The organism is Yeguia hominis (genome assembly GCF_014384705.1).
Lineage (GTDB): Bacteria > Bacillota > Clostridia > Oscillospirales > Acutalibacteraceae > Yeguia > Yeguia hominis.
Genome location: NZ_JACRSN010000006.1, coordinates 1 through 57,429, shown reverse-complemented (window position 1 = coordinate 57,429; position 57,429 = coordinate 1). Strand labels below are relative to the sequence as shown.

At 52.2% G+C, this 57,429-nt stretch carries 63 protein-coding genes and 1 pseudogene (1 of these 64 only partly in view); 61 read left to right on the top strand and 3 right to left on the bottom strand.

The window, feature by feature from the left end; all coding sequences use genetic code 11:
• The 31 genes from IAG03_RS05365 to IAG03_RS05215 all read left to right on the top strand — a co-directional run.
• Positions 1-1,325: the final stretch of an immunoglobulin-like domain-containing protein gene (locus tag IAG03_RS05365; protein ID WP_249318822.1), read on the top strand. The gene continues 1,411 nt to the left of window position 1, outside the view; the window shows 1,325 of its 2,736 coding nt (coding positions 1,412-2,736); the start codon falls outside the window, past its left edge; its stop codon occupies positions 1,323-1,325.
• A gap of 33 nt (positions 1,326-1,358) precedes the next feature.
• A complete protein-coding gene (locus IAG03_RS05360; protein WP_249318821.1) occupies positions 1,359-2,174 on the top strand; it encodes a DUF4430 domain-containing protein in 816 nt (271 codons plus the stop codon).
• 2 nt (positions 2,175-2,176) lie between these two features.
• The gene (locus IAG03_RS05355; protein WP_249318820.1) at positions 2,177-3,247 is read left to right on the top strand and encodes an energy-coupling factor transporter transmembrane component T; all 1,071 of its coding nucleotides are present in this window, start codon (positions 2,177-2,179) and stop codon (positions 3,245-3,247) included.
• A complete protein-coding gene (locus tag IAG03_RS05350; protein ID WP_249318819.1) occupies positions 3,226-4,866 on the top strand; it encodes an ABC transporter ATP-binding protein in 1,641 nt (546 codons plus the stop codon). The genes IAG03_RS05355 and IAG03_RS05350 overlap by 22 nt, the downstream gene beginning before the upstream one ends.
• A complete protein-coding gene (locus tag IAG03_RS05345; RefSeq protein WP_249318818.1) occupies positions 4,863-5,555 on the top strand; it encodes an ECF transporter S component in 693 nt (230 codons plus the stop codon). Before IAG03_RS05350 ends, IAG03_RS05345 begins: the two co-directional genes overlap by 4 nt.
• 401 nt (positions 5,556-5,956) lie before the next feature.
• Positions 5,957-6,178: a DUF5348 domain-containing protein gene (locus IAG03_RS05340; protein ID WP_249318817.1), complete on the top strand. Its 222-nt coding sequence runs from the start codon at positions 5,957-5,959 to the stop codon at positions 6,176-6,178.
• Between the two features lie 340 nt (positions 6,179-6,518).
• Positions 6,519-6,938: a hypothetical protein gene (locus IAG03_RS05335; RefSeq protein WP_249318816.1), complete on the top strand. Its 420-nt coding sequence runs from the start codon at positions 6,519-6,521 to the stop codon at positions 6,936-6,938.
• A gap of 351 nt (positions 6,939-7,289) precedes the next feature.
• Positions 7,290-7,709, top strand: a complete 420-nt coding sequence (locus tag IAG03_RS05330; protein WP_249318815.1) for a zinc-finger-containing protein — start codon at positions 7,290-7,292, stop codon at positions 7,707-7,709.
• 444 nt (positions 7,710-8,153) lie between these two features.
• Positions 8,154-8,366 (top strand): helix-turn-helix domain-containing protein, encoded by a 213-nt coding sequence (locus IAG03_RS05325; protein WP_249318814.1) that lies wholly within the window; start codon positions 8,154-8,156, stop codon positions 8,364-8,366.
• Between the two features lie 119 nt (positions 8,367-8,485).
• Positions 8,486-10,111 (top strand): histidine kinase N-terminal 7TM domain-containing protein, encoded by a 1,626-nt coding sequence (locus IAG03_RS05320; RefSeq protein ID WP_249318813.1) that lies wholly within the window; start codon positions 8,486-8,488, stop codon positions 10,109-10,111.
• A gap of 1 nt (position 10,112) precedes the next feature.
• Positions 10,113-11,075, top strand: a complete 963-nt coding sequence (locus IAG03_RS05315; protein ID WP_249318812.1) for a sensor histidine kinase — start codon at positions 10,113-10,115, stop codon at positions 11,073-11,075.
• Entirely contained in the window at positions 11,066-11,719 is a 654-nt protein-coding gene (locus IAG03_RS05310; protein WP_249318811.1) for a response regulator transcription factor, read from the top strand. Before IAG03_RS05315 ends, IAG03_RS05310 begins: the two co-directional genes overlap by 10 nt.
• Positions 11,720-11,967: 248 nt before the next feature.
• On the top strand, positions 11,968-12,351 hold the full coding sequence (locus tag IAG03_RS05305) for a hypothetical protein (RefSeq protein WP_249318810.1): 384 nt from the start codon (positions 11,968-11,970) through the stop codon (positions 12,349-12,351).
• A 20-nt stretch (positions 12,352-12,371) separates the two neighbouring features.
• A complete protein-coding gene (locus IAG03_RS05300) occupies positions 12,372-13,319 on the top strand; it encodes a hypothetical protein (RefSeq protein WP_249318809.1) in 948 nt (315 codons plus the stop codon).
• 306 nt (positions 13,320-13,625) lie between these two features.
• Positions 13,626-13,982, top strand: a complete 357-nt coding sequence (locus tag IAG03_RS05295; protein WP_249318808.1) for a hypothetical protein — start codon at positions 13,626-13,628, stop codon at positions 13,980-13,982.
• Positions 13,983-14,013: 31 nt separating this feature from the next.
• Complete coding sequence (locus IAG03_RS05290) at positions 14,014-14,334, top strand: hypothetical protein (protein ID WP_249318807.1); 321 nt, start codon at positions 14,014-14,016, stop codon at positions 14,332-14,334.
• A gap of 204 nt (positions 14,335-14,538) precedes the next feature.
• On the top strand, positions 14,539-15,426 hold the full coding sequence (locus IAG03_RS05285) for a hypothetical protein (protein ID WP_249318806.1): 888 nt from the start codon (positions 14,539-14,541) through the stop codon (positions 15,424-15,426).
• Between the two features lie 16 nt (positions 15,427-15,442).
• Positions 15,443-15,721 (top strand): hypothetical protein, encoded by a 279-nt coding sequence (locus IAG03_RS05280; protein ID WP_249318805.1) that lies wholly within the window; start codon positions 15,443-15,445, stop codon positions 15,719-15,721.
• 62 nt (positions 15,722-15,783) lie between these two features.
• A complete protein-coding gene (locus IAG03_RS05275; protein WP_249318804.1) occupies positions 15,784-17,199 on the top strand; it encodes an SPFH domain-containing protein in 1,416 nt (471 codons plus the stop codon).
• 199 nt (positions 17,200-17,398) lie between these two features.
• Positions 17,399-17,923, top strand: coding sequence for a DUF3592 domain-containing protein (locus IAG03_RS05270; protein WP_249318803.1), 525 nt, complete (start codon positions 17,399-17,401; stop codon positions 17,921-17,923).
• A gap of 579 nt (positions 17,924-18,502) precedes the next feature.
• Positions 18,503-19,240 carry a zinc ribbon domain-containing protein gene (locus IAG03_RS05265; protein WP_249318802.1) on the top strand — a complete coding sequence of 246 codons (738 nt, stop codon included), beginning with the start codon at positions 18,503-18,505 and terminating at the stop codon, positions 19,238-19,240.
• Positions 19,241-19,258: 18 nt separating this feature from the next.
• Positions 19,259-20,125, top strand: coding sequence for a DUF4428 domain-containing protein (locus IAG03_RS05260; RefSeq protein WP_249318801.1), 867 nt, complete (start codon positions 19,259-19,261; stop codon positions 20,123-20,125).
• Positions 20,073-20,654 (top strand): hypothetical protein, encoded by a 582-nt coding sequence (locus IAG03_RS05255; RefSeq protein WP_249318800.1) that lies wholly within the window; start codon positions 20,073-20,075, stop codon positions 20,652-20,654. The genes IAG03_RS05260 and IAG03_RS05255 overlap by 53 nt, the downstream gene beginning before the upstream one ends.
• A gap of 66 nt (positions 20,655-20,720) precedes the next feature.
• The gene (locus IAG03_RS05250; protein WP_249318798.1) at positions 20,721-21,473 is read left to right on the top strand and encodes a hypothetical protein; all 753 of its coding nucleotides are present in this window, start codon (positions 20,721-20,723) and stop codon (positions 21,471-21,473) included.
• 26 nt (positions 21,474-21,499) lie between these two features.
• Positions 21,500-22,594: a TFIIB-type zinc ribbon-containing protein gene (locus IAG03_RS05245; protein WP_249318797.1), complete on the top strand. Its 1,095-nt coding sequence runs from the start codon at positions 21,500-21,502 to the stop codon at positions 22,592-22,594.
• 12 nt (positions 22,595-22,606) lie between these two features.
• Complete coding sequence (locus IAG03_RS05240; RefSeq protein ID WP_249318795.1) at positions 22,607-23,419, top strand: TPM domain-containing protein; 813 nt, start codon at positions 22,607-22,609, stop codon at positions 23,417-23,419.
• 62 nt (positions 23,420-23,481) lie between these two features.
• Complete coding sequence (locus IAG03_RS05235) at positions 23,482-24,051, top strand: DUF6935 domain-containing protein (RefSeq protein ID WP_249318793.1); 570 nt, start codon at positions 23,482-23,484, stop codon at positions 24,049-24,051.
• A gap of 107 nt (positions 24,052-24,158) precedes the next feature.
• Positions 24,159-24,581 (top strand): hypothetical protein, encoded by a 423-nt coding sequence (locus tag IAG03_RS05230; protein WP_249318791.1) that lies wholly within the window; start codon positions 24,159-24,161, stop codon positions 24,579-24,581.
• Between the two features lie 168 nt (positions 24,582-24,749).
• Positions 24,750-25,070 (top strand): hypothetical protein, encoded by a 321-nt coding sequence (locus IAG03_RS05225; RefSeq protein ID WP_249318790.1) that lies wholly within the window; start codon positions 24,750-24,752, stop codon positions 25,068-25,070.
• Positions 25,071-25,101: 31 nt separating this feature from the next.
• Positions 25,102-25,443 (top strand): hypothetical protein, encoded by a 342-nt coding sequence (locus tag IAG03_RS05220; RefSeq protein ID WP_249318789.1) that lies wholly within the window; start codon positions 25,102-25,104, stop codon positions 25,441-25,443.
• Positions 25,444-25,638: 195 nt separating this feature from the next.
• Positions 25,639-26,910 (top strand): hypothetical protein, encoded by a 1,272-nt coding sequence (locus IAG03_RS05215; RefSeq protein WP_249318788.1) that lies wholly within the window; start codon positions 25,639-25,641, stop codon positions 26,908-26,910.
• Between the two features lie 161 nt (positions 26,911-27,071).
• Here IAG03_RS05215 and IAG03_RS05210 read toward each other — a convergent pair.
• Positions 27,072-28,263 (bottom strand): annotated as a pseudogene (locus tag IAG03_RS05210) (IS256 family transposase).
• A gap of 329 nt (positions 28,264-28,592) precedes the next feature.
• Here IAG03_RS05210 and IAG03_RS05205 point away from each other — a divergent pair.
• The 17 genes from IAG03_RS05205 (at position 28,593) to IAG03_RS05125 (ending at position 42,300) form a co-directional block, all read left to right on the top strand.
• Positions 28,593-28,880, top strand: coding sequence for a type II toxin-antitoxin system RelB/DinJ family antitoxin (locus IAG03_RS05205; RefSeq protein ID WP_249318787.1), 288 nt, complete (start codon positions 28,593-28,595; stop codon positions 28,878-28,880).
• A 114-nt stretch (positions 28,881-28,994) separates the two neighbouring features.
• Positions 28,995-29,759 carry a metallophosphoesterase gene (locus IAG03_RS05200; RefSeq protein WP_346726104.1) on the top strand — a complete coding sequence of 255 codons (765 nt, stop codon included), beginning with the start codon at positions 28,995-28,997 and terminating at the stop codon, positions 29,757-29,759.
• Between the two features lie 20 nt (positions 29,760-29,779).
• A complete protein-coding gene (locus IAG03_RS14240; RefSeq protein ID WP_283243013.1) occupies positions 29,780-30,769 on the top strand; it encodes a YecA family protein in 990 nt (329 codons plus the stop codon).
• The gene (locus IAG03_RS05190) at positions 30,766-30,990 is read left to right on the top strand and encodes a hypothetical protein (protein WP_249318786.1); all 225 of its coding nucleotides are present in this window, start codon (positions 30,766-30,768) and stop codon (positions 30,988-30,990) included. The genes IAG03_RS14240 and IAG03_RS05190 overlap by 4 nt, the downstream gene beginning before the upstream one ends.
• Complete coding sequence (locus IAG03_RS05185) at positions 30,908-31,549, top strand: ParM/StbA family protein (RefSeq protein ID WP_249318784.1); 642 nt, start codon at positions 30,908-30,910, stop codon at positions 31,547-31,549. Before IAG03_RS05190 ends, IAG03_RS05185 begins: the two co-directional genes overlap by 83 nt.
• Before the next feature lie 18 nt (positions 31,550-31,567).
• Positions 31,568-31,936, top strand: a complete 369-nt coding sequence (locus IAG03_RS05180; protein ID WP_249318783.1) for a hypothetical protein — start codon at positions 31,568-31,570, stop codon at positions 31,934-31,936.
• 157 nt (positions 31,937-32,093) lie between these two features.
• Positions 32,094-32,564 (top strand): helix-turn-helix domain-containing protein, encoded by a 471-nt coding sequence (locus IAG03_RS05175; RefSeq protein WP_249318782.1) that lies wholly within the window; start codon positions 32,094-32,096, stop codon positions 32,562-32,564.
• A complete protein-coding gene (locus IAG03_RS05170; protein WP_249318780.1) occupies positions 32,561-33,016 on the top strand; it encodes a helix-turn-helix domain-containing protein in 456 nt (151 codons plus the stop codon). Before IAG03_RS05175 ends, IAG03_RS05170 begins: the two co-directional genes overlap by 4 nt.
• Positions 33,017-33,171: 155 nt before the next feature.
• A complete protein-coding gene (locus IAG03_RS05165) occupies positions 33,172-33,387 on the top strand; it encodes a DUF6870 family protein (RefSeq protein ID WP_249318779.1) in 216 nt (71 codons plus the stop codon).
• 138 nt (positions 33,388-33,525) lie between these two features.
• On the top strand, positions 33,526-35,208 hold the full coding sequence (locus IAG03_RS05160; RefSeq protein WP_249318777.1) for a recombinase family protein: 1,683 nt from the start codon (positions 33,526-33,528) through the stop codon (positions 35,206-35,208).
• A complete protein-coding gene (locus IAG03_RS05155) occupies positions 35,208-36,923 on the top strand; it encodes a recombinase family protein (RefSeq protein WP_249318775.1) in 1,716 nt (571 codons plus the stop codon). Before IAG03_RS05160 ends, IAG03_RS05155 begins: the two co-directional genes overlap by 1 nt.
• Positions 36,924-38,477 (top strand): recombinase family protein, encoded by a 1,554-nt coding sequence (locus IAG03_RS05150; protein ID WP_249318774.1) that lies wholly within the window; start codon positions 36,924-36,926, stop codon positions 38,475-38,477. It begins immediately after the preceding gene.
• A 235-nt stretch (positions 38,478-38,712) separates the two neighbouring features.
• Complete coding sequence (locus IAG03_RS05145; RefSeq protein ID WP_249318773.1) at positions 38,713-39,039, top strand: type II toxin-antitoxin system Phd/YefM family antitoxin; 327 nt, start codon at positions 38,713-38,715, stop codon at positions 39,037-39,039.
• A 53-nt stretch (positions 39,040-39,092) separates the two neighbouring features.
• Positions 39,093-39,374 carry a type II toxin-antitoxin system RelE family toxin gene (locus IAG03_RS05140; protein WP_249318772.1) on the top strand — a complete coding sequence of 94 codons (282 nt, stop codon included), beginning with the start codon at positions 39,093-39,095 and terminating at the stop codon, positions 39,372-39,374.
• 430 nt (positions 39,375-39,804) lie between these two features.
• Positions 39,805-40,185 carry a hypothetical protein gene (locus IAG03_RS05135; RefSeq protein WP_249318770.1) on the top strand — a complete coding sequence of 127 codons (381 nt, stop codon included), beginning with the start codon at positions 39,805-39,807 and terminating at the stop codon, positions 40,183-40,185.
• Between the two features lie 117 nt (positions 40,186-40,302).
• On the top strand, positions 40,303-40,719 hold the full coding sequence (locus IAG03_RS05130; protein WP_249318769.1) for a hypothetical protein: 417 nt from the start codon (positions 40,303-40,305) through the stop codon (positions 40,717-40,719).
• Between the two features lie 1,062 nt (positions 40,720-41,781).
• Positions 41,782-42,300 carry a CarD family transcriptional regulator gene (locus IAG03_RS05125; RefSeq protein ID WP_249318768.1) on the top strand — a complete coding sequence of 173 codons (519 nt, stop codon included), beginning with the start codon at positions 41,782-41,784 and terminating at the stop codon, positions 42,298-42,300.
• A gap of 167 nt (positions 42,301-42,467) precedes the next feature.
• Here IAG03_RS05125 and IAG03_RS05120 read toward each other — a convergent pair whose 3' ends face one another.
• Both IAG03_RS05120 and IAG03_RS05115 read right to left on the bottom strand, forming a co-directional pair.
• Positions 42,468-43,838 carry an MATE family efflux transporter gene (locus IAG03_RS05120; protein WP_249318767.1) on the bottom strand — a complete coding sequence of 457 codons (1,371 nt, stop codon included), beginning with the start codon at positions 43,836-43,838 and terminating at the stop codon, positions 42,468-42,470.
• Positions 43,839-43,858: 20 nt separating this feature from the next.
• Positions 43,859-44,617 (bottom strand): YlmH/Sll1252 family protein, encoded by a 759-nt coding sequence (locus IAG03_RS05115; protein ID WP_249318766.1) that lies wholly within the window; start codon positions 44,615-44,617, stop codon positions 43,859-43,861.
• 242 nt (positions 44,618-44,859) lie between these two features.
• Here IAG03_RS05115 and IAG03_RS05110 point away from each other — a divergent pair, with 242 nt between their 5' ends.
• The 13 genes from IAG03_RS05110 to IAG03_RS05050 all read left to right on the top strand — a co-directional run bounded on the left by IAG03_RS05110 (position 44,860) and on the right by IAG03_RS05050 (position 57,053).
• A complete protein-coding gene (locus IAG03_RS05110) occupies positions 44,860-45,738 on the top strand; it encodes a hypothetical protein (RefSeq protein WP_249318765.1) in 879 nt (292 codons plus the stop codon).
• A 28-nt stretch (positions 45,739-45,766) separates the two neighbouring features.
• Entirely contained in the window at positions 45,767-47,038 is a 1,272-nt protein-coding gene (locus tag IAG03_RS05105) for a N4-gp56 family major capsid protein (RefSeq protein WP_249318764.1), read from the top strand.
• Between the two features lie 17 nt (positions 47,039-47,055).
• Positions 47,056-47,295: a hypothetical protein gene (locus tag IAG03_RS05100; protein WP_249318758.1), complete on the top strand. Its 240-nt coding sequence runs from the start codon at positions 47,056-47,058 to the stop codon at positions 47,293-47,295.
• Between the two features lie 308 nt (positions 47,296-47,603).
• On the top strand, positions 47,604-47,984 hold the full coding sequence (locus tag IAG03_RS05095; protein ID WP_249318757.1) for a hypothetical protein: 381 nt from the start codon (positions 47,604-47,606) through the stop codon (positions 47,982-47,984).
• On the top strand, positions 47,981-49,750 hold the full coding sequence (locus IAG03_RS05090) for a hypothetical protein (RefSeq protein ID WP_249318756.1): 1,770 nt from the start codon (positions 47,981-47,983) through the stop codon (positions 49,748-49,750). Before IAG03_RS05095 ends, IAG03_RS05090 begins: the two co-directional genes overlap by 4 nt.
• The gene (locus IAG03_RS05085; RefSeq protein ID WP_249318754.1) at positions 49,747-50,466 is read left to right on the top strand and encodes a hypothetical protein; all 720 of its coding nucleotides are present in this window, start codon (positions 49,747-49,749) and stop codon (positions 50,464-50,466) included. Before IAG03_RS05090 ends, IAG03_RS05085 begins: the two co-directional genes overlap by 4 nt.
• A 3-nt stretch (positions 50,467-50,469) precedes the next feature.
• The gene (locus tag IAG03_RS05080) at positions 50,470-52,392 is read left to right on the top strand and encodes a DUF859 family phage minor structural protein (RefSeq protein ID WP_249318752.1); all 1,923 of its coding nucleotides are present in this window, start codon (positions 50,470-50,472) and stop codon (positions 52,390-52,392) included.
• A 13-nt stretch (positions 52,393-52,405) separates the two neighbouring features.
• Positions 52,406-52,798 carry a hypothetical protein gene (locus IAG03_RS05075; RefSeq protein ID WP_249318750.1) on the top strand — a complete coding sequence of 131 codons (393 nt, stop codon included), beginning with the start codon at positions 52,406-52,408 and terminating at the stop codon, positions 52,796-52,798.
• The gene (locus tag IAG03_RS05070) at positions 52,779-53,618 is read left to right on the top strand and encodes a hypothetical protein (protein ID WP_249318749.1); all 840 of its coding nucleotides are present in this window, start codon (positions 52,779-52,781) and stop codon (positions 53,616-53,618) included. Before IAG03_RS05075 ends, IAG03_RS05070 begins: the two co-directional genes overlap by 20 nt.
• Positions 53,619-53,762: 144 nt before the next feature.
• A complete protein-coding gene (locus IAG03_RS05065) occupies positions 53,763-54,116 on the top strand; it encodes a phage holin (RefSeq protein ID WP_249318747.1) in 354 nt (117 codons plus the stop codon).
• A 502-nt stretch (positions 54,117-54,618) separates the two neighbouring features.
• Complete coding sequence (locus tag IAG03_RS05060; protein WP_249318746.1) at positions 54,619-54,804, top strand: hypothetical protein; 186 nt, start codon at positions 54,619-54,621, stop codon at positions 54,802-54,804.
• 25 nt (positions 54,805-54,829) lie between these two features.
• Positions 54,830-56,170, top strand: coding sequence for an AI-2E family transporter (locus IAG03_RS05055; protein ID WP_249318744.1), 1,341 nt, complete (start codon positions 54,830-54,832; stop codon positions 56,168-56,170).
• 490 nt (positions 56,171-56,660) lie between these two features.
• Positions 56,661-57,053, top strand: coding sequence for a hypothetical protein (locus IAG03_RS05050; RefSeq protein WP_249318743.1), 393 nt, complete (start codon positions 56,661-56,663; stop codon positions 57,051-57,053).
• Positions 57,054-57,429 lie beyond the last annotated feature (376 nt).

Genomic DNA, 57,429 nt, shown 5'->3' with positions numbered 1-57,429 from the left:
CTGCTCTCAAGGACGCTTCCGCCTGGGAGACCGGTGTTTCGGATCCCCTGCTGATTGACGGAAAGACGTATCTTGCGGTCGGCAAAAACCTGTTTGTGCTCGATGAGAACGGAAAAACAGTGCAGAGCGCTGTGCTGGCGGCTCCGATCGGATATACATCGCGTCCGGTTTATGCGGACGGCCTGATTTTTGTCCCGATTGCAGGCGGCGCGGTGGAAGCGCTCTCCGCGGATACGCTCACGCCGGTTTGGGTTTCGGCGGATTATCAGACAAAAGAAGACGGAGAAGCGCATCAGTCGCTTTCTTCGCTGCTCTATCAGGATGGAAAACTCTACGGCGCGACCGCTGCGGCAGACTGGACGTCTTCCTATGACGGCGTGGTGTTCTGCCTCGACGCGCAGACCGGTGAGACGGTCTGGACATATACGCCGGGCGGCACCGGGTACTACTGGGCCGGTGCGGCGATGGTAAACGGCGCGATTGTAATCGGAGACGACAAGGGAGACCTTGTTTCGCTCGATCCGAATACCGGCGCACTGCTGGACAAATGGAATGCCGGCGCGCGGATCCGCTCGACGGTTGTCGCAGATGGCGGCCGGGCGTTCGCGGTTTCGGCTGACGGAAAACTCCACCGCATTGCGGTCGGCAAAGACGGCAAATTCGGCAGCGTCAGCAGCGTTTCCTTTGCGGCAAGCAGCACCTCTTCGCCTTCCATTTTGGACGGCGTGCTCTATGTCGGCGGCGCACAGAGCGCGGAGCAGAACTATGCCGGCGCGGTCTGTGCAATTGATGCGGAGACGATGCAGGTAACTGCGCGCGCAGAGCTGCCCGCAGACGTCAAATCGGCACCGGTCGTTTCCAAAGTCAAGGGCAAGCCGTATGCGTATGTGACCTCCAACACGACGCCGGGCGCACTGTATGTGTTTGATCCGGCGGCCGGTACCGCAAAGGCGGTTTATACGCCTTCCGGCATGCAGGAGAACTACTGCATGGCAAGCCCGATTGCCGGCGCGGACGGCACGCTTTACTATACGAACGACAGCGGTACGCTGTTTGCGATCCGCTCCAGTGTGAAAGACGAGGAGACGCCGTCTTCCAGCGGATCTTCGTCGGAGGAATCGAATTCCTCGAATCCTTCTTCGGGAAGCGAAAATCCGTCGAGCGACCTTTCGTCCGGCGGAGAGAGCAGTGCGGCCTCTGCAAGCGAATCGCAGCCGAAGACCGGCGACGCTGCGCCGATTCTGCTGTACGGAATGCTGCTTCTTGCGGCGGCGCTTTGCGGCCTTGTGCTGCTGCGGATCCGATCCCTGCGGAAAGAGAGTTGACAAACCATGCGCGCTTGTAAAAATTCTTTCAAAATGATGCGGCTACCGCGGCGGGAACGCGTTGCGGCGCTGCTGCTGGCTTTGATTTTTCTGCTGTTTTCGGCATGCGCGGCGCCGGAGAGCGCCTCGCCGCATGCTGAGAGCGGCGAAAGTACCGTTTCGGAATCGGTTTCCGGCGAGGCTTCCGGCCTGCCGGAGACCGCTGCGGACGGGGACGCGTCCGGTGTTTCGGCAGGAAAGCCGGATGAAAAGCCGGATGCATCTTCTGACGGAAACGATGCGGAAGAGGGAAAAAGCAGCAGCGCGGCGTCAAATCCGGAAGAAAATCCTTCCAGTAGCGCTGCGTCTCCGGAGGATTCGTCTCCGGAGCATGGCGGCGCGGAACGCGTCTCTGCGCCGGAATCTTCGTCCAGTGCGGCGCCGAAGCCGGTTTCGACCCCGAAACCGACCCCAAAACCCACGCCCAAGCCGACCCCGAAGCCTACACCGACACCGGATCCGGTCATCTACGTCAGCATTTCCGTTGACTGCGAGACTGCCGATGCAAAAGGGCCGGAAACCGGATACGGCGGATGGCTGCTCGGCGCAACGACCGTGGAGCTCTCTCCGGGCGCCAGCGTGTATGACGCGCTGATGCAGACCGGGCTGACGGTTGGCGCGAGTTCCTCGTCGATGGGGATGTATGTCTATTCGATCGGCGGAATTTCCGAAAAGGACTACGGCGGAAAGAGCGGCTGGATGTACAGCGTCAACGGCAGCTATCCGGGAAAAAGCTGCAGTGCATATACGCTTTCGGACGGGGACGTGATTCAGTGGCGGTATACCTGTAACGGCGGAAAGGATTTGTAAGCTTGAAGCGTCATGTTTTTGAAACATACCATCCTGCGGTGCTGCTGCTGTATCTTGTGGCAGCGGCGGCGCTCTCGATGGTTTCGATGCACCCGGTGTTTCTCGGCATTTCGCTGATTTGCGGGTGCGCATATGCTGCGGTTCTCAAAGGCGCGCGGAAATTTCTGCGCGCCTCCTGGTTTTTTGCGCTTTTTGCACTGGCGGTCGCGCTTTGTAATCCGCTTTTCGGCGGATCCGGCGCGACGCTTTTATTTTATATTGGCAGCCGCCCGGTGACGGTCGAAGCGCTCTGGTATGGGGGCTGCGCCGGTATGATGCTGCTTTCGGTGCTTGTTTGGTTCCAGTGTTGGCAGGAACTGATGACGAGTGACCGGTTTTACTGCCTGTTCGGGCGGATTTTGCCGATTGCGGCGATGACGGTCTCGATGACGCTGCGGTTTATCCCGCTGGTTGCGCGCAGAGGGGCGGAAATTTCGTTTGCACAAAAGGCGCTCGTCGGTCAGCGCGGAGAGGCGGAGCCGATTGCATGGGCCGAACCGGATCCGCCAAACGCGGCGTGTACAGCGATGTGTGCCGGCATGCCGAGGAAGCGGCAAGGGGTGCGCGCTGCCGCAGAAAGCGGCGACCGCGGGACTGCTGCACCGCAGGATCTATGTAAAGCGGACGCAGACGTGCGCCGCGGCATCGAGGAGAAGGCTTCTAAAAAAACGCAAAACAAATTGCGGCTCAAAAACTTAACGGTGCTCGTAGGAATGACCATGGAGGATGCCATTGAGACGGCGGACGCGATGCGGGCGCGGGGATATTCCGGGATGCGCAGAAAAAAAGGCCCGGCGCGTACGGCCTGGCAATCTCGTCCGCTGCGGGCAGGAGATTGGGCGCTGCTGGTGCTTTTCGGCGCGCTGGCGGCGTTTAGTGCAGGGATGATGGCGCTCTTTCGGGCGCGGTTCTACCCGAAAATGGCCATTCCGGCACTTCCGGTTTGGGCGGCTGCGCCCTATGCGTTGCTGCTGCTGTTTCCACTTTTGATAGAGGGGAGGGATCGTCTCTTATGGCGGCGTTTTCGTTTGTAAATTTTTCCTTTCGATATGCCGGCGCTTCCGAGGAGGCGCTCCGGAACCTCACGCTGACGATTCGGGAAGGCGAATTTGTGCTGCTTTGCGGAAAAAGCGGCAGCGGCAAAACGACCCTTTTGCGCCTGATGAAGCCGGAAATTGCGCCGGTCGGAACGGTGTCGGGCTTTTGCGGCCGAAGGGCGCCGGGCAGACGGCAATATCGGCGGGGAGAGCGTCTCTTTTTTGGAAAACGGCATTTCTGTTTGGGGGCGGCGCCCAGCGCGGTCGGGTTTGTGATGCAGGATCCGGACAATCAGATTGTCACTGATACGGTCGGGCATGAGTTGGCGTTCGGGCTTGAAAATCTCTGTATGCCGCCCGCGGTGATCCGGCGGCGGGTTGCGGAGACAGCGCATTTTTTCGGAATCGGCGGGGATCTTTCGCGCCGGACGGATGCGCTCTCCGGCGGCCAAAAGCAGCTTTTGAGCCTTGCTGCCGTGACGGCGATGCGCCCGCAGATGCTGCTGCTCGACGAGCCGACGGCGCAGCTCGATCCGGCTGCCGCTGAGAATTTTCTGGCGCTGCTGCAGCGGCTCAACCGGGAAACGGGCATGACGGTAGTGCTCTCGGTACATGATCTTGAGGAAGTTTTGCCGATTGCGGACCGCGTTTTGTTTTTGGAGGGCGGTGCGCTTCGGGCGGATTTGCCCCCGCGCGCATTTGCCGCGTCTTTGCGCGGAGATGCGTTTGCGGCGGCGCTTCCGGCGGCTTCCCAGCTGCCGACGCTGCCGGATGAGATGCCGCCGATTACCGTGCGGGAGGGAAGAGCGTATCTGCAGGCTTCCTGCGGGGAATGGCTGCGGCGCCCGGATCCTGCAGAAAATTCGCCGGCAGAGAAATCGCCGGGCGTGCAGGAGGCCCTTTTGGTGCGGGATGTCTGGTATCGCTATACGCCGGAGTCGGACTTTGCGCTGCGCGGGCTGGATCTTTCGGTGCGAAAAGGAGAAATTCACGCGGTGCTCGGCGGAAACGGCAGCGGAAAAAGCACGCTGCTGCGGCTGCTTTCCGGCACAGAACGGCCTTCGCGGGGAAAAATTCGGATACAAAAGGGACTGCGAACGGCGCTTTTGCCGCAGTCTCCGAAAATGCTTTTCGGGCAGGAGACGCTGCTGCGCGACCTGATGGAGCTTTCCGGGCAGTTTTCCTATTCGGAGAAGAAAATGCGGGAAATGGCAGAAACACTCGGAATTTTGCCGCTGCTTTCGCGCCATCCGTATGATCTTTCCGGCGGTGAGCTGCAGCGTGCGGCGCTTGCCAAGCTTTTGCTGACGCGTCCGGAAATTTTGCTGCTCGACGAGCCGTCGAAAGGAATCGACGCCTGTTCGAAGGCGGCGCTTGGCGGGTTATTGCGCGCCCAGAGTGACGCTGGGCGCACGGTGCTGCTTGTGACGCATGATCTGCCGTTTGCGGCGGCGCTTGCGGACCGCTGCACGATGCTGTTTGCCGGAAGTGCGGTTTCGACAGCAGAGGGCCGGGCGTTTTTCTGCGGGAACGCCGTCTATACGACGGGGACAAATCGAATCACGCGCGGACTGCTGCCCGGCTGCGTGTTGCCGGAGGATGTGGTGCGCAAATGAGACGGGAGACGGTTTTGAAAATTTTGGAGCCGTGCATGCTGGTGCTGGTGCCGGCAGTGCTCATGATCTGTGCATGGACCGGCGCGGAGTCAACGGCGCTTTTGACACTGCTTGCGGTTTGCGCGGCGCTCGTTCCGTTCTTTCTGCGGTTTGAAACGGAACGCCCGAAACCGCGCGAAATGATGCCGGTTGTGGTGCTTTCGGCGGTTGCGGCGGCTGGGCGGATCTTGTTTGCGGCGGTGCCGAACGTCAAGCCGGTTACGGCGATTGTCATTCTCTGCGGGGTCTGCTTTGGCAGACAGAGCGGATTTTTGTGCGGCGCGCTGGCTGCGTTTTGTTCAAACCTTTTTTTCGGACAGGGACCCTGGACACCGTGGCAGATGTATGCCTGGGGGCTGACCGGTTTTTTAGCCGGCGTTTTGGAAGCGGCGGGTGTGTTCCGCCGGTTTCGCTGGGCGGTGTACGGGTACGGCGTTTTGGCGGCGCTTTTGTTCGGCGTGATTATGGATTCCTGGTACGTGGTCGGATTTGTGACGCCGCTGACGTGGCAAGGGGCGTTGGCCGGGTATGCGGCGGGGGTGCCTTCGACATTGACGCACGCAGGCGCAACGCTCGTATTTTTACTGCTGCTTTATGCGCCGTGGCGGCGGATGCTGCTGCGGATCCGGCTGAAATTCGGCATCCGGTGAGGGCGCTTAATCACATTCTTGCGTGCGACTTTTTATGAAATTGCGATAATTTTGGCAGCTGCAGAGCGGAAACATGCCGCTTTGCAGCTGCTTTTTGGTTAGGCATGTGATTGCAGTTTGGATGCGGCGTTTCGGCGCGGCAGACGGCATTTAATTGTATTGCGGACGAATGATTGCGGTATAATAACACAAAGAGGATTATGCCGCATAAACACTGGGGTTTTGCTGATTTTGTCCAAGAATTAGATTCGAGACCCGGGCATAATTCGACTTTAATATGCCCGAAAGGAGGAGCCAATTTATAGGCAGCCGAGCAAAACATATTTAATACCTGTCACACAGAAAAGCCGAATGAGCATGGAAACTCATTCGGCTTTTCCTATTTCACGAGGAGGATGAGGATGAAAAAACAAGGTGTACTGATTTATGATGATGTGATCGGACGGATGGACATTCGCTTCGGGCCGCTGGATTACTACGGCGGCCTTCACTGCGGAGAACGGCTGGAGGTGCTGCTTGACGGAAAATGGATCCCGACGAGAATCGAACTCGGCGAGTTCTGGTATCTCAAAGGCGTGAAGCGGATCAAGCTGAACGGACGGATTGTAAGAATTGAAGACTGATACTATGTGACGACGGAAAGGTCGTTTTTTTATTATTCCAAGGAAGGAGGCGCTGATGTTGAAATGCTTGATGAAGTATGAATGGGTAAAACTGCGAAGAGATCCCCTGCCGGCCGGCAAAGGCATTAAGTCTGATGCTCGCAAGCCTTGGCGTCCTGATTGGTGCGATCCTTTATTCCCGCAAGAAAAAGCTTCTTGCAGACTGAAAAGGGAGGCAAGGAAATGAAAGCAAAACTGACAAAAGGCATTCTCCTGATCCTGTCGCTGCTTTGCATTCTCTGCGTTCCGGTCACACCGGTCTATGCGGCGCAGCAAGGTACAGACGGCAGCGAGCTGCAGGGTGGTAAAAGCAGAACAACTGGAGATCCAGCTTGGCGCATCATGGTCGGGCGTAGAGTTCCAGCTCAAGACGGACGCCGGGGTTTACCCCGGCGCCGTCAAGGTTGAGCCGGATGGCGTGCTCCGCCTTGAGATCGGCGGCAGCTCCCAGTACATTCTGACCTGTATGAATTCCTCAACTTCGATTCCGGAACCGGAGGATACGGCGGACTCAACAGACCGGACGCAAGCTCCTGCCGCAACAGAGCAAAACTCTGCGCCAAATGAGAAAGCCGCATCCGGCATCCCGACGCTGCATATCATCCTCTTTGCAGGAGGTATGGTCATTGCAATCGGCACGCTGATCGTCATGCAGATTCTCAGGAAAAAGCGTGAAAATGAGGCGCCGGATGACGAGGAAGACGAGGAAGACGAGGAATAATCCCCCAGACTGAGTCTGACAGAGAAAAGCGGGAAATTTGCGGTATTTTTCGCAAAATTCGGCGCGAAAACGCTGATAAACCTTGACTTTTCGGCACTTCTCTGCTGTACTATAAAATATAACAGGAGCTTGCGTTCAGGCTCTCGATACGTCTATGGTATGGCGTCAGACTTCGCCTCGGGAAGAGGCAAGGAATCGTTACGGATTTGCGCACTGAGCAAGTCCACAACAACGCAGGCAATTGAATATGATAGCCGGAAGGCTGCTTGAATCCATACAGTGATCATTTGTGCTGTATGTTTTAATGCAGTTCTTCCGGCTTTTTGTTTTTCTCGGAGGTAATATTGAACGATGAATAAAAAGAAGAAAAGAAAGGAGTTTGATCGGGGCATGCGGTGCCCCTACTGCGGCAGTCCTGTTGTGTACAGAAGTGCAGACGGGATCTACCGCGACAATTCCAGTGGGACCATGCTTTATGTGTGTTCCCGCTATCCCGAATGCGACTCGTATGTCCGCGTCCATACCGGCACGAATATTCCGGTCGGCAGTATGGCCAATCACGAGCTGCGTACATTGCGCCGCACAGCGCACCATTGTTTTGACCAGCTTTATGAATCCGGTTATATGAGTAAGCAGGACGCATATCAGTGGCTGGTCGACCTGATTATGCACTCGGTGATAATGCTGAAAATTCCTATGATGCGAGGTATTGGGCGAAACCATTTGCGGCATTGCTTGAAGGATATCGTAGCGAAAGTATGTACTAAATGAAAAGAGTGTAAAATCACAAAGCAACTTTACTCACCGGCAGATGATATTTCTATGCTGTGGCAACATTTTTTCGGGATTTTTAGTGAGCAAAAATTAGGCACTGTTCAACCCATTCCGGCTGTTGTTATATAACAATATTACATACCGATTCACAAAAGAGATATTAAGAGGTCGAAACCAATAAGACCGAAACTAAAAAATCCAAAAGCTGCCGATACACTTCTACTTGAACAGGAGATCAAATGAGGGGCTAATAAGAGTTACTGATTGTCATGCCCGTGCCTTATTTCCCCACTCCACGAAAAGAAAAAATGCAAGGAAATTAAATTCATCGCTTTATAAAACATTGCGTTTTTGCAAGAAATATGATATTATTTTCTTAAACAGCCAAGACCGACTGTTCCTATTTTCGGAGTAAATCCTGTTTGAATCGAGGCTGACGGTATGGATATAAGCTATAAAAAACTCTGGAAAATGCTGATCGACAGGGATATGAAAAAGAAAGACCTTGAAAAGGCTGCGGGCATCAGCAACTATGTCGTTTCCAAAATGACCAGGAATGAAAATATCACGGTTGAAACCGTGGGCAAAATCTGCAAAGCACTGAACTGTACGCCGAATGACATGATGGAATTTGTGTTCAACAGTGAGATTTGATGATGTCTTTGTATACTGCCTTTGGTAAATGCACATTTGGAATCGCCCTGCCGAAAAACACATAAAATCGCCAAGGGACCGATCCTTGTCTGCGAGAGAGAAAGCGAGAGATTCACCCAATGAAACGGAAAACGAAACAGTTGCTCCCGATGATCCTTGTTTTTACGATCATTGCGGCGGCTTATTCTTGCAGGTTGCTTGCCATGTTCGACATCGGCGGTGTTTGTGTGAGCTATATCCGTGCGGCGCTTTATCTGTTGCTGTTTTCCCTGTGGGGCTTTTCCATCGACCTCCGTATTATACAGAAGCAGGCACTGCACTGCTTGCGCCTGACAGCGGCACTTATGCTTGTGTGGCTTGTTTTGCGTACGCTGAAATATGAAGTTGTTACTAGTTTGACAGTAGCACGGTACATTTGGTATCTTTACTATCTGCCAATGCTTTTCATCCCGTTGCTTGGGGTGTACATTGCTCTATCTCTCGGAAAGTCGGAGGAATTTCGCCTGACCGGAAGGATCGGCGCTTTGGCCGTCATTCCGGCTGTGCTGTTTTTGCTGGTGATCACCAACGACCTGCATCAACAGGCATTTGCTTTCAGCAGCGGCGTGCCGGGAGGACCGGACAATTATTCCTATTCCCACGGCCCCGTTTACTTCTGCTGCCTCGGCTGGATGGTGATCTGTATGCTTTTTTCGCTTATCCTCCTTTTGAAGAAAAGCCGCGTCCCGAGCAGCCCCAAAAAGAAGCTTGCACCGTTTGTTATAGGCTGCGCAACGGTTCTGTATGGGATTTTGTATCTGTCGGGGCTGCCGGCTGTACGCTGGTGGTTCGGCGATATGAATGTGATGTTTTGCCTGTTATATGCAGCAATTTATGAAAGCTGTATACGATGCCGGATGATACAGTCCAATACAGGCTATGTCGAACTGTTCGAGGCAACGACGTTGGCAGCATGTGTTGCGGACCGTAACGGAGAGATCGTTCTCCGTTCCCGGACTGCAGATGAAGATATGGTTTGCCCGAAGGACGGACTTCAGATCATCCGTCCCGACGGAATACGCATTTCTTCGGCACCGATCAGCGGAGGATATGCCGTCTGGCAGGATAATGTGCGCCCGCTGACCGAACTTCGCGAAAAATTAAGCGAAAACAAGACCAAAATAAAAAACAACAAAGAGAAATTGCTGGAAGCTTATCTCATACAGAAAAAGCTGAATGAGTTGACCGAAAAAAACCGCATTTATGACGAATTGGAAACAAAGTACGGAAAGCAGATTGCCAGGATCGGGCAACTGCTGAAACAATGCGAGGGTGCAGAGCCTGTCGAAATACAAAACCTGCTGAAAAGAATTCTTCTGCTTGGCACTTACATCAAGCGCGGCGCCAATCTGTATTTTCTCAGCCTGGAATATAAGTTTCTGCCGCAGCAGGAGCTCCGGCTGACTGTAGACGAGGCGGTGAGGGTCATGACCGTTTGCGGCACAGAGTGCAGTGCGGCCTATCATACAACAAAACCGATGCTTTTGTCAGAGGTGGTGCGTTTGTTCGATCTTTTGAAGATCGTCGCGGAAGCAGCGATAAATGAGTTGCATTCTTTGTTTATTTCCGTATCCGACAGTGAGATGGTTCTTTCGGTGGAGTGTGCCGCGGATCTGTCTTTCCTCGTTTCTTCGAATGTAACCGTTAAACAGGAGGACGGATTGTGGCTTATTCGCACGCTGATAGGAGGAGTGAACGGTGCATAGAATGAAACGCTTAGGTTTTAATGCCATCAAAGAGAGCTTTGACCGACTTCCCACTGCCGCATGTTTTTTTGATAGCACGGGTAGTATCGTCCTCTGCAACCGGCAGATGTATCAGTTGAGCAGACAGCTGCTTGACAGCGATATGCAGTATTTAGGCGAGGTGGAGGAAGCACTGTCTGCTCTTCCAAATGGCATTGTACAGATTCCGGATGTAGAGAATACTTATCGGTTTCCGGACAAAAAGGTATGGAGATTTGAAAAAACTGAGGTCACCGATCGATATGGGGAGAGCTATATACAGCTCACCGCCGCCGATGTTACCGAGCTGCAGCGCGCCTTGGTGCAGCTTACCGACGACAGCAGAAAACTGGAGGAGGATTCGGAGAAATTGAAGCAGCTTTCCGATAATGTCGGGACATTAGCGCGGGAAAAGGAGCGACTTGACGCAAAATATTCCATGCACGACAACCTTGCCGCCTGCATTACACTTACGAAACAGTACATAACAGGAGAATTTGATGGTATTGATGCGGATATTGTGTGCCGTGAATGGGAGAAAGTCATTCCCTTTCGGGATGCAATCGGTCTGTCGGCAAAGGAAAAGCTGCTTGACAGTGCAAAGACGAGTGGCGTGACCGTGAGGATAAGAGGCGAAGACCTGATGGATGGTGAGGCGGAGCTGATGTACACCGCCGTGCAGGTCTGTTTAACCAACGCTATTCAGCATGCCAATGCGACCGAGATTTCTGTGAATATTTGGAAAAACGAATGCAGCTATACAGTCATGATACGCAATAACGGAAAACCGCCGGAGAAAAAGATTACAGAGGGCGGTGGCCTTACCAATCTGCGCCACAGGATAGAAAATTCGGGCGGAAAGATGACAGTACAGAGCTTACCGGAGTTTTCTTTGGCGATTGAGATGCCGAAACATGGAAATTCGGGAGGGAACCCATGGCTATAAGGAAAATATTGATTGTTGAAGATCAGGCACTGGCGAGAACATATCTGTGCTCCTGCGTGGAGAAGTGCACAGATTGCGAGGTTGCGGGTACGCTGACACGTGCTGATGCGGCGCTTTGCCGCTGCGGCGAGGGTCACATCGATCTGATTCTCATGGATATATGCACCGAAAGTGACTCGGACGGTCTGGCTGCTGCCGAATCGATTAAGAAGTTCTATCCCAGGATAAAGATCGTTATGGTGACATCTATGCTGGAGGGACGATTTCTTGATCGGGCAAAAAAGATCGGCGCCGACAGCTTCTGGTATAAGGATTCCCCTTCAGGTGACCTTGTGGGAGTAATTGATGGCACTCTTTCCGGCAAGCACTTCTGGCCGGACAGTGTACCGACTGTCCGGCTCGGCAATACGCTTTCCTGTGAACTGTCCGACCGCGAGATGGAGACCCTGCGCCTGCTCTGTGAGGGGAAAACCAACACCGAGATTGCCGAAAAACTGAATGTGGCCGAATCCTCGGTACGGACCTACATTAACCGCATGCTGGAAAAAACAGGATATGCAAACCGCAATCGCCTGATGATTGCAGCCGTCGGCAAACGCATGGTGGTACCCGGATGCTGGTATGAAGAACACAAAGAGACTTAATATATATGTAACAAACGATATAGTTATATGTGTTCGCGCAAAGCCGCCCGGCTTATAAAAAGCAGGGCGGATTTGCTGTTGTCTGAAGTAAAAATGGTTATGAGTTCACAATTTGTTTACAATTCAAGCTGCATTTGTCCTCGATTTTGAGGACAGACAGCGCCTTTTCTTCTTGATATAATAATGCCGGAAAGTAAGATGAAGCAAATTCATCGGATATATCATGAAGAAAAAGGGGGTATGGTTCGATGAAAAAAATTGTGGTCGATATGCAGAATTTTCTGTTCGGCGATTCCATAGCGGCTGCTTTCAAGAATTCGAACTATGATATCGACGTGATTCGTGCGGAGACCCCGCAAGATACTGTCGAACTGTGCCGCGTGTACAAACCGTTTGTCCTTGTAATGGAAGTTACCGCCTATACGCCTTGGCTACTCTGTGAAAGGATGAAGCTTCGGGACGAGGTAAAGGCGACGTGCCCCGACTGCAAGATAGCCCTCATCGTGGATTCCAACACCGAAAAACAGGCGGCGAAGGATATACGCGATGCGAAGAAAAACGGTATCATCGACCAGTTTTTTTATGGCTCTATGACCGCCGAATATTTGATGGATCAGATTTATGCGATGTGATCAGTCACGAAGGAAGAGGGGTGAAATACAGTGAAAAAACGAAAAGGACTTCGTTTTCTGTTGGCTGTAATGATGCTTCTTTTAATGGTACCCTTTTCAGCAGCGGCCGCTATGATCTCATCCTGAATCACGGCAACGATGACCCGCGGATACGCTTCAACCTCAACTGTCAGGAGGTGAAGGGTGGGCAGACGGTAAGGGATCTGCTGGCAGGCTTGGGCTATGAGATGTCTGCGGATATCCTGTATATGCCTGAGTGGATGCAAAAGCTGAAGGATGCAGGAAGAATTAAATTCTTTTTCTTCGCCCGCCTTCGTAATCCGGTTCTGGCCGAGGGCTATGAAGCCGCCTATTTGCATGATTTTTATGTGGACCGCGCCGGAAAACACCGTGTGGATTTCTACTGGGTCTGCAAGTCGGCGGCCGATCCGGACAACGATAACTTCAGATTTACGGGTCTACTGAAGGATTATCGGATCATAGATGCGGAAGTCCTTTATCAGACGCGTATCGTCTTTGATGTGCGGATGAACGAATCGGTCAGCGGCAAACGCTACATATGGAATGTAAAACTTCAGCAGGCGGGCGGCGAATTTACCGAAGCAACCAGCGCCGCCCACAAGATTTCCATGCATCCGGATACATTGGCGAAATGCTATCACAATCCGACATGGGATGGGATCCCCTCCGAGTGGGAGTATAATTCCGTTTCGGATGCGTATACTATAGCACTTCTATATAAGACCACGGCACGGATACGAATTTGGCTCGGCGGTTGCGACGGCAGACGACGGAGTTACTCTGAATGTGCAGCATACAAAGGTTACAGGAAGATCAATCTCCAATGGTTCTCCCCAAAGTCTCGTTATCGACCTTGTGGCAATGCGAAGGCTGACCGATGTACGCGGTACGCTCAAAAACTTCCGCTACGGCGCCGACTCCGTTTTTACGGAGATCGTATCGAATGAGCCGAAAAAGGATACCTTCCAAGATCCGCTGGTATACGATTCCGGCTATGGCGAATATGGCGCAGAGGCAGGTTATATTGACGATCAAGGTATGTATTATATCTACTTCGATGTAAAGCCCGGTTTTGGCTATTATCTCCCCGAGAACGCTTCGGTAAAGGTGATACGGCCCGCGGGCTACGGCAACAGAACAGTCCACGATGCGCTTGCATACAGCACGGTCTATAAGGGGGCGATTGGTTCGACTACACACCGATAGAAGACCAGAAATACCGGACTGAACGCGGATTAGAGGCAACCAGCGGGATGAAGGAATACGGGACCAATATCCGCATACAGGAGCCTGTGGCGGGAGACCGTCCCGCTGTCTATGCCAGCTATGATAAACCGACAAGCCTGCCGCAAAATATGAAGGTAATGTCGATGCAATGGCTGGGCCCCGACCACAAACCAATGGGGATATATGACAAATTTGAGATCGGAAAAGAGTATACCCTCAATCTTCGGATCGGATTTGAGGGCGGCGAAGAAAAGGGTCAGGTATACTCGAAAAATTGGGAAGAGTCCAAGGTGAGCGGTAAGAGTGTAACCGCATGGATGCTAGACGTGGACTTTACAGACGGGCCTGTCTGGGAGATGTATCACTCCTATAAAGGTGGTTGACCCCAGCGCCGTCGGGACGCTCAGCGGCACGGTGAAGAGCTATAATTCCGCCACCGACCCGGTGACGGTGCAGCTGTTTAGGAGCGGCTCCTCTGCGGCGGCGTACAGTACCACCGCAAATGGAAATTCCGACAGCTATACTATTTCCGGCGTCACTCCCGGCACCTACACCATGAAGGTGTCGAAGAAAAATCATGTCACCCGTGAGTATTCAGTGACAGTGACCTCCGGCACGAAGACTCAAAACGCGGAGATTCATCTGCTGGGGGATGTCAACGGCGACGGAAAGATATCTACGGCGGACGTTAACAAAATAAATTCTCACGCCAAAAAAGTAAATCTTCTTGGGTAAAAATTCTGTCTTAATGCTGAGACTTCCGCTCTGTGATCATACGCGCGGATACCGGAACTTGAAAAATAAATCGGAGAGATATCTCCCCGTCAATATCGACTGAAAGTTGCCGATATATATCCGGCAATTCAATTGATACGACAGATATCAGTCAGGTTCAGCGGGTATTGTTCGGAATAATTTTGAAAGAGGAGAGGATCGCGTATGAAGAAAGTATTTTGTCTGTTTTTTACAGCAGTATTACTTGCCTGCTCTTTATGCGGATGCGTGGTATTGCCCGAAAAAAAGACCTCATACCCTGATGGAAGTCAGATTCCCGGCAGTAGCTCCGTCAAGCAACCGAAGAACACAAATGCGGAAGACGTTGCTTTAAAGACGCTACAGCAGAAGATAAATTATCATAGCAAGGGCGCGGGCGTCGCTTTTATCGGCTATGTGGACAGCCAAAGCACCGAAGCGGAGCTGCGCAGTTATATTACTGACGGCAAAGTCGGAAAAACTTATCCTTTTATTTTGAACGCACCGATGTTTTTGACCGAGGGACAGGAGCTTTACGCAATCGTGCCGCCCTGTGACAAAGGCAGAATCACCGTGTATGCCTCAGATATAACCGAAGACGGTCAATATACCGACGATCGGACTTCCCCTTTGTATGAGGGAAAAAATGGCGAGCCGCTATTGCTGCGGTGCAACCTTAGCGAAATATACTCCAATGTGCTGGTTACCGCTACTGACGGTGGTGGCGCCATCGACTTCCGCCCGTCGCTGTCTATGGAAAACGGGCACCTGCAGGAGATCGCAGGGGTGTACGATTTCTCAATATACGAGGAAACACCCGACGAGCGTTCGGTTCAAATTGCAACAGAAATTCTTCTTGAAGCCGACGAGGTAAAGAACGCTGTCGAAAGCGGAATGAAGATTATATATACCGGGGATACGCAGATGATCGAGGGCCGTCCCTGCCTGCTGTTTGCCTTGGGAACCGACAGCGAGGAGCAGTTTGTCAGAGAGCATTATTACGGCGTATGCGACAATCTCATTTATGTCTATGATGCAGTGAGCGATACATGGGCGGTTCTCGGGAGGGAGTAAGATAAAAGGAGAAAAAATGCGCAATTCAAAACGAAGCGGCAGTTATTTCCCTTGTCTCTTCATAAATATGCTGATGAATATTGAAGGACTGCTGCCGGCTGTGATTTTATTGGTTTTGCATTTTTGGCTGAAAATATCGGTGTGGTGGTCGGTCGGGGCATTTATCGCGTGGATTTTATATTTGATGATGTGGATGGCCTTTATCGGCTGGGCAGGTAAATGCGGCTCGGCGTACGATTTGCCGAAAGAAAACAAAAATCCATATTCCGTAGGGAGTATGGAAAATAAACGATAATCTGCCGGCTTCGGTCGGGGAATATACAGATCATTCTTACAAATTGGAAAGGAGCAATTATCATGGGACTTATTAAAGCGGGAATCGGTGCGTTGGGAGGCACGCTTGCGGATCAATGGAAAGAATTTTTCTATTGTGAATCCATGCCGAAAGAGGTGCTTGTCACAAAAGGGCAAAAGCGTATTACCGGCCGTTCTTCCAATACGAGAGGAAACGACAATATTATTACAAACGGCTCCGGTATTGCGGTGGCAGACGGACAGTGCATGATCATTGTGGAACAGGGCAAGGTTGTGGAAATTTGCGCCGAACCCGGTGAATTTACATATGATACCTCTACCGAGCCGTCTATTTTCTCCGGCAATCTCGGCGAGAGCATCAAAGAGACGTTTCGGACGATCGGCAAACGCTTTACTTACGGCGGCGACACCGGCAAAGATCAGCGGGTCTACTATTTCAACACAAAGGAACTGATTGATAACAAATTCGGAACGCCGAATCCCATTCCGTTCCGTGTGGTCGACAGCAAAATCGGCCTGGATGTGGATGTTTCGGTGCGCTGCTCCGGCGTGTATTCTTATCGGATCGCCGACCCGCTGCTGTTCTATACCAATGTATGCGGCAATGTGGAGCAGGAATATACACGGGATGAACTGGACAGTCAGCTCAAAACCGAGTTTATCAGCGCACTGCAGCCGGCGTTTGGCAAACTTTCCGATTTGGAGATGCGCCCGAATCAGATCGTCAGCCATAATACGGAGCTGGAAGAAGCGATGAATACGGCGCTTTCCGCAAAATGGGGAGAACTGCGCGGACTCAAAGTCGTCAGTATTGCCCTAGGCTCTGTCACGCTTCCGCCGGAAGATGCGGAGATGATCAAGCAGGCGCAGCGCATGGCCATCATGCGGGATCCTACCATGGCGGCGGCTACGCTGGTGGGCGCACAGGCCGATGCGATGAAAGCGGCGGCTTCCAATGAAGCGGGCGCGATGACCGGCTTTATGGGTATGGGTATGGCGATGAACGCAGGCGGCGGTATGAACGCACAGAACCTGTTTGCTATGGGGCAGCAGCAACAGCAGCAGGCGCAGCCCAGTGCCCCGGCGGCAGCTCCTGCAGCGGACAGTTGGAAATGTGCCTGCGGAGCAACCGTCACGGGTAAGTTCTGCCCGGAGTGTGGTGCCAAAAAGCCGGAACCCGTGCAGGCGGGCGCATGGAAATGCAAGTGTGGCGCTACGGCTACCGGAAAATTCTGTCCCGAGTGCGGCAGCCCGAAGCCCGCGGACGAAGGCGGCTGGACCTGCTCCTGCGGCACGGTGAACAAGGGCAAGTTCTGCCAGAACTGCGGTGCCAAGAAACCCGAGGGCGCACCACTCTACCGTTGCGATAAATGCGGCTGGGAGCCGGAGGATCCGACTAATCCGCCGAAGTTCTGTCCCGAATGCGGAGATATATTCGACGATAACGATAAAAAATAAAACTGCCGCTTAGAGGGAACCGTATTAACGGAAGTGTTATTTCGGTTAGGTATGAACGGCTTAAGCAAAAAAGCCGTTCATACCGCCGAAAGGTTTTTGCGCAGCAGGATAAGTTTCCCTGCCGGCGAAACGACAAAGAATTTTTCGTATGATTTGTTAAGGAGTGGTTTTATATTTGCTTGCAAAAGGAGATCCTGTTATGAGTAAAAGAAATAAAGACATTAAAATGACCATATTTATCATGGTCGCCGGCATCTGCTTGATGGTTGCGGGTGTAATCGGAATTGTTACAAGCAGAATCGACAGCAGGGAATATAAAAGCTCAACCGATATACGGAAAATTTCCGCTGTCATTGTTGACTTTTCAACCCAAGACGATAAGGATGATTCCGGTGATGTTCGTTATACAACATATAAATTTAAAGTTTCATATGTTATTGACGGAAAAACCTATAAGGGAAAATATGAAGAACGTGTCTGGTCGAGCAGCTACGCAAGAAAATACACCTATGATAAATTGAGAAAAGGCGACACAATAGATGTCGAGGTTTATAAAACCTCAAAAGGCGATTACAAGCTTTCTCCTGAGGGAAATCCCGTTGATTTTCTGCTCTATTGTGCGGCAATCCCCGTCGGTTTGTTCTTTGTTGTTATAATGATATGCGACATTGTAAAAGACAACCGAAAAAAGAAAAGCGAAAACGAAATGATCAGCAAGGAATAAATCAGAGGTGCTTTTATGAATTTATCAGTAGCACTGATTATTGCGGCTTCCTTTGCGATATTATGTACATTCTATATCGGTAAAAGAATACTTACCATAGATTTTTCGGAATACAGTTCCAAAAACTCTAAAAAAGCTAAACTGGAAAGACTGCTTGCGAAAAAGGACACTCCCCTTCAGGATTCAAAAATCCGAAGAGATATAAAAAAAGCCTTTGAAAAAATTCTGATACCGCTGGGGAATGCGGATCAAGACCTTCTTCCGGCAAGAATGGATATGGCATTCCGAAAAAAAATCGTCAGTCAAATCAACAGACTTAATAGGAATAAGCTTTGCCGCAAAATTTACGTTACGGATGTTGTTCCCGTTCCTAAAAATGACTTTGAAACATGGAGCGATGACGGCAGAGAATGGCGGGAATCTGTTTTAATGTGCAGCACGCTTGAGCGTTTTGCGTCAACCGAAGACAACATAGTTCAGAGTGAGATATACCGTAAGAATTCATATCTCAGAATACTTCAGTCAAGACACGTTCGCCGCACCGATCAAAAAGAAAATAAGAAAAGCTATTATAACGATATGTTAAGAATAACCTGCCCGTCCTGCGGTGCAAGCGTCAAGCTTGACAGTCAGCAGGTTACCTGTGAATACTGCGGCGCCGTTATTAAAAACGAGTTTTACGATTGGCAGACTGAAGCGTTTGAGATTTATGAATCTATCAGTACAAACCTGAAAAGATTTTTACAGCTTCTTGTGTCCGGCTCCATACTTTTCTTATGTGTCTTTCTGTGCTTATATTTAATCGAGGACACCGAGATTTCCCTTGCGGCCGGCGTTGGTGCAGCGGTTCTGGCTTTCGGAGGAATCATCACGCCGATTATCTGCGGGAGAATCAAGCAAGAAAAGCTTGCCGGAAAAATCGTAAGATATTCCGAGAATTTTCTCAGAGCCTGCTTAAACGAACACTTTTGGGAGAATGAAAACGACGAAGACCTGCTTGATTTCAGCGTTGGTACGATTAAGCTTTTAAAAGTTGCCCACACAGAAGAAACAACAACCGTTACGGCTGACATTTTCGGAACAAAAACCTTTCTTCCCGAAAATCAAAAGCCGTATACAAAAAAATTTAAAAAGAGATTGATCATGCAAAGGGCAAGATATCCCGAAAGACGAAAAGCGGACGGCGAATTCTTTACCGAAAAGGATTGCCCGTCCTGCGGCGCCAATTTTATGCCTGATGAAAACCACTGTTGTTCGTTCTGCGGGTTTGGCTTACAGGTCAACAATGCAAAATGGATTGTACAAAAAAACAAATAATAAACGGAGGATCACATTGTGGGACTGTTTGACAAAAAATATTGCGACATTTGCGGCGAGAAAATCGGACTTCTCGGAAACCGCAAACTGGAGGACGGAAATCTCTGTAAGGACTGTGCAAGAAAGCTCTCGCCGTTTTTCAGCGAACGGCGGAACTCGACCGTGGAGGACATTAAGCGCCAGCTTGCTTACCGTGCGGAAAACGAAAAGAGGCTTGCCGACTTTGCTCCATCGATCACCTTCGACGGGAGCAAAAAGGTATACATCGATCCTATAGGGAAACGGTTCATCGTTACCGGTGCCTCCAACTGGCGCGGCAGCAACCCCGACCTCATTGCATTTTCCCAGGTGCTGGGGGTGAACACGGATATCCGGGAGAATAAGGAGGAGATTTTTTACGAGGACTCCGAGGGAAATGAGAAGAGTTATGTACCGCCCCGCTATGCCTGCGACTATGAGTTCAATGTGACGATTCGAGTGGATTCCCCTTGGTTTGACGAGATCGAGCTGGAGCTGAGCGACGGTAACCGCCCCGACAGCCCCTATACGAACCTGTACCGTCAATATGAGCAGAAAATGCACGAGCTTGCGGATATTCTGATGCGCCGGGATAACAGAAACCGGGTTTGGGACGGCAGCGGCATGATGAATCGGGTGGATAACACGAACATCCGCCCGGAAAGACCCGCCTCCGCGCCGAATGCAATGGGCGGTGAGACATGGGGATGCCCGTCCTGCGGCGCACAAAGCAGCGGAAAATTCTGCGCAAACTGCGGCGCCCCCAAGCCTGTAGTCAGCTCTGGCTGTACAAATTGCGGGTGGAGACCGGCGGATGGGCAGGGTTTGCCGAAATTCTGTCCGGAGTGCGGCAGACCGCTTCAATAAAGCAATGAAGAACACCGTATGTAAGGTTGTGACGGTTGTGTTTGCTCTCTTGCCGGTTTTCGGTTTTTTCGGCTGCGGTGGAAGTAAAAAATACACTTCCGATGATATCGTCTTAATCAGTACCGCCTATTACGGCACGGAAATGAACCCTGTGTATTCCTTCGCCCTGAAAAAAGAAAAAGACGGCTGGTTATTCTCTGCAGACTGTCTTGTGGGAAGTCAGAAGGATCATTACACTTCGTTCGGCGCGTTCCCGATAACAGCAGAGGATGCGGAGAGTTTCTTTCGTATCATCTGTGAGGACGGCGAGACTGAGAGGCTTTGCGGGTACCGTAATCGGATACGAATTTTTAACAGTTCCGATGCACCGACACGCAGTTCCGGAATGACCTTTTCTGACGGAAACACGATAGAGAAGGAAACAATGCTCGGTGACAGGGCGCTTAACTGTCTCTATGCGCTTGCCGACAGGTATTATGAGGCAGCTGAAAGTTCAGCAGACACTCCGCCGGATACAGCAACGAACTGAACATCATCTTGTCAAAGCAAGAAAACTAGAAAACAAACCGACGCTGTCGGAAAAAGGAGGAAAATTATGGCTAATCAATGCGCTATCTGTGGTGCGGACATCAATCTGATCCAAACCCAAAAGCTGTCGGACGGCAACTGTATATGCCGCAAGAATTGCAGGAAAAAGGGATTCAAGGCATATGACTATGTGCATAGCAATCTTCCGGGTGTCAAGGCGCATCTTGCACAGGTGGAGCGCGGCACCAAGCTGTGGCAGCACTATTTCATTCCGCGGGAGAAAACAAAGGATAAGAGCAAAAAACTGAAGCGCTTCGGCACCTATCTCTATGTGGCGGAGGATATCGGTCTGATGGCGTATATCCAGAACGATTACAAGTTTATGATGTTCGGCAAGACCACCCGTGCCTGTGTATACCGCATTGCCGACCTGCGCAGCTATAAGTATGAGGAGCAGCTCGTTAAAAACGGCGATAAGACCGAGAAGAAGCCTTTTGCAAGGCTCAGCTTTACCAATACGCAGGGCCTATACGAGTTTGTTCTCCCCATGAATAATTTTAAGGATTTCGAAAATCTTAAAAAACATTTTGATACACTGTTCGGCATACAGAATACACTCGGCAACGCCTCAAATGTTTGGAAGCAGCAGATGACTGCGGTTAAGGATATAGCGGCAGGATTTTCTGCCGCGGTAAAGGGAGAGGCCGATGCCGGCGACAAGGCGGCGCAGGCAATCGACTCCCTGGATGCCGCAATCTACGGCGACCGCACCGAATGGATTCAGAAAGCAGATGCGGCCCTTGCGGCATTTAATGGGTGAAATTCTTTAAGAGAGGAGATCTTTTCATGCAAACCTTGCAGGAATATAAATGCCCCTGCTGCGGCGGCGCGATAGCCTTTGACAGCACGCTCCAGAAAATGAAGTGTCCTTATTGCGACACGGAGTTTGAAATGGAGACGCTGGAGGGTTACGACACCGAGCTGCAGAGCGAAAAATCTGACAATATGGAATGGGAAACCACTGCCGGAGGAGACTGGCAGGAGGGAGAAACCGACGGCCTGCGCTCGTATGTGTGTAAATCCTGCGGCGGCGAGATCGTAGGCGATGCCAACACGGCGGCTACCGCCTGCCCCTTCTGCGGCAATCCCGTGGTGATGATGGGTCAGTTCTCGGGCGCTCTCAAGCCGGATCTTGTCATTCCGTTCAAGCTGGATAAAAAGGCGGCAAAGGCGGGATTAATGAAGCACCTGACCGGCAAGCGGCTGCTGCCTAAGATTTTCAAGGATCAGAACCATATCGACGAGATCAAGGGGGTCTATGTTCCCTTCTGGCTTTTCGACACCGATGTGGACGCACAGGTGCGTTATCGTGCCACAAAGGTCCATACATGGAGCGACAGCGACTACAATTACACCGAAACCAGCCACTTTTTGGTGCATCGGGGCGGCAGCGTTGGCTTTGAGCATGTTCCGGTGGACGGCTCGTCCAAAATGGCAGATGATCTGATGGAATCCATTGAGCCGTATAATATTTCGGATGCGGTGCATTTCCAAACGGCTTATCTTGCCGGCTATGTGGCGGATAAGTATGATGTGACCGCCGAGGAAAGCGTTGACCGGGCAAACCAGCGGGTCAAGCGGTCTACTGAGGAGGTATTCGCCGAGACGGTAGAAGGGTATACCACCGTTACGCCGGAAAACACCAATGTGCAGTTCCATGGCGGAAAGGCCCGGTATGCGCTTTATCCGGTGTGGCTTTTGAACACCACATGGAACGGCAACCAATATATCTTTGCCATGAACGGGCAGACCGGGAAATTCGTCGGCGATCTGCCGGTGGATAAAGCTGCGGCGACGCGCTGGACATTCCTTCTGGCGGCGATATTCACAGCGGCTTCCTACGGCATTGCGTGGGTGTTGCACCTGATGGGGCTGATTTAAGGAGGGGACGGAATGAAAAAGAAAGTACTGACAGTGTTATTCTCACTTGTTCTGTTCCTTTGTATAGCGAGTCCCGCTTTTGCGCAGACGGACGGATTTGCAAGTGAATACGAGCGCGTACAGGACTTGGCGGGGCTGCTTTCCAACAACGAGGAAGCATCGCTTGTGACAAAGCTTAATGAGCTCAGCGAGCGTCAGAAAATGGATATTGTTGTGCTGACCACTGACACGTTGAACGGGAAAACCCCGCGGGACTATGCCGATGATATTTACGATTACAGCAACTTTGGTTACGGTGAAAGCAAGGACGGCGCATTACTCCTTATCAGCGTCGAGGACAATGACTGGTACATATCCACCTGCGGCTACGGCATTACAGTCTTTACGGACGAAGGCATTGAGTATATCGGCAAGCAGATAAAGGGAGAGCTGTCCGACGGTAATTTTGCGGGTGCCTTTGATAAATTCGCCGATCTTTGCGATGACTTCATCACACAGGCAAGAACTGGCGAGCCTTATGATATAAAGAATCTACCCAAGGAGCCGCTTTCCCTTATTTGGATCCCCATTGCCATCATTGTAGGCTTTATCCTATCCCTCATCATAGTGGGCAGGATGAAAGCAAAGCTGAAAACGGTCCGTTTTCAGGCGGCTGCAAGCAGCTACATAAAGGACGGCAGTCTGAACATTAACGAGAGCCGGGATCTGTTCTTGTATAACACTGTCACACGCACTGCGAAACCGAAAGACAACGATTCAGGCGGGAGCAGCACGCACACCTCTTCTTCCGGCTCGACCCATGGCGGCGGAGGAGGCAAATTCTAATGCTATCTTCGCCCGCAAGAAAAAAGCAGCAATAAAAATATTTTATAAAGGCGAGATAACACATGAGTATTTTTGACAAACTGAAAAGCACAGCCGGGCAGGCGGTAAATGCCGCCGCACAATCCCTGGGCAGTAAGCGGGAAACATTTACCTTTGCAGCACTGCCGGAGAGCCTTGCCGAAATGCAGGCGCTACCCGAGGCGAGCCTCGACACGCCCTACAAAACGGCAGCACTTACGGTTCTTGCTCTGTGCGCCTATGCAGCGGATAAAAGCATCGGCACCGAGATGTTGAATTGGCTGCGGGGACCTCGTCTGCTGAACGGACAGGAAATTTCTTTCCTGAACGACCGCTTCCGCGATGGCAAGACCTACCTGCCCTTCACTTATTTTGCCGGTTCCACACCGGACAACAACTACACACCCACCCAACCGTATACGATCACCGTTGAGAGCAATCATGTGTCCGACAAGGAGCAGGGATATATGAAGCTTTTTATCCCCTGCGGCGGCACAGACGATCCCCGCCCTATCAAGATGCGCCAGCGGGGCAGCGACGGCAAGTGGTTTTTGTGGGAGCAGTATCTGCTGACCGGTGTGCGCACGCCGAAGGCTGCCAATCCGTGGGCTTAAGCAGAAAGAGAGCATATTTAGGATCGTTTAATCGTTTATCCGATTACATCAAATAAAACAGCCGTTTGGCCGTTTTAGATAAAAATTTATTTCAGGAGGATTTAACTATGACAACAACAAAAACAAAAGGATCCGGTTTCTTGAAAGTAACAGGCATTTTGATGATCATCGGCGGAGCAATTTCGGTTATCTTGGGTATCATTGCGGCACTTGGCGTCGCCGCCCTTGTGTATATCAGTGACGGAACCGTTTCATCGGCGTTGCTTTATACATCCGTTATAGTGATGATTGTCAGTGCGGTTGCAGAATTGATTGCCGGAATTATCGGTGTAGCCAACTGCAAGAAGCCGGATAAAGCCGGAAGCTGCATTGTGTGGGGTATTATTGTAGCAGTACTTAGCGTTGCAGGCACCATACTGAACTCTGTTGGCGGAGGTTCTTTCAGTGCATTTTCTCTGATACTTGGTCTTGTCCTGCCGGTTATTTACATTATTGGTGCTGTGTTCAACAAGAAAGAACATGTCGCATAAAGCATTTATATCCAGGAATCCGGGTTGCCGGATTAAGCATAGTTTCGGAATATACCGAATCAGGGTAAGGAGAAAATAAAGATAGATATTCGCGGAATTTGGAAAGTAAAAGAGATCCGTGTACCCACACCGGACGGAGAGAAGGATTTTACATCCGATAACCCGCCGGTGGATGAGAGATTTGAGGGCAGCGCCGAATTGATGCAGTACCGGACGGAGTTTGCCGAGGACGGTGTGCTCAACACGCTCATGTTTGTGCCGGAGGAAATGCGCGAGGAGGCTGCCAAGCACGGAGCGGTTGTCCGCGAGGACGGTTATGCCCCCGTCGAAAGCACCACATGGAAAGAAGCGGACGGCAATTTCTATTACGACACGAAGATCGAGGGCGAGGTTTTCGGGGAAAAGGCTGACTCTTTTGCGGAGATTCCGGTCACCGAGGACGGCTGTCTGCTGTATGGACACGGAATGATTCTTCTGGAAAGAGTCTGATCAGACTCTTTCCAACGGTGAAGGTGATACAATGAATGTTGATAATCCATATAACCTCAACCTGGAATCAACAGAAACGCAGACGGTAAGCGAAAATCGAGCCGATGAATCGGTTTTGAAAGAAACTTTCAAGGATTATTTCGGAGGATTGAATTATTTCTTTGCCGCAGAACAGGCCGATTTTACCCTTGGGGATGTGATTGCACATATCGATGTTGATCCTTCGGAGTACCGTTACGATGCTGAGCGGGAGGCGCAGATTTATTCATGGTATGCTGCAAAAAGCAAAGCAAGAGTGCGGCATGTCTGGTTTAAGGATGGCAAGCTCTACGCTTGCGGCGCATACAATCTCGGTTTTCCGAAAATGTCATAGTCTATGCGGGAGAGGCTTGCTGCTGCAAGCTTCTTTCCGAAAGGCACCGAATGGGCTTCGGTACCTTTCGGAAAGGAAGGATAAATGAAAAAGCTACTTTTATGTTTTATCTTGGTATTCATCTTTTTTGTATCCATTTCCGCTTGCGCTTCAAAACATAATAATTGTAGTAATAATTATTACAGAGAGGATCCTATGGATTTCAAAAGCTTTAGGCTGGTGCAAACCGATATGACGGCGCAGCGTCGTGTTTACGAGGGATACAAAACGGAGAACGGCGTTCATTTGGAGTATTACATCAGCACGGAAATGTGGGATGATAAGACCTCCGGGAATGTGGAATGCCGCAATGTCGTTCGCGCAATTGACGCAGATGAGAGCGTTTTTCAAAAGCTGTGCGCAGTATTCGGCAACTACAAAATAGCGGAATGGGCGGGCTTTCGTGGGCACGATCCCCAGGCTCTTGACGGCACCGGTATGCACCTTGAGGTCGTGTTGGCGGACGGGACGGAGATAAACGCCCAGGGAACCAACAGCTTTCCTGAAAACTATTCGTCATTTGCTCAAGAGCTTTGTAAGCTCATAACGACCGAAAAAATAAACTCGGTACGGTTTTCCGAAGGCACCTATGAGATCACACTGCCGGAAAGCTGGGTGGGTACCGTTACGGCAAGCTTTTCCGAAAACCAGGTGGAATTTTTCGTTGATAAGATCGGTGGCGGCGAGCTCACCTTTTTTATAATCGACAGCGATACATACGGCTATGCATCGGATTCTTATAAGGGGCGAATAGAGGCCGGTCGGCTTATATCCGGGGAGGATGTGCGGTTTATTACGGCCCGGGATAATTACGCCATTGTCTCCTATGCGACTGAGGTTTCGGAGGAGGCGCTGGGGCTTTGGAAGAATTATGAAAACGATAAGGTTGCCATAATTGAAAGTCTTCGCGGTGTAAACGGGTATGAGTTTTATCCTGAGGACGGAACAGTCCTATACTACGCAGATGCGAGGGAAATGGCAGATAAAGCGAGAAGCCTTTGGCTGAACTTGAATTTTGCAGGTGAGTATCCGGGTAGCGCGAAGCCTGTACGGTTCAAACGAAAGAATTATGTGCCTATGTTTCCTCCGTATGATTATATAAACACGATCGAAAGTGTTCGCAAAAAATTCTTAAAGGTTTTTTCGGAGGAATTTACCGATAAAACGCTGAACCGTGCTGTTGCTGATAAAGAACTGATTGAATATAAAGGCGATGTCTATGTGGTTTGTAAAAAGCGCAAGGGTGAAGCCTCTTACAACAGCTGTGTGGACTGCGTCCGGGATGAAGGCAACGGAAAATTTACAGTTGTGATTGCTGTGAAAATGCCGCCAAGCGGCAGCAAGCTCTATGTTGATCTGCCGACAGAGAAAAAAGCCGCAGGAGAGTTTGTGTTTTCGGACTATCCCTATTGGGAAAAAAGTGAATGATTTTTCCTTTTTAGGATTAGAAAACATACCGAAATCTTTTCTTGACAGATGGGAAAATACGGAATCATCTGATTAGAAACAGCCTTTATGATATGGATTTTTCAGATCGGTACTGTCAAGAATTATGCGCAAAAAGGTTTGCAGACTCCGGCTGAATGAAGTCAGCCGGCAATAGGGACGTCGTTCAAAGCCGCCTCCAGATGCTTCATATTCATGTACTTCTTGTTGCCCCGCTGCGTTCCCGCCGCATGACGCAGCCTTGCACAGACCAGCATCAGCGCAGAGTTTCCATCGGGGAACGTTCCCACCACACGCGTCCTGCGGCGGATCTCACGGTTCAGCCGCTCGATCACATTGTTGGTGCGGATACGCGTCCAGTGCTCGCTGGGAAAATCACAGCAGGTCAGCGTCTCCTCGATGCCGTCCTCAACCTTCTTGGCGGCTTCCTTCAGCTTCATTGTTTTTAACTCGGCAACAACAGCTCTTGCCTTCTCGCGGGAGGCTTTCTTGTTCTCCTGCGCGTGGATTGCCTTGAGCATTTTCGCTGCAATTTTGACCTTTGATTTTGGCACAACGGAGAAAACATTGCGGTAGAAATGCACGATGCAGCGCTGGTATTTGGCCTCCGGAAACACTTCGCCCACGGCCTCCAGCATCCCCATGCACTTGTCGCCGACGATGAGCTTCACGCCGTCTAGACCCCGCCCGCGCAGCCGCTGGAAGAAGCTGACCCAGCTGGCCTTGTCCTCTTTCATCCCCTCGGCAGCGCCCAGAACCTCACGAAACCCGTCCTCATTCACGGCAATTGCCGCCGGAATGGCGACATTTTCGTATTCTCCGCCCCAGTTGCGGCGCAGGTAAATACCATCTACGCAGACATACGGATACCGTCCGCCCTGTAGTGGCCGGTTCCGCCAGTACTCAATGTGGACGTAGGCTTTCTTGTTCAGTTCGCTGACGGCAGCGGGCGAGACCTTGCCTGTCCCACAGGACTTCGGTGATGTCCTCCACACGGCGCACGGAAACGCCTGCCGGGTCCATTTCAATGAGGGCCTCCTCCACGCTGCTTTCCCGGCGGCGATACCGTTCGATGATGGCCCTCTCGAAGGACACGTCCTTGCGCCGCGGCATATGGAGCGTGACACCGCCGGAGGTCGTGGTGAGGCAGCGGTCATAGCGGCCGCTGCGATAGCCCTGACGGGCCTCGCTGCGCTCGCAGCGGGCCGCCTGTGTCAGGGACTATGCCTCTTTTTCCAGCAGCTCGTTCAGGGTTTCTTCCGCGCTGCTTCGGACCAATTCCTTAATCTGACCCCTGATTAGTTCCTCATTTAGCTGTACAATTTTCTCGGACATCGTTTGCTGTCTCCTTTCGAATGTTTGTGTTGTGACTTCATTCTACCAGAGCCTGCAAGCGATGTCTTCTTTTTTGCTCGTTTCAATTTGCGCAACTTATCTTACCTTATCAAGCCCAAATGGATCGTATGCAGAAATAGGCAACCATGAATGGATACAGAGCTTTCATGTGGCAAAATTTCATCCACGCCGGTACTGAGACAGAAAAATTCTCGGCTTGCTTATTGTTTGCAATTATTTCACGCTTCCGGACAGCAAACATTGCAAACACATGCTTGCATTTGATGACAAAACAGCATATACTGTAAATATGAAAGGGGCGATCGGCTATGGCAAACTCTTTAATTCAGTTCCGCACTGAAGAGGTATCCCGAATCAAGGCGATGGAGATTTGTGAAAGGCTCGGTATTGACCTTCAGACATATATGCGTATGTGCATTTCAAGACTGATTCAGGAAAATGGTATTCCGTTTTCTATGAAGCTTGATGACCTGTCGGATAACAAAGCGGTTAGGACAATGAAAGCTGCCGGTCGTATAGCTGACGAAAATGACGTCGCCGATATGACATTGGATGAGATCAATGCTGAAATTGCCGAAGCGAGAAAACAGGTGTAAAAAATGCCATACCGTACTATGTTTAAGCAAGTGTCCGCGAAAAAGAAGATAATCGGTGTTCTCGCCGGCCTATTCCTCGCTCTAATTGTTTGGACTGCATGGGGGAACACTGCATTGAAACTGAATACATACACGATAAGCAGCCGTGAACTGTCGGACGCATTTGACGGTTATCGCATCGCACAGGTTTCGGATCTGCACAATGCGGAGTTCGGTGAAGGAAATCAACGGCTTCTGGATATGCTGCGGAAAGCAGAACCGGATATGATCGCAATAACCGGAGATTTGATCGACTCGCGAAAGACCAATATTGCCGTTGCTTTGGCTTTTGCGAAAGAAGCCGTAAAATTCGCACCCTGCTACTATGTCTCCGGCAATCACGAAGCAAGGGTTTCGGAATATCAGGATTTGAAGACCGGTCTGGAGGCCGCCGGAGTAACGGTTTTGGACGATACACAGGTTAAAATCGAAGTTTTCGGGGAAAGCATTACCATTATAGGCGTCGACGATCCCAGTTTCCATGCAGACTATTTGACGGGTGATGCTGCGGTAATCGATAAAAAACTTTCAGAGCTTGCTGCGGAAGATCCCGGTTTTACGATCCTGCTTTCTCACAGACCGGAGTTGTTTGATACCTATGTCAATCATGGCATTGATTTGGTCCTCAGTGGGCACGCGCATGGTGGTCAATTCCGGCTGCCGCTTATCGGTGGGCTGGTTGCACCGAATCAGGGACTATTTCCAAAATATGATGCAGGGCTTTACTCGGAGGATCACACAAACATGATCGTAAGCTGTGGCCTTGGAAACAGCATTATTCCGTTTCGATTCAATAATCGGCCGGAAGTAGTCCTGATAGAACTCAAGAGCCAAAACTAATGATGCGGGGTAAGAAAGACATGAGCAAGGAACAATACATCGAGTTTCCGGAGGAATACACCCGCCGGGAACTGAATACCCGCTATCGGGAAATTCTGTTAAAAGACACGACCTCGCGCCTTTTGCGCAAATATTTCAATGCGATGGCAAACCTCTACGGCATTATCCCGCTGCACAAGGCGAAGGAGATCATCTTCTCCCTCAGCCCGAAGCTGGTAACGGAAGACGAATTTCTTGCCTTTGCGGAAATTGCCCGTCATGAGTGCGAGGACTACTACATTCTGGGCGGGGATGAGCTTTACACGGATGCCAAGCACATAAAGCCTCTTGACCGCGAGATCATTGATGTTACCCTAATTGGTGATTCCATCGACCTTTTCATGGAGACGAAGCGTAGCCAGCAGGACAAACCTTACTATGTGCCGGACAAAAAGCATCTGCTGGAATATGACGATCCCTTCTACTGCGAAGACACGCCGGAAAAGCATAAACTGCGGACATTCCTGAAAGAACGCTGCAACCTGAGCGACGAGCGCGAAGCCGCTGTTTTTGAAGAGTTTCTGTTCGGCGTCCGTTCGATTGCCGTCCAACTGTCGGATGTTCTCGGACATTTGGAGAAGTTGGGTGTTCGGCTCAAGTCCCAACGGGATGTGGAACGGTTCACCGCCCTGTACAGTGCGTTTCATAACACGACGCGGATGCCCTGCAACCGTGGCTATACGCCGGACGAGATGATGCAGATGACGCCTCCGGAAGAACGGCTCAAGTCGGTCTCCCTCGGACCGAACATCCGCAAATTCCTCCAAACCGGAGAAATGGACATTGAAGACTTCCACAAGCAGATCCTCACAATGGAGCTGCCGAGCGAAGCGATACGCTTTGACCTTCTGAAGCAGCTTGCCGACATCAAGCCGCCGGTTACTCAACCAGAGAAGCAGAAGAAGGTCGGGCGCAATGATCCCTGCCCGTGCGGGAGCGGCAAGAAGTACAAGAGATGCTGCGGAAAATGACGACCCCATTAAAACAGGTCATTCAGGCAATTGAAGAAGCAAATGAAGTCTTCACGAGCTTCTGGGACACAAAGACCGGCAAGACCGTTTATCTTGCTGATTCTCTGATGACGGATATGACGGAGGAAGAAAAAGCTCTTGCCGCTGGAGCATTACGTCGTACTCAAGGACAAATTTGCTCGGTATTTCAAACGGGACGGCATTATCAAATTTGTTTATAAGGATAAGCCGTACAGCATTATGATCGATAAGGTTATGGTGTTCCCGCAGGCATATGCGGCCGTTGTTCCGAAAAGCAGCATGGTAGTCAATATGCTTCGAGTGTTCGTTGTTGACATCGGCGGCTATACGACGGATGTGCTGCTCCTCAAAAACGGCAGACCCGATCTGCAGTTCTGCCGTTCGCTTGAAACCGGTATCATCACTATGAACAACGAGATCATCCGAAAAGTCGGAGCGCTTCACGATATGCGCATCGAGGACGAGCATATCAGTGCAGTCCTTTCCGAGAAGGATACGATTTTGCCGGATGATGTCAAGCAGACGATCCGCGGTGCAACCAAGCTTCATGCGCAGGATATTCTCAACCAGCTGCGCGAGCTGCAGGTTGATCTCCGTTCCAATCCGGCGGTGTTCATCGGCGGCGGAAGTCTGCTTCTCAGGCCGTTTCTGGAGGCTTCTCCGTTTGTCGCAAAGGCAGACTTTGTGGAATCCCCGAACGCCAATGCGCTTGGGTATGAAATGCTTGGCAGAGTGCAGCTGTCCCATCGTCCTGCATAAAGGACGGTGTGATAGGCGGTGAGAAAAGACGGAAAATATAGATTTACGCTGCAGTTCGGCGCCGACAGCGAAGATCAGATTCGTGTCGGCGAGCTGCTGGAAAACCTGGGCAACAGAAAAAGTACAATCATTGTTTCGGCGTTGCGTGATTATATCAATGCTCATCCGGAGTTACAGTCCGGTTATAGTAAAATAGAGGTTAAGGCTGCTCCTGCCTTCGACCGCAGTCAAATGGAACGGTTGATACGGAGCATCGTGGAGGAAAAGCTATCTGAACTTCATACAACCGAAACTATAGCGGATGCTTCAATGAGTGGAACTTCCGAGGCTTTGGAAGAGGATATAACCAAAATGCTCGATAATCTGGACATGTTTAATTCAGCATAAATGAGTCTGCTGGTACTATAGGCAGACTTATTTACTTTTAAGGTGGGATAAATCTAAGGAAAATCCGAATAGCACACTTATGGTGCATGTATGCAATTTATGCGCTCTTCACTTTCGCCGCGGAGTCCACTAAAATATGTTTAAGGAGATATGTGCAGTGGACTACAAGACTTTAGGACAAAATATTCGGCGGCTTCGTGTTACGCAGGGATTCAGGCAGGAGGACTTTACGGAAAAGTGCGGATGCACCGCAAGCCACATTGGTCAGATTGAAAACGGTCGGGTAAAGCCAAGTCTCGAAATGACGGTTCGTATTGCAAATCCGCAGATTGTGTCATATGACGAGATTCCGGAATCCATACTGGTTATAGATGACCCCGAGGAGCAATGGATTCGCGGGATGATAAAGCCGACTCCATACGATTTTGAGGAAGAGCGCTTAGCAAAGGCTTTTCTTGAGCTGCCTTTGAAGCGGCGCAGGATAATGGAGCTGCTTTTCTTGGAGGAGCTCAGTGAGCAAGAAACAGCTAAACGCTGGAATTGCTCTACCGGTCATGTGCGTAAGCAACGAAACATAGCCTTGAAAAAGCTTCGCTCTCAGCTTATGAAGGACGGTGATGCGGATTGACAAAGGAGGAGTTCAGAAAGGTCTTAACGGGTGCGGCGGCAGGAACCCACAGCGATCTTGAGGTTATACTGCAATTGTATATGCCGCTGATTGACAGCAACAGCTATCTGCTCGGTCAGTTGGATGAAGACCTGAAGCAATATTACTCATGCATATTGCGATTAACATTTCAAAATTCAGCTTCTGAGCATGTTTGGCCCCGGATCACACCGGGGCCGAATTTTTTGAAAAAATTTCTGCAGGAGGCAACAAAAACGAAAATGCGATGTGTTTTTATCTGTGTAAGGCCACCCGTGCTTACTTGTACCTTAAAAATTGAACAGCTTATCCTCTACATCTCCGAGCCGGGAAGCGGCTATCCGTCTGTGTGGCGAGCAAAACCAAGAGCACTGATATACGGGTGGCTCCCGTATACCGCGACGATCCGGCCGGGCACAATGGTACTCCCGTAACGCGCGGCCCGGCCACAATGAAGGCGGGGAGATGAAATTTCTGTGGACCTGTTCGCTGCAGGCGGAGGCAATGAGCATTTTGTTTTTGAATATGCCAAGTAAATTATGGTAAAAATACAAGTTGTAAAGACGAACACATGGAGGTGTAATGATTTATGGAACAGCCTGAAAAGAACTTATCTGGATTGGTGGATATCAGAGATGTCGTGATAGATAAAAGCTTGACGCTGGAAGAGCGCGTGAGGTCTTATGTTGAGCAGATCAAAGATCCGTATTGCTTTAAGGTCGGAGATGTCGTTGTCCGTGTATCTTATGCCGGCAAGGATAAATCTCTTACCGACAGCTTTACCTCCATGATCGCTTCAATGTAATGGAAACAATTACTATGCGGATTTTAAGTGTAACGGCTGGATTTTCTCGGTTGTCTGTGCTATAATCAAATACGGACAAAATCAGCGATAACTCCGGCTGTTTATTCGTACTCGAATAATACAGATAGGAGTGGCGCTATGAATAAGATTATAGATCAAACATTCAAGGTTGCCATCTATCTTCGTTTATCGAAGGAGGATGACGACCTTTCGTGCTCTTCGGGAGCCAAAAGCGAAAGCAACAGTATCAGCAACCAGAGAAAGCTGATATATGACTTTATGAAATCGCATCCGGAACTCGAGCTGTATGACGAGTACAAGGATGACGGAAAAAGCGGTTCTAACTTTGACCGTGCTGAATTTCAGCGAATGATGAAGGACATCGAGGCGGGAAAGGTCAATTGCGTGATCGTAAAGGATCAGTCCCGTTTCGGCAGAGATTATATTGATGTGGGAAAATACAAAGAAAAAATTTTCCCCAAACTCGGCGTTCGGTTTATCACCATAAACGAGGGCTATGACTCGCTTTCGGCAACCTCCTCGGATGATCTTGCTTTTACGATCAACAGCTTCGTTTATGATTTTTATATCCGGGATATCTCTACTAAGATCCGTACAAACCTCACGGCGAAAAAGCAAAACGGAGAGTATGCCGGAGCATTTGTGGCTTATGGATATGTGAAAGACAGCGACGACAAGAGCAAATTGGTTGTTGATCCGTTTGCCGCAAATGTTGTAAGGGACATATTCCGGTGGAAAATCGAAGGGCTGAGCCCGCAGAACATTGCAGGGCGTCTGAATGAGCTCGGCATCCCCTCTCCGGCAGAATATAAGCGGCTGAGCGGCAGCAATTATAAAACGAGCTTTCAGACATCCTCAAAAGCCATATGGAGCCATGTTTCCGTAAGGCGTATTCTGAAAAACGAAATTTATCTCGGCGTGATGATCCAGGGTAAACGAACAACGCCGAATTATAAAACCAAGACAGTGGTTACAAAAGCAGAAAGCGAGTGGCTTCGCGTGGAAGGTACACATGAGGCGATTATTTCTGTACGTGATTTTGAGCTTGTTCAGGAGCTGCTGAAGGACGATACGCATTGCCGCGCGGGAGATGTAACCGTACCGGTATATGCCGGCCGCATTTATTGCGGCGACTGCGGCGCTACGGCCGTCAGAAAGACGGTGTCCTACGCAGGCAAACGCTATGTGTATTATGTCTGCAACGCCAATAAGCACGATAAAACGGTGTGCAGCAGGCATTCCATAAGAGAAGATGTTTTGGATCAGGTAATCTACCAGACGGTCCGGCATCAAATTGACCTGCTGCTGGATGTGGATAAGGCACTAAGGCAATTTGAGAATCTGTCATGGGAAAAACACAAACTGAAGCAGCTTGACGCAAGCATCGAAATACAGGAAGAAGCCGTTCGGAAAAACAACACGCTGCGCCTCGGAATCTATGAGGATCTGCGGGCGGGCTTGCTGGACAGGTCCGAATATGAGTCTCTGAAAAAAGAGCTTGCAGAAAGAATCGACGAAGCAACCGCTGCCATCGAAAAGCTGAACAAAGAGAAACGAGAAATCCACGACGGCGTTTCAAAGCAGCAGTCCTGGGTTGAACAGTTCCGTCAGTATGAAAATGTGACCGAGCTCACGCGGCCGATGGTGATTCATCTGATAGAACGCATCAATATTTTCGAGGACTCCAATATTGAGATCGTGTTCCGCCATCGGAATCAGATTGAGGAAATATTGCAGTTTATCTCGGAGAAAACCGCAAACAAAAAAGGATTGGCTATGCCGATAAGGGAGGCGGGATAGTGGCCAGAGTATCACGGAAAAACGGCGTTTCCGAAAGTCTGCCGAAAGGCCAAAGGCAGACCGTGTTTCGTACCGCACTTTATGTTCGTTTGTCTGTTGAGGACAACGGTAAGGCAGATGCGGATTCGATTGAAAATCAGGAACTGCTTCTGAGAAACTATCTTGCCGAGCGGCCATATCTCGAACTAAAAGAGATATATGCCGATAACGGCTACACGGGTACCGATTTCGAGCGTCCTGCATTTCATCGAATGATCGGGGATGTGCGGAAAGGACAAATCGATTGCATCGTTGTGAAGGACTTTTCCCGCTTGGGCAGAAACTATGTGGAAACCGGAGAATATCTGGAACGCATCTTCCCTTTCCTCGGCATACGCTTTATTTCTGTCAGCGACGATTATGACAGCAGCTCTGCCAATGCCGGTGAAAAGCTCGCCGCCACGCTTAAAAATCTGATCAACGATATGTACGCAAAGGACATATCCAAAAAGATCTGCTTGACAATGAAGAACAAGCGGCTGCGTGGTGATTACATCGGCAATTATGCTCCATATGGCTATCTGAAAGATGAAAATAATCGGAGCCGATTGGTAATCGATCATGAGATCGCTCCGATCGTAGTCGAGATCTTTGAACTCCGAGCGAAAGGGACCGGATTTGATACTATATGCCGTATTCTCAACGAAAAAGGCTATCCCTCCCCGGGGCGGCTACGCTATGAGCGCGGCATTATAACAAATAATAATAAGAAAGGGAGTGAACTGCCCTGGAATCGCCATGTTCTCAAAGACCTGCTTGTCAATGTGGTCTATATCGGGAATTTGGCGCAAGGGCGCAGCTCGCAGTGCCTGTATAAGGGCGAAAAATACCATTGGACAAAAGAGGCGGACTGGGATGTGGTTGAAGGAACACACGAGCCGATTATCAGCATGGAGTTGTGGAATAAGGTGCAGGAGATCAACACAAAGGTCTCAAGCGATGTGAAGAAATCGTTCGGACGCTATGCACATCTCCCCAAACGACCTAATCCATATGGTTCGGTTTTGAGGTGTGCCGACTGCGGGCGTGTTATGAAATATGTACGCAGCTATACACGACCGAGAAAGGACGGCGTGGTCACAGACTACTACAATTATAAATGCCCGACAAACATCGAACTTGGAAACACGGCGTGCGCAAAAAAGAGCATCTGCGCCGATGCCCTTGATAAAATCGTGTTGAGCGTTATACGAAAGCAGATGGATCTATTCCTTGATACGCAAAAAACGCTGCTCGGCTTGATCGCCTTGGAGAAAGAAAAAGCAAAGCACAGTGTACCGGCAAATCGTGTCAAGGAACTGCAGGATAAGCTGGATCAAAAGAAAAAGCTGTTTTCTCGATTGTATATCGACTTCAAGGACGGCATATTGACTGAACGGGAATATTTGCTTGCCAGAGATGTATATCAAAAGGAAATCGCCGCATATGAAAGCGAATTGCAGGAGCTTCAGGCAATCAAAACAAAAACCAAGGTGACTGAAACAGGCGCCCGAAAATGGAATCGGCTCATTTCACGCTATTATAAGGCAGAAACGGTGAGCGAAGAAATGGTCGAGGCAATGGTTGATGAGATCCGAGTGAATACCGACGGCTCTTTGGATATTCGGTTTAAGTACATGCCTGAGTTTGAGGAAATGTTCAAGGCGTGCGAGCAAATCAGAAAGGAGGTTGCCTAAATGCCGAAAAAGCAGATTGCCGTGTATCTCAGGCTATCGCTTGAGGACACCGGTGCGAATGATGAGAGCAATAGTATTACGGCCCAGCGCGGCATCATCGCTCAGTTCATTCAAGGGCAGCCTGAGCTTGCTTCTATGAAGACGGTCGAGTTCGTCGATGACGGATATTCCGGGACGAATTTCGACCGTCCCGATTTTAAACGCATGATGGCGATGGTGCACTCCGGTGATGTTTCCTGCATCATCGTGAAGGACCTTTCCCGATTTGCGCGAAACTATATTGAAGCCGGCGATTACCTTGAGCACATCTTTCCGTATCTCGGTATTCGGTTTATTGCGGTCAATAATCATTACGACAGCAATCAGTTTATCGGGACAACCGGCGGCATTGATGTTGCCTTCCGAAATTTTATGTATGAGAGGTACAGCGTTGACATCTCGAAAAAGGTAAAAGCATCTCAGCATATGCTGATGAGAAGCGGCCGGTATGTCAGCCATTGCCCGTATGGATACACAAAGATCAAAGGGCAAAAGCACCATATGGTGCCGGATCCCGAAACTGCGCCCATTGTGCGGGATGTTTTCCTGTGGGCCATTGAGGGAAAGAAATCCACGGAAATTGCCCGTATCCTGAACGAAAAGCATATTCCGACGCCGATGCAGCACAAAAAGCTATCTCGGCAAGGTATGGACAGCGATGCGATGTGGAGTCATCAGGCGGTGATCCGAATCATACGGGATTATAAGTATACCGGAGCTATGGTGTCCTTCAAATGCGGAAATGAAACCATTCGGGCCAAAGTGCAAAAACGGTATGCACCGGAGGATTATGTGATAAACGAGGGTATGCACGAACCCATCGTAACACACGATGAATATTACGCAGCGAATGATACTCTGCGGAAGGTGAAAAAGTACGATGTTGTCAGAACCGACCGCCGTGACCGTGTCTACTATTGTGGGCACTGCGGCCGCAGGCTTCGCAAGACTTTTGGCTTGGACGAATATTACTCCTGCGCTACGCCGTTATATATAAGAGGCGCTCCGTGCGCAGGCATTCATTGGAGCCGAACAAATATAGAGGATGTTGTCTTCACCACATACAAACGGCAGCTGCAGATTGTCAGCGAAGAATATCGCAGGACAGTAAATGAAAAGCGGCCGGATAACCTTGCACCTCTTCGGGCGCAGCAGAAATCCCTCCGCGTTCAGCTCGGAGGGATCGGCGGAAAGGTTGCCTCGCTGTATGAGCAATTTCGTTCCGATGAAATATCCCGGAATGCTTTTCTCGAAAAGAAAGGCGCTCTTTCGGAGGATAGGGACAGACTCCAGACGGAGTTATCACGAATCGAGGATGAAATCGAAAGCCTGCTGCAAAAGCGGGAAGAAAGCAGCACGGCAATGAATGCGATCAAAAATATCGCTGCTGCAGCAGATGAGCCGGACGATAAACTCCGGGAAAGAATGTACGACGATATAGACCGAGTCATTGTTTTTGACAACGAAAATCTGAAAATCGAATGGAAGTTTGATGTTGCCTTTCATCTTTCATGATCATGTAAAAGCCGGCCTTAACACCTGAGGAGGTAACAACTACCCAGAAAGAGGTTGCTTCTGAATTCAATCCGAAGCAATCATCGGGTAAGAAGCTATATAGCTCAGTAAAGCAGCCGACAAATTCTTATATATTTATCGATAAATACATCGATAAATATATTGATATTTTCGTTTCTGCAGCGTATAATGATAGTGAACTTAGGAAATGATAGTTTTGAAAGGAGCGTTTTCAATGAGTCAGATGTCTGTTGTAAATATGATGAACGCTATGGTTCCTATTACCCGATTTAATAAAGGCGAAGCTGCAAAAATATTTGATGAAGTGGAAACAACCGGCACGAAGATCGTTGTTAAGAATAATCGCCCTGCTTGTGTCCTTGTTTCTCCGAGTCAATATGAAGCTCTGATGGAAATGCTTTCTGATTATGCATTGTATGCTGAGGCTGAAAGGCGTATGGCTGCAAATAAAGACGCTGAGAATCTCTCTCATGAGGAAATGATGAAAGAGCTAGGCCTTACCGATGCGGATCTGGCAGATGTAGAAGTTGATATTGAATAAGGAGCCTTTGAGATGAAATGGAAAATAGAATACATCAAGGAGGCTCAACGGGATTGAAACGGCTTGATCCGTATAATCGCAAGATCATTTTGAAAGCGATTGAAAAAACAGCCGAGCATCCGTTACCGCCACCTGATGGAATCGGTAAGCCTCTGGGAAACCATGCAACATCAAAATTGAGCGGCTTTTATAAAATCAAACTGCGAAACCTCGGGTACCGAGTTGTATATTCTCTTGTACGAGATAAGGAGACAATGAAAATCATTGTGATTTCGGTTCGGGATGATGAAGCGGTTTATAAAGAGGCTGAACGCAGAATACAGGAATTACTTTAATAATAATCTAAAAATTGAATGGAAGTTGGATATTGCCTTTCAGCTTTCATGACCAAGCAAAAGCCGGCTTTTCACTGGCTTTTATGCTGTCTTTGTGTTATAATAACGCAAGGGTTAATTTTGCCGAAAGTCCGGAAACCCTTGATATATAAGGGCTTTTAAGAATTTTTGGATTCTACTTGACACAAGCAGAAGCGCATGATAAACAAAGATCAAACTACAGAACGGTAGAAGTGTCCTCTGCGGCCATCGCACTACGGAATGGAGAATGTGACTGGCGCGATGGGACACGCTCTGTGTGCGGCGCGGGAAATCGAAAAATTGCGGAACAAATGAAGTCTGCAAGTGTGGAAAAGCAGAAAGCCGCGGAACGGCAGGCACGACCTCTCGCGTCCGGCGCGTTTCCAGAACGGACAAAGCGACTGGCGCGATGAAACACGCTCTGTGTGCGGCGCGTCCTGATTTTTTGGACGCTGTTTATCGGAATCGGCGCGCTGTGGCGGGCGCTGTTGCGATGCTGCTTGATCCCAGCGGAAAAACGTTCGGGATAGACGGCATGCTGCCCTGTTTTCAGGTGCTGCCGTTTGCAGACAGGTTGTTCCAGAATCTTACATTTTCGGGAATTGCGCTGCTCATCGTCAACTGGCTGATCAAACTGACGGCGGCGGGACTGCTTTTTGCTAACAAGAAATCCGGCGTGGTGCTCGGCGGCTGGTTCGGCGTGACGCTGATGCTCTGGATTTGCATTCAGTTCTATCTGTTTCCTCTGATTTTTATGTCCACGCTCTACTTTGTGTTCGGGCTCTGCTAGGCAATCACGGGTTACATCGCGTGGGTCTTTTGGAAGCAGGAACACTTTTGTGCAGAGCTCGCCGACAGTTCGAACATCGGCACAAATCCCACGCAGCTAGTGGTCTTCTTTTCGCGCATGGGCTATGTCAAAAAGCTGGCATGCGCGGAGGCGAACCGGACCGGCGCGGCGCTTTATGAGATTCAATCCGCCGAACGGACAGCGGGCACACTGGAATTCTGGTGGTGCGGACGATATGGAATGCACCGGTGGGAGATGCCGATTGCGCCGGTGTCGATCGATCTTTCCGCCTATGCGCATGTGACCATCTGCGCGCCGATTTGGGTGTTTGCACTGGCGGCTCCGGTCAGGAGCTTTTGCAGGCAGGCCTCTGGGAAAATCAAGGAGGTCAGCTACCTTTTGGTGCATCATCAAAAATCAGCATATGAAAACGCCGCAGATGAAATGGACGCGCTGCTCGGGGTGCACCGCACAGAATTGCGCAGCGTGCAGTGCAGAATGGGGTCTTATCGAGAGACCGGACGGAAAGGCTGACAGACAAACTGCAAACTTATAGCGGCGGTGCTGGGCCTTCTGTTTTTGGCAGACCGGTTTGGCTGGAAGTGCCTGGGGTTTCGGGTCTGTCGGGAATCGAATCGGTTTAAATAAGCGGGGGACAGCGTACAGATCAGCGGATTCTATCCGGGTTCTTTTCCGAATATTACGCCGCAGAAGAGGACGGCAAGCTTGCGGAGGGCGAGGTGTTTTTCTGGATCAGGACATTGCGGATGTATCGGGAAAAGCCGGGAGTGTCTGTCTGACCGTCGCAAAAGCGGGCGTCCTTCGCCTGGAAGCAGCTTCCAGCGATGATGAGCGGAAGCCGGAGCACAGGCCTGTGTTTGAAAGCAGGAGTTTTTACAGTTTTTTCAAGAAATCCGATTTGCGGAGCTGCAACGTTAACATCAAATTGCAGATGAAAAGCACCGAACCCTTGACTCGAAGGATTCCGGTGCTTTTTTTGATAGGGCTGTGCGATTTTTGGGGAGCCTCCTGCATCCGGCAGCCCGCAGGCCGCGCCTTCTCCGCGTGAATGCGCGGCCTGCGCTTTGGCGCAGAGGATTTGCAAGGATCCGTTCGGATCCTTGCAAATCTGGAAGGCGCGCCTGCGGGCTGCCGGATGCAGGGGACAAAGAATAGGGAGGCATCAGCGAAAAAATGATCCAAAATTGCAGCGTCCGGTTCTGCACAGAATGAACAAACTTGAGAAACGGCCGGAAGTTTTCCTTACATCGGAGGAAAAGAACCTGATAAAATAGAATCAGCGGAAAAAGAGTCGATGACCGGAGCGTGTGTATGTGCAGTAAACGTACAGAAGTGCAAAAGATACGCCTGCAAAAACGTGTGCGCGGAGAAAGAGACTCCGTATCTGGAACGGTTGGCGCTTTATCTCGCGCCCGGTTTGTTGTGAGAATGTAGCTGATCCGAATACTGGAAGCTCAAAATGAGCCGCGGAACGGCAGGCGCGACCTCTCGCGTCCACTCCGTCACAGAACGGAGAACGTGACCGGCGCGATGAAAGGCACTTCGTGCCCGCTGCAAAATACTGGAGGGAAAGAAATGTTTCAGACGGAAGAGATGGTGCTGTATGGTCATTACGGCGTCTGTAAAATTGCGGATATCCGGACAGAACTGTTCGGACGCGAGAAAAAATGCTATTACGTCCTCAAACCGATCGAGGACGCGACGACGACCCTGTACTGCCCGGTAGAGCTTGGCGGCAAAAAATTCCGGCAGATGTTATCTAGGGAAACGATTTGTGCGATGATGGACGATCTTTCAGAATGCACAGATGCGTGGATTGCAGAGGATCACGCGCGGCAGGAACACTTCCAGGAGATCCTGCGTACGGGCGACCAGGCACAGATTCTCCGGATGTACCGAATGCTGTATACCCACCGGGAACATTGCCGCAGAACCGGCAGAAAATTTCATGCAGTGGATCAAAAGCTGATGAAAGAGGCGGAAGGCATGCTTTGCAGCGAATTTTCCTATGTGCTGCAGCTGCGGCATGATGCGGTTCTGCCGCTTTTATCCGGCAAGACAAAGTTGGCTGAAATCCGGCGCGCATGCCGATAGAAGCGGGACAGGGAACAGTTCCGCAGGATGGATGGCGCTTCCAAACTGCGGCGCGATGAAACACGCTCTGTGTGCGGCGCAGCAAAATAGGCTTGCCCGCGAAAAACGAAGCGCAAATCCAGCAAAAGAAAAAGGACGGATCCGAGGGATCCGTCCTTTTTCTTTCATTAGGGTTCCGGCGGAGATTGCAGCGTGCGGAGCGTGTGCCGGAACTGGAAGAAAAACGTAATAGCCGTTACGGTAACGGCAAGGGCGTCGGCGACCGGCTCCGCAAGGAAAACCGCAAACGCTTTGTCTGCAAAAAACTGCGGCAACAGAAAAATCAGCGGAATCAGGAGAATCACCTTCCGCAAAAGTGCAAGCAGAAGCGAGGTCTTGGCATTGCCGAGGGAGAGAAAGGTCTGCTGACAGACAATCTGGATGCCGAAGATGCCGGCTGCGGCCATATAGATCCGCAAAGCCCAGGATGTATATGCGATCAAATCGGGATCGTCGGTGAAAATCTGCGCGAAAATCTGCGGGAAAAGCATGATGCATCCCCAGAGAAGCGTCGAATAACAGAGTGCGGCGGTCAGCGTGACCTGAAACGCGCGTTTGACCCGCTGGCCGTTCTTTGCGCCGTAATTGAAGCTGACGATCGGCTGCATGCCCTGCGTCAGGCCCTGCAGCGGCAGCATTGTAAACTGCATCATACTGGAGAGAATCGTCATCGCGCCGACAGCGATATCTCCGCCGTAGCGCAGGAGCGACGTGTTGAACGAGACAGAGAGCACCGCTTCGGTAGACTGCATAATAAACGGCGAAACGCCGAGCGCAAGCACCGGCAGCAACACGTCTGCCCGCAGACGGAGGTCTTCCTTTCGGATTTTGAGCATCGTGCGCTTTCCTGAGAGAAAGACGACGACCCAGATTGCGGAGACGGCCTGCGAGAGGACGCTCGCAAGCGCCGCGCCGCGCACGCCCATTCCAAAGGCAAAGATAAAGAGCGGATCGAGCGCGATATTGAGCGCTGCGCCGATGGCGACGGTGAGCATGCTGGTTTTGGCAAAGCCCTGCGTGGTGATAAAGGCATTCATGCCGAGTGAGATCTGTACGAAAATGGTGCCGCAGACATAGACCTGCAGATAATCGAGCGCATAGGGCAGCGTCGCTTCGCTTGCGCCGAATGCGAGAAGGATCTTCCGGCTGAACAGAAGAAATGCAGCGGTGAGAATCAGCGCAAGCACGCACAGCGCGGTGAGGCATCCGCCGAGGATCCGGGAAGCGGCGCGGTTGTCGTTGCGGCCCATCAGGATGGCAGCGCGCGGCGCGCCGCCGAACCCGACAAGCGCGGCAAAGGCGGAAATCAGCAGAATCACCGGCATGGTGACGCCAAGTCCGGTCAGCGCTGCAGCGCCGGTTTCGGGAATGTGTCCGATATACATGCGGTCGACGATGTTGTAAAGCACATTGATGATCTGTGCTGCGATAGCAGGCAGCGCGAGCCGGAACAAAAGAGAGCCGACCCGCTCGGTGCCGAGTTTGTGATCTGTTTGCAAGAAAAGCCCACCTTTCGAGGTTATGCATAGCGCTCCACAAGGACGAAACTGCGTCCCTTTTTGGTTTCCCGCTCTTTGCCGCGGTAGCAGAATTTTCCGAATCCGCGCACGGAGACGATATCGCCGACGTGCAGGGCGTGTCCGGGGTTTTCAAGTGTGCGGGAATTGACAAAGACGCGCTCCGCGGCAAAGAGCCGGGCGCTTTCGCTTCGGGAAAGCCGGTAGACGGCGCCGATGACGGCATCCGCGCGTTCAGAGGGCACGTTGACGGCCTGCGGCACAAGTTTGGGCGCAAGTGATTCGGGACAGGTCTCCAGAATCCGACAGACAACCGGCGTGTGCCGGACAGTCTCCAGTGTTTCTGCAAGAAACGGCGCGACAGTGTCTTTGGAGAAGAGAATGCCGGTGTTTTCCCGGACGAAAAGGTCGCCGAGGACCTCGCGCCGGACGCCGAGATGCATTGCCGCGCCGAGAAAGTCGCGGTGCGTCAGCGCGTCGGAGAATTTTCCGTTTTTCGGCGCAATTTCGACGCAGCAGATGGGAAAAGGCTGGTCATAGCCGGTTTCCTCCTCGGAGCCGAAACGGATCATCTGCCGTTCACAGGCGGGATGGCCGCCGAAAAGCGAGAAGGCGCTTCCGGCAAGCTCTCTTCGGAGCGAATCGAAAAGCGCCTGTTCAGCCGGAGAGAGAAAGTCCGAAAAGGTGTAGATGCCGCGCGAGCGGGAAGTTTCGGCAAGTTCCAGCAGGCGTTTTTTGAGCAGAGTATCGGATTCGAGCAAGGAAAATCCTCCTTTTTGCCGGATTTGCAAGAATAATTTATTATAACACAAATTTCGCAGGAAACCAAGGCGGGCCTTTTCTGAACCAGCGCGCAGAGAGCGCTTTTGCCCAGCGCAGACGCGCGGTGTGTTCTAAAAAATCCGCTCCCAGGTGCCGGAAATCAGCGGCGGTTTGCAATAAAAAAGAAAAATAAAACAGATTTGGCGTTTTTGGGGAGACGTTTTGCAGGCCGTTCGGTACAATGAAACCAGAATTTCAATTCTGGCTCTTGGGAAAGACCATGAAGGAAGGAGAACCGATGATGATGCATCCAAACAAACTTGACCTGACCCTGTTCTCGGAGGAGGCCCCAGCGGCTTCGGGACCCCCCGCTCCGGTCGGCGGAGCCGGCGCATCCGCAAAGTCCTCTGCACAGGAAGCTGCTGCGGCGCCGCAGCAGACAAAAAAATCCGCAGAAGGCAGCGCCTGCCGGGAAAGCTTTGAAGCCCTGATCCAGGGAAAATACCGCGAGGCGTTTTCCGAGCGGGTACAGGGGATCATCGATCGCCGGTTCAAGGACCTGAAGGCGCTCAAGGCGCGCGCAGAACAGCTTGAGCCGCTCCTCGAGCAGCTGCGCGGGCAGTATGGCGCCGCAGACAACGACGCGCTTCTGCGTGCATTGCAGGAACGCACTCCGGAACCCGGAACTCCGGAGGCTCTTAAAGAAGCAGCAAGCCCGGAAGATGGACAGCCCGGCGGGAATCGGTCCGAATATGAGGGCGGCTTTTCGAAATGGAAAAGCGATATTGCAGCCGCACAGAGGCGCTATCCGTCTTTCCGGATTGCTGCGGAGTGTCAAAATCCGGTGTTTGTCCGGCTGATGCGCAGCGGGATCGACGTCACAACTGCGTACGAGTTTATCCACCGCGGGGAGCTGCTCGGCAAAACCGTGCAGGAAACCGCAAAGCTTGTCCGGCAGAGCGTCGGGGAGGAGATCCGCACACGCGCCATGCGGCCGGAAGAAAACGGCATTGGCGCGCGCAGTGCGGCAATCGGACGCCCGGATGCCCGCCGGATGTCGCGGCAGGAACGGGAATCCATTTCGCGCCGCGTCCTGCAAGGAGAAAAAATTACATTCTAAATGGAACGAAAGAAAGCGAGGATTACGCATGAACAACATCCATTTTTTGCAGCTGTTTGCTGACAACACCATGACGACCGAAACTGCGGGCCTGAGCGATGAGATGAAGGCTTATTATGAGATGCGGCTGATCGACAATGCAGAGCCGAATCTCGTCCATGACCAGTTCGGGGACAAATATCCGATTCCGCAGAACGGCGGCAAAACCATTGAATTCCGCAAATACAGCCCGCTTCCGAAAGCGCTCAAAGGCCTGACGGAAGGCGTTACGCCGGATGGCAGCAATCTCGAAGTGACGGCGGTGACTGCCGCAGTCAATCAGTACGGCGACTGGGTGCAGCTTTCGGATCTTTTGGAACTGACCGCTGTGGACCGCAACGTCGAACAGTGCACCAAGCTTCTCGGCGCGCAGGCCGGCCGCACGCTCGATACGATCACGCGTGAGGTGCTCTGCGGCGGGACCAATGTCCTCTATGCACCGAAAAAAGCTTCCGACGGTACCGAGACGGAAATCACCTCTAGAAAAGATCTGACTGCGGACTGCAAGCTGACGACAGATCTTGTATTCAAAGCTGCAGCGCAGCTCAAAAGCATGAACGCGAATCCGATCGACGGCGCGTATGTTGCGATTGTCCATCCGTATGTTGCCTATGACCTCATGCGCAGTGCGGACTGGATCGACGTGCACAAGTATGCGGACCCCGAAAGCCTGTTTACCGGCGAACTCGGCAAGCTCGGCGGCGTGCGTTTTGTTGAATCGACGGAGGCGAAGATCATCGGGCCTACGGATATTTTCCCCGGCGTTCCGCGTCTGACGCTCAAAACAGCCCTGGATTCTACGGGCAGTACGGCGCTTGTGCTCAGCGAGAGTGTTTCTTCGGAAGAAGCGGCAGCGCTCACAGAACGGCTTAAAACGGAAACGGTCAAAATTTATGTTGGCGGCGAAGAGGCTACGGTCGCGTCCGTCACCGCGGGCAGCGCCGGATCGGCAAAACTGACGGTCGGCAACGCGGTTAAGGATAAGGCTGCGGGGACGCTCCTCTGCGGAACCGGCGCCGGAAAAGACGGCAGCGCCGTGTTCTGCACGCTGATGCTCGGCGCCAACGCATATGGAATCACAGAAATCCAGGGCGGCGGTCTGCAGCATATTGTCAAACAGCTTGGCTACGGCGACGACCCGCTGAATCAGCGTTCTTCCTGCGGGTGGAAGGCGACGAAGGCGGCCAAACGCCTTGTCGAGGCGTACATGGTGCGCGTGGAGTCCGCAAACAGCTATTCTGCAAAAGCAAAGTCGAACTGAGAGAAAGGGGCGGCAGGATGAAACGACAGCAAACTGTAAAAATCCGGTTGTTTAAGGACACCGGAGAGTACCGCGAACCGGTATTTGTCGCCGTTAACGGAGAGAGTTATCTCATCCGGCGCGGGGAGGATGTCGAGGTGCCGGACTACATTGCGGAGGTACTGGAGGCTTCCGCACGGCAGGACGCCGGAACGGCTGCGCTGATCGAAGCGCGGGAGACGCGCTATGCGGAAAGCGCCGGTCCGCGCCGCAGATAACGGGAACACGGAAATCTGCGGGGTGGCGCGCTTCCGGTGCCGGAAACACGCCGGGCGCATCGCTCCCCGCAGGCCCCGCCCCCTTGATTGGACGGACGCCGCAGAGCCCGAATGCCGGAACGCCGAGGGCGTCCGCGGCTGCGGTCGGTTTGGCTGCAGCTGGGATCCGGTGCGTCCGTCCAATGCGCGCGGAGGCGCGCCCGCGCAGAATGCGCGGCAAGGGGGTGGGAGCTTCCGGTATTCCACGATGCCCCCGCAGCCCGCGCCCGGCGGCTACCGGGGGGCGTACAGAAAAGGAGGAATAAGCCATGACGTTGCAGGAAATCCTGGCAGCCTGTGACCGGATGAAGCCGAATGCCTGTCCGGAGCAGGAAAAACGCCGCTGGCTCTCAGAGCTGGACGGCCGCATTTACCGGGAACTGCTCGCGTGCCACGAAGGTGCGCCCGAAACGTTCTCGGGATACGATATGCAGACCGCAGGCGGCACGGAACTGCTGGTGCCGGACCGGTACGCGGAGCTGTATCTTTATTATCTTTCGGCACAGATCGATTTTGTCAATGCGGAATTTGTCCGCTATAACAATGCGGCGGCGCTGTATAACACAGCCTATGAGGCGTTTGCGAATGCCTATCACCGGGAACACCGGCCGCTGCAAACCCATACGCTCAAAAGGGGAGGATTGCGATGAAATTTCCGCGCTTGCAGGCTGCTGCAGTGGAAACCGGAACGTATACGGCGTTCGGCGGCTATCGGCACACGCCGGACGCCGGCGGCGCACAGTTTTATGAGATGGAAAACCTGTCCGGCAGAGCATACCCGGCCGTTTCGCCGCGGCCGCAGCGCGGAAAAATCACCGCGCTCCAAAAACCGAACGGCCTGTTTGCCAAAAGCGGGATCTGCTGGGTGGATGGGACAAAATTTTATCACAACGGCGTTTACCGCGGGGAGGTCTCCGACGGAAAGAAGCAGTTCGCCTCGATGGGAGCCTATGTCCTGATTTTTCCGGATAAGAAATATTACCACACTGTCAGTCAGGAGTTCGGCAGTCTGGAAGCGTCTTTTACGACAACCGGACAGGCGGCGCTCACCTTTTCCGACGCCGCTGGAACGCAGTACACAGGCCAGACCATTTCCGCCGCTGCGCCCGCAAATCCTTCGGACGGCGATTTCTGGGCAGATACCGGCAGCACCCCGAATACACTGCGGGTGTATTCCGCACAAAATGCGGAGTGGCAGGCTGTCGCGACAAGCCACGTGAAAATTTCAGCAGCCGGTATCGGCGCGCTTTTTTCCGCTTATGAAGGCGTCACGATTTCCGGCTGTAAGAATGCGGCTTTTAACGGAGAATTTGTGCTGACCGCCTGCAGCGAAAATGCAATTGTTGTCGCAGGCGTGCTGGAGGAAGTCACCGCGCAGACCGACCCGCTCACCATCACGCGTACCGTGCCGGATCTCGATTTTGTGACCGAGAGCGCCAACCGCCTGTGGGGATGCGCTTCCTCGACGCGGAGAATCTATGCCAGCCAGCTTGGAAACCCGAAAAGCTGGAATGCATTTTCCGGACTTTCCACCGACAGCTACGCGCTGACCGTCGGTTCGGACGGCGATTTTACCGGTGTGGCGTCGCACCTCGGATCCGTATTGTTCTTTAAAGAGGATCGGATCCACAAGGTGTACGGCACCAAACCCGCCAATTACCAGGTGACGGATCTGTGCGCGCCGGGCGTCGGAAAAGGCAGCGAAAAAAGCCTTGCCGCTGTAGAAAGTACGCTCTTTTACCAGGGACGCGACGGCGTTTACGCCTATGAGGGCGCCATGCCCTACCGGGTCTCGGAGGACCTCGGCGCCGTCCGGTATCACAGCGGCGTCGGCGGCGCTTCGGGCGGCCGGTATTACCTTTCGGTGTGTGCGGAAGCCTCCTTTGATCCTTATGGGATTTCAGGCAGCCGCAAAGCAGCCGGAACCCATCTGTTTGTCTATGACAAGCGCACTTTACTTTGGCACCGCGAGGATGCCGTCCGGGCGCTTGGCTTCGCCTATACGCACGGGGAGCTCTATTTTCTGGATGCCGACGGGAATCTTTGGAACACAGAAGGCAATCTGTCGCTTTTTGAGGGCGGAACAGCCTATTGTGACAGCAGTGTCCTGGAATCTCCGGTCGCGTGGTCGGCGGAAACAGGGGACCTCTGCAGCGGGCTGACCGAACGGCGGTATCTTGAAAGGCTGCAGCTTACCGCTGCGATGGAGCCCGGCGCGACGCTCTCGGTCGCCGTTTCCTGCGACAGCGGCGCGTGGGAGACGGCGGCTTCTCTGGAAAGCAATACGCTGCGCACCGTGGCAATTCCGTTATTGCCAAAACGGTGCCGGCTGTTGCGGCTTCGGATCAGCGGAACGGGGACGGTCCGGCTGCTTGCGCTTTCGAGACAGCTGGGAGAAGGGAGTGAACGGGGATGATCGATTTTCAGCTGCCGCAGATTACCGGGCGCGAGACACAGGCGCAGCTGCGGGAAATCAAGGCGTATCTGTTTCAGCTTTCCGAACAGCTGCGGTTCGCGCTGGGGCATCTGGACGAGGAAAATTTCACGCCGGCGCTGCAGACGCAGTACCGCGCCGCCGTGCAGTCCGCGCAAAAGGCCGGGGCGGAAATCGAGGCCCTTGCCGGGGAGATCATCCGAAACGCTTCGCAGATTCGGAAGGATTGCGAAACTTCGATTTCGGAAAGCGAAGCCTCGATTCTGGCCAGCGTCCGGCAGCAATATCTTGCACAGAGCGATCGGGAGACCCTGCGGCAGGAGCTTCTTTCCAGCGTCGATTTGAGCGCGGAGGCGCTCGACGCTTCGTTCAGCCGAAAGTACAGCACGACCTTTGGCGATCTGCTTGCGGAAACGAAGGCGTTTTCAGAAGCAAAGGCGTTCTATCAGACAAACATCCGGCTCGACGCGGAAGGCATTCACATCCGCAAGGCGGAAAGCCCCTTTGAAGCGCTGTTTACCAACGACCGGCTGGCATTTCTGCAAAACGGTGTGGAGGTTGCCTATATCAGCGACAAAAAGCTGCACATCACCGAAGCCGGCATTCTCGACGGCATGACGGTCGGCGTTTCGGGCGTCACGCCGGTTTACCGTCTGGCAGCGTCTCCGACGGGACTCAATCTGACAAAGGAGGGATAGCATATGGCATCCGGAACTTTTAGCGTATCACCCAATTATGCACAGTTTACCGGCGAGGTGCGCTGGGAAAGCGTTCCGAACCCGGAGGAAAATACCTCCAGCGTGACGGTTGCGCTCTATCTGCGGATGGCGGAGGGATCGGGATCGCAGTACCGCGGATCCGGCCTGTTTAAGCTGGTCATCGACGGCAAATCCTATGCGGAAAAGAAGTTCTTTTCTGCCGAAGCAGGCAAAGAGACGCTCTGCATTTCAAAAACCGTAACGGTTGCGCATGAAGCGGACGGCACGCGCCGTCTTTCCATCCGGGTGCAGGGGGAAGTCTATTACGGTACGCCGACGCTGCAGCTTGTGCAGCAGGGGCGCACCGTTTCGCTCGATTGCATCCGGCGCGCCTCGGTGCTTTCCGCGCCGGAGGAAGGAACGCTCGGAGAAGCAGTCGCTGTGGAAATCACCGCCTACGATCCGGCATATACCCACACCTTAAGCTGGTCGTGCCTTGGAGAGAGCGGCAGCGTGCAGGCTGCCGCAGGCGCAGCGTCGGCGTCCTGGACGCCGCCCGAATCGCTGGCGGATCTTTGTCCGAACGCGGTGTCCGCGCCCTGTACGCTTCGGCTGCAAACCCATGCCGGAGACGAGACCATCGGCGTGAGCGAGACGGCAATCCGTCTGCAAATTCCCGATACGGCGGCGTTTCAGCCAACCATCGCTTCATTTACAGCCGCTCCGGAAAACGCCGAAGCGTATGCCGCCTGGGGATATGTGCAGGGCGGGCCGGGCGCGGTCCTCACCGTTTCCGGCGCACAGGGCGCGCACGGCAGCACCATCGCTTCGGTGACGGTTGCGGGTCTCGGCGCACCGGATGCAGCAACCGGAACATGGGCGACCGGAACGCTCAGCGATGCGGGGGAACGCCAGTTCACCGCGACCGCGGCAGATTCCCGCGGCCGGACAGTCAGCGCGACCTGCACAATTTCTGTCTCTGCTTACCGGAGTCCGGCGGCGGTTTCGCTGCGCGCTGTGCGGTGTTCCTCGGACGGGGAAGAGCGCGGCGACGGCAGCTGCGTCAAGGTGACGGCCAATTTTCTCTGTTCGCCGATCGGCGGCCGGAATACGGCGTCCGGCATGGTGACCTGTCCGGTCTGGACTGCCGGCAAACCGGCCGTAAGCGGCGTGCCGTTTGTGGCGGAAGGGCCGTTTTCGCAGGAGGACTCCTACACGCTGACACTCACCGTCAGCGACAGCTACGGCGGCGCGTCCGATACCTGCACAGCAGTACTGCCTGCGTCGCAGGCAATTTTAAGTGTCACGGCAACAGGAAAGGGGATCGGCGTCGGCAAATATGCGGCGTCTGACAATCTTTTTGATGTGGCATGGTCCGCACAGTTTCGCGAAGGCGTACTGCTTCCGAACGGCAAAAGCCTGCAGTCAGCGCTTGGCGACGGCACGGCGGCAAATCTGCTGCTGCGCAATTCTGCGAACAACATCTGGATCGGCACCGAGGACACCGGCTCCGCCGAAAAGCAGGGGAACATCTATTTTGCGACTAAATCGACAGGAAACGCCTATATCAGCCGCGAAAAAAGCCGCAGCCGGATGCTGGACTACGGGTTTGTCCTGAAAAAACTGTGGAGCGGAAGCTTTAGCAGCGACGGGGAGTCGATCACGGTGCCCGGTATCGGCGATTATGCGCTCTTTCTGCTCAGTGTGTCCGGCGGATCGACGCCGGTGCTCGGCATGAAAAACGGATCGGTTTTGCGGGGAATCGGCGGATTTGCTTCCGGGTCCAAGCTCTGGGTCAATACGGTGGGACTTACCGTTTCCGGCGAGACGCTTTCCTATGGATCGGCCGCCGTCGTTTCCGTCAACGCAAGCGGGACAACCTACAGCGCCGGAAACGCGCTGACCGCCATTTACGGGATTGTATAAAGGAGGAATGACAGTGAAACTCGATCTGGACGCACAGGGGTATGTGCGCGGGTATACGGATTCCGGAGAAGCGACGGGCGTCGACTATGACGGCGTCGTTCCGGATGATTTCGCAGAAACCTGCCGAGACTACCGCTATCAGGACGGCGCCCTGCTGCTCGACGCCGAACGGGCTGCGCAGAGAGCCGCGTCAAAAGCGGAATTTGCAGAGTGGGAAGCATTGCTTTTCTGGTTCCGGTGGTACGACAACCAGTGCATGCAGTATCAGCGCGCCCAGCGGCAGCAGACGCCGTTTGACCGCGATATTGCGGCTTTGGACGAGCAGGCGGCGGTTTCCCAGGCACGGATCCGTGCCCTGGAACAGAAATATGGAGGGAGGATGCAAGATGGCGAAGAAGCAAACTGAGGGACTGAAAAAGCGGGATTCTCTGGCAAACAGGATCGAATTCCGGCAGGGGAAATTCACGCTTCCTACGGTGAAAGCAAAACCGGCAGAAAAACCGCTTGCAGATTTGGCGGTCAAGGGAACCAAACCGAGCGGCTATCGGCCTTCGCAGGAACAGAAAGACCTCGAAAGCTGGCTCAAGGGGGCGGGCGCGAAAACGCCGAACTACCACAGTCAGTACGAGGACGATCTCGAGGCGCTCTATGCGGCCGTCATGGAGCGGCCGGACTTTCAGTACGATTACCAGTCGGATCCGCTCTATCAGAGCAGCAAGGACCAGTATTTGCAGGCGGGCCAGCGGGCGATGCTGGATACCATGGGAAACGCTTCGGCGCTGACCGGCGGGTATGGTTCTTCGTACGCGTCGACCGTAGGCAGCCAGGCCTATCAGAATTATCTCGGCCAGATGCAAAATCTGCTGCCATCGCTCTACGACCGCGCTTATACGCGCTATACCGATGCGGGTAAGGCGCTCTCCGAAAAGCTCAGCACAGTGCAGAAGCTGGAAAATGCCGACTACGCGCGTTATCGCGATCAGGTGGCGGATTACTATGACGATCTGAACTTTTACTACAAGCAGTACAAGGATCTTTCCGACCGGGAATATCAGCAGTATCTCGACAATATTGACCTCTGGATCAAAAATCGGGATTACTACTATAAAAAGGAACAGAACGCGCAGAAGCTCGCGTACCAGAAGGCCAAAGACAAAAAGAATTATGATTACAAAAAGCAAAAAGACGAGCGGGATTACCTGCTGCGCCTGCAAAAAAGCAAGTAAGAAAGAACCGTTGTTCGGAAATCCGCATAGGATGAACAGGAAGGCCAAATCAACTGGCGTCCAGCGGATGCGGGTTTCGCATTTGGGTCGCCTTTTTTAAGGGGATGCCGAAAAATAGATGTATGATAGAAAGAAGGGATCAGGATGCAGATTAACTGGAAAGTCCGGTTTCGGAACAAGGCGTGGGTTACGGCGTTTGCGGCGGCAATTCTGACGCTGCTTTACGATTTGCTCGGCATGTTCGGTGTGGTTCCGGCTGTCGATCAGGATGCCGCATCCAAGATTGTCCTGATGCTGATTAAGTTTTTGGTGATGGTCGGCGTGGTGGTCGATCCGACCTCCAGCGGCGTGACGGATTCCGCAGCGGCAATGTCTTACCAGTCGCCGAACTGTATTAAATGCATCAAAGCATGCGGCAAGGCCTGCGCGGAATCATCCGAAGATCCAAAAGAAGCGCAATCCGATCAGAACACCGGCGAAACACCGCCGGAAGCATAGCGGAAAACGCAGCCTCTCCAAACGCGATGTGCGGAGGCTGCGTTTTTTCCTGTTCAAACGCTGTGAACGGCTATTTCCCAAAAGGCGCGGAATGCAGCGGGAAGCGCATCGAAAAGCTGCCGGAGAACCAAACTGCAAAATTCATGGAAATGGAGTTTTCGGCACAAAAGGCATTTTCGGTGAAACGCCCGTGCTCGGAAACCGAAAAGCCATGCCGCAGGGTCGCCTTTGAACGCTGCGGCGGAGTGATGATCTGCAGCGTTTGCAGCATGTCAATTCATGCGTCATTTTCTGTATAGAGCGTATTGACCGCATGAAACGGGTACAGTATAATAAAAATCAGAAATGATTTCCAAAATTCGGGCGGTTTTCAGCTCTTTCTGCAAAACATATGGCGTATATTCTGCGAGAACCGGCAGCGCAGCGCTTTGACGGGAAAGCAGCGGGCAATTTCCTTTTTTGCACGTTTTGGTGCTGGTTCCAGTCTGCAAAGGCGGAATGCATGCAGCTTCCCAGTTTTGCGCCCGTGACGGATGGAAGCATCCGATGCAGCGCGCTTCCGCAGGAAATCGTCTCGGCGCGTGCCCGGGGGATAAAACGCCGGAAGCGCCTGAACCTCGAAAGCAAAATGTCCCAGAAATTCTCGGCTGCGGCCGAACCCGCAATTTTAGATTTTACCAAAAGCTGAAATCAAAAAGATAGGATGCGTGACGATGAAACGTGAACAAAAACGGCTAATTCTCATTCTTTCAGCGGCAGTGGTTGCGATTTGCCTGTGCGTGAAATATTTTTCGGAGGTCATCGGGTTCTTCAAATGGCTCATTCTCGGTGTGATGGGGCCGCTTCTGGTCGGAATCGCCATTGCCTATATTCTCAATCTGCCCATGCGTACGTTTGAGCGGTTCTATTTTCCGCGCTCGACGAAAAAACTGGTTCTGAAAACCAGAAGGCCGGTCTGCATGCTGCTTTCGGTGCTTGCCGTGCTGCTGATTTTGCTGGGCGTTGTGATGCTGGTGGTGCCGGAGCTGATTTCCAGTATCTCCCTCCTGATTGAAGAGATCCCGCCGATTGCCGAACAGGTCTATCAGTGGGCGCTGGGAAAATCTGCGGAGCTGCCCGCTCTGCAGGAAATGCTTCGCGACGCCAATATCGACCTGTCCGGCGTGCTGAAAAAGCTGCTCGATACCGTGGCGATCGGTACCGGAGACATCATCAATTCCGTCATTGCGCTGCTTGTTTCCATTTTCGGCACAGTGACCGATCTCGTGATGGGCTTCATTTTCGCACTGTTCCTGCTTTACAACAAGGAAAAGCTGCAAAATCAGGCTGCGCGCTGCCTGCGTGTGTCCATGAAGCCTGCGCGTGAGGCGCGTCTGTACCATGTGCTGCGCACGGCGAACGCGTCCTTTTCGAGTTTTATTGTCGGACAGTGCACAGAAGCGGTCATTCTCGGCGTGCTTTGTATTCTCGGCATGCTGATTTTCCGGTTCCCGTATGCGATGATGACCGGTACGGTCGTCGGCGTGATGGCGCTGATTCCGATCGTCGGCGCGTATGTCGGTGCTGCGGTCGGCACATTTATGATTTTTACAGTCGACCCGCTGCAGGCTGTATTTTTCCTGATTTTCCTCATCATTTTGCAGCAGATCGAGGGCAATTTGATCTATCCCAAAGTGGTCGGTTCGTCCATCGGCCTGCCGGGCATGTGGGTGCTTGCTGCAGTGCTCATCGGCGGCGGACTCGGCGGAATTGCAGGCATGCTGGTCGGCGTGCCGTTGGCGGCGACGCTTTATAAGCTGCTGCGCGAGACGGTGCAGAAACGCGAAAAATCCATGCAGCATGCGGAATCTGAATCCGGCAAGCGGCCGGTATCCGCAGCAGAAATTTTCGGCAGATCGAAAAAATCCCTTGATGAACAGGAACCTGCCGCAAAGCCGGATGCCGCAGAGCAAGCCGATGCGCCGCAAGAGAGCGCAGACGCCGGAGCGCCGGACTCAGAATCGGCAGCCGTCGAGGAAAATGCCGTGTCGGCGCAAAAATCCACCGATCAATAGGAAAAAATACGGTGAGACCGGATGCCGAAGAGCAGCCGCGCCGCAAGAGAGCGCAGACGGCAAACCGGAAGCATTATGCGCATCGTGCCGGAACGGCCGGATGCGGATCTGTGCGGTGGAGGCCGACGCGTTTCCGGTGAAAGCTCGCCGGCGTTCGGCTTTTCGATTTCCCAAATGCGTGACCGCCGCGCGGCAGAGCATCTCACAAAAGCGTGCATTTGCGCATGATGCGGCCCTGCGCGGCGTAGGACAGGCTTTTCCGCAAAAAAGCGAAACCCGCCGCGCCGCAGCTGGCGCTTTAAAGCCGGGATGCTGATCGCATGCGGCCGATGTGCCGCATAAAAAACAGTGTATCGCAAAGCAAACGTTTTTCGGGCGAACGCACAGGAACGCAGGATTCCTGCTTCGACTGCGGATGTTTTGAAAACGCGGTTACTTGCATCATCCAACAATAAAAAATCAGGAGCCGAAAGGAAAAGGGGAGACTTTTATGGGTTGGCTAATTGCACAGGGCGCGATGATGGCAATCGGGCTTTTCATCGGGTTTATTTGCTTTGTGATCGGGCTGTTTGTCGGACATATTATCCTGTTTGACAGTATTGCCCTCGGCATTGCCGCCGGGGTATGCTGCAATCAGTTTACCGCCATCCATCCGGCGTTGTGTCTTGTGATCGGCATTGCATCCTTTCTGCTGTTTTTTTGGCTGCAAAATACCAGAGTGGGTTTCTGGATTGTCGGCGGCGTGCTCACGCTTTGCTATGCGGCGCTGTTTGGGCTGCTGGCATATTTTATTGCAGAAAACGATCCGATCTGGGGTTGGGTAATTTTCGGACTGGCGTTCCTCATCGTCGGGACGTTACATAGGCGCGCGCGGAACTGCTGATCCGCCCTTTCGCCGCATGCGACTGCTTCCGGTTTTTGGAAAAGTCCGCGGATGTGCTGCCCTCCGCCGCATCCGTTCCGGCATTTTGAAAAGCATGTGCCGCAAGCTGCACAAAAGCCCGGCTGTATCGGAAAACCGGAAACACGCAGTTTGCGGTCCTTCTGCACTTTGAAAGCCCTTCTGTATTCGAAAGCGAAGGTGCAATCGCGCAAAACACATATCCAAACACAAAAACGCTCTGGGTCGCCCCAGAGCGTTTTTTGTATCCCGAAAACCACTCGCTGGGCGAGTGGTTCAAAAGAGGCTTCTGCCGATGAGGCAAAATAAAACTCCCTCTGTTATAGTAGAGATGCGGTCTGGCAGCTGCAAACTACAA

Excerpts from the sequence above, each read along its gene's own strand:
- IAG03_RS05360 (WP_249318821.1), top strand. The coding sequence starts at position 1,359 with ATGATGCGGCTACCGCGGCGGGAACGCGTTGCGGCGCTGCTGCTGGCT.
- IAG03_RS05350 (WP_249318819.1), top strand. The coding sequence starts at position 3,226 with ATGGCGGCGTTTTCGTTTGTAAATTTTTCCTTTCGATATGCCGGCGCT.
- IAG03_RS05345 (WP_249318818.1), top strand. The coding sequence starts at position 4,863 with ATGAGACGGGAGACGGTTTTGAAAATTTTGGAGCCGTGCATGCTGGTG.
- IAG03_RS05340 (WP_249318817.1), top strand. The coding sequence starts at position 5,957 with ATGAAAAAACAAGGTGTACTGATTTATGATGATGTGATCGGACGGATG.
- IAG03_RS05330 (WP_249318815.1), top strand. The coding sequence starts at position 7,290 with ATGAATAAAAAGAAGAAAAGAAAGGAGTTTGATCGGGGCATGCGGTGC.
- IAG03_RS05325 (WP_249318814.1), top strand. The coding sequence starts at position 8,154 with ATGGATATAAGCTATAAAAAACTCTGGAAAATGCTGATCGACAGGGAT.
- IAG03_RS05320 (WP_249318813.1), top strand. The coding sequence starts at position 8,486 with ATGAAACGGAAAACGAAACAGTTGCTCCCGATGATCCTTGTTTTTACG.
- IAG03_RS05315 (WP_249318812.1), top strand. The coding sequence starts at position 10,113 with ATGAAACGCTTAGGTTTTAATGCCATCAAAGAGAGCTTTGACCGACTT.
- IAG03_RS05310 (WP_249318811.1), top strand. The coding sequence starts at position 11,066 with ATGGCTATAAGGAAAATATTGATTGTTGAAGATCAGGCACTGGCGAGA.
- IAG03_RS05305 (WP_249318810.1), top strand. The coding sequence starts at position 11,968 with ATGAAAAAAATTGTGGTCGATATGCAGAATTTTCTGTTCGGCGATTCC.
- IAG03_RS05295 (WP_249318808.1), top strand. The coding sequence starts at position 13,626 with ATGAAGGAATACGGGACCAATATCCGCATACAGGAGCCTGTGGCGGGA.
- IAG03_RS05285 (WP_249318806.1), top strand. The coding sequence starts at position 14,539 with ATGAAGAAAGTATTTTGTCTGTTTTTTACAGCAGTATTACTTGCCTGC.
- IAG03_RS05280 (WP_249318805.1), top strand. The coding sequence starts at position 15,443 with ATGCGCAATTCAAAACGAAGCGGCAGTTATTTCCCTTGTCTCTTCATA.
- IAG03_RS05275 (WP_249318804.1), top strand. The coding sequence starts at position 15,784 with ATGGGACTTATTAAAGCGGGAATCGGTGCGTTGGGAGGCACGCTTGCG.
- IAG03_RS05270 (WP_249318803.1), top strand. The coding sequence starts at position 17,399 with ATGAGTAAAAGAAATAAAGACATTAAAATGACCATATTTATCATGGTC.
- IAG03_RS05265 (WP_249318802.1), top strand. The coding sequence starts at position 18,503 with ATGTTAAGAATAACCTGCCCGTCCTGCGGTGCAAGCGTCAAGCTTGAC.
- IAG03_RS05255 (WP_249318800.1), top strand. The coding sequence starts at position 20,073 with ATGGGCAGGGTTTGCCGAAATTCTGTCCGGAGTGCGGCAGACCGCTTC.
- IAG03_RS05250 (WP_249318798.1), top strand. The coding sequence starts at position 20,721 with ATGGCTAATCAATGCGCTATCTGTGGTGCGGACATCAATCTGATCCAA.
- IAG03_RS05245 (WP_249318797.1), top strand. The coding sequence starts at position 21,500 with ATGCAAACCTTGCAGGAATATAAATGCCCCTGCTGCGGCGGCGCGATA.
- IAG03_RS05240 (WP_249318795.1), top strand. The coding sequence starts at position 22,607 with ATGAAAAAGAAAGTACTGACAGTGTTATTCTCACTTGTTCTGTTCCTT.
- IAG03_RS05235 (WP_249318793.1), top strand. The coding sequence starts at position 23,482 with ATGAGTATTTTTGACAAACTGAAAAGCACAGCCGGGCAGGCGGTAAAT.
- IAG03_RS05230 (WP_249318791.1), top strand. The coding sequence starts at position 24,159 with ATGACAACAACAAAAACAAAAGGATCCGGTTTCTTGAAAGTAACAGGC.
- IAG03_RS05220 (WP_249318789.1), top strand. The coding sequence starts at position 25,102 with ATGAATGTTGATAATCCATATAACCTCAACCTGGAATCAACAGAAACG.
- IAG03_RS05215 (WP_249318788.1), top strand. The coding sequence starts at position 25,639 with ATGGATTTCAAAAGCTTTAGGCTGGTGCAAACCGATATGACGGCGCAG.
- IAG03_RS05205 (WP_249318787.1), top strand. The coding sequence starts at position 28,593 with ATGGCAAACTCTTTAATTCAGTTCCGCACTGAAGAGGTATCCCGAATC.
- IAG03_RS14240 (WP_283243013.1), top strand. The coding sequence starts at position 29,780 with ATGAGCAAGGAACAATACATCGAGTTTCCGGAGGAATACACCCGCCGG.
- IAG03_RS05190 (WP_249318786.1), top strand. The coding sequence starts at position 30,766 with ATGACGACCCCATTAAAACAGGTCATTCAGGCAATTGAAGAAGCAAAT.
- IAG03_RS05165 (WP_249318779.1), top strand. The coding sequence starts at position 33,172 with ATGGAACAGCCTGAAAAGAACTTATCTGGATTGGTGGATATCAGAGAT.
- IAG03_RS05160 (WP_249318777.1), top strand. The coding sequence starts at position 33,526 with ATGAATAAGATTATAGATCAAACATTCAAGGTTGCCATCTATCTTCGT.
- IAG03_RS05150 (WP_249318774.1), top strand. The coding sequence starts at position 36,924 with ATGCCGAAAAAGCAGATTGCCGTGTATCTCAGGCTATCGCTTGAGGAC.
- IAG03_RS05145 (WP_249318773.1), top strand. The coding sequence starts at position 38,713 with ATGAGTCAGATGTCTGTTGTAAATATGATGAACGCTATGGTTCCTATT.
- IAG03_RS05135 (WP_249318770.1), top strand. The coding sequence starts at position 39,805 with ATGAAACACGCTCTGTGTGCGGCGCGTCCTGATTTTTTGGACGCTGTT.
- IAG03_RS05130 (WP_249318769.1), top strand. The coding sequence starts at position 40,303 with ATGGGCTATGTCAAAAAGCTGGCATGCGCGGAGGCGAACCGGACCGGC.
- IAG03_RS05125 (WP_249318768.1), top strand. The coding sequence starts at position 41,782 with ATGTTTCAGACGGAAGAGATGGTGCTGTATGGTCATTACGGCGTCTGT.
- IAG03_RS05110 (WP_249318765.1), top strand. The coding sequence starts at position 44,860 with ATGAAACCAGAATTTCAATTCTGGCTCTTGGGAAAGACCATGAAGGAA.
- IAG03_RS05105 (WP_249318764.1), top strand. The coding sequence starts at position 45,767 with ATGAACAACATCCATTTTTTGCAGCTGTTTGCTGACAACACCATGACG.
- IAG03_RS05100 (WP_249318758.1), top strand. The coding sequence starts at position 47,056 with ATGAAACGACAGCAAACTGTAAAAATCCGGTTGTTTAAGGACACCGGA.
- IAG03_RS05095 (WP_249318757.1), top strand. The coding sequence starts at position 47,604 with ATGACGTTGCAGGAAATCCTGGCAGCCTGTGACCGGATGAAGCCGAAT.
- IAG03_RS05090 (WP_249318756.1), top strand. The coding sequence starts at position 47,981 with ATGAAATTTCCGCGCTTGCAGGCTGCTGCAGTGGAAACCGGAACGTAT.
- IAG03_RS05085 (WP_249318754.1), top strand. The coding sequence starts at position 49,747 with ATGATCGATTTTCAGCTGCCGCAGATTACCGGGCGCGAGACACAGGCG.
- IAG03_RS05080 (WP_249318752.1), top strand. The coding sequence starts at position 50,470 with ATGGCATCCGGAACTTTTAGCGTATCACCCAATTATGCACAGTTTACC.
- IAG03_RS05070 (WP_249318749.1), top strand. The coding sequence starts at position 52,779 with ATGGCGAAGAAGCAAACTGAGGGACTGAAAAAGCGGGATTCTCTGGCA.
- IAG03_RS05065 (WP_249318747.1), top strand. The coding sequence starts at position 53,763 with ATGCAGATTAACTGGAAAGTCCGGTTTCGGAACAAGGCGTGGGTTACG.
- IAG03_RS05060 (WP_249318746.1), top strand. The coding sequence starts at position 54,619 with ATGCAGCTTCCCAGTTTTGCGCCCGTGACGGATGGAAGCATCCGATGC.
- IAG03_RS05055 (WP_249318744.1), top strand. The coding sequence starts at position 54,830 with ATGAAACGTGAACAAAAACGGCTAATTCTCATTCTTTCAGCGGCAGTG.
- IAG03_RS05050 (WP_249318743.1), top strand. The coding sequence starts at position 56,661 with ATGGGTTGGCTAATTGCACAGGGCGCGATGATGGCAATCGGGCTTTTC.